Source organism: Corynebacterium sp. 122RC1, from assembly GCF_024580955.1.
GTDB lineage: Bacteria > Actinomycetota > Actinomycetes > Mycobacteriales > Mycobacteriaceae > Corynebacterium > Corynebacterium kozikiae.
Genome location: NZ_JANIKD010000012.1, coordinates 1 through 56,480 on the forward strand (window position 1 = coordinate 1; position 56,480 = coordinate 56,480).

The window sequence follows — 56,480 nt, forward strand, 5'->3', positions numbered from 1 at the left end:
CCTCGAGGCGCTCGAAGTACATGCGCACCGCGCGCTCCTGCGTGGCTGCGTCGTACTGACTGGGTCGTGCCATGCTGATCGTCCTCCTAGGGTAAAACCTAGTCTCCGACCAACCCAGGCCGCTTCAACTTTGAGCTATCGACTAACGCATTCAAGCCCACCAACCCCTCCCCGCCAAAAGCACTATCTCGAGACAGAATTTTAACCAATGGGTAAAATTCGGTCCCACTAACCCCTCAAAATCCAGGCCACCCGATCAGGAGAATGAGCCATGCGTAGTCCAGGTTCACAGTTCATTATTGTCGCAGCTCCATGGCTGTTTTGGGGTGCCTTGGGGGCTTCGTCCAGTCGGCTGCGCGATGCCGAAGGGCTGATAGCCGGCTCCGATAGCATCCTGTTTGGACTATTCCTGCTTCTGAGCCTCCTAGCCTTGGTCTACTCAGTGAACCAAGCCTTTGGCTCACTAGCAGCAAAATTGGGAATCATCGCCCTGGCCATTGTGCTCATCCTCGCGGTGACAGCATTCCATTGGGGTGGCTGGTCGTTTCTCTTGATCGCGGGTGGCCTTACGGCGTTGCTGGGCCTCACTATCTCGAGGAAATTCAGAAAAGGCGAACTCAACCGCCCCTAACGCCAACCGCCCCTAACATCTACCACTAACGACTACCGCCGCCCCAGGTACACGGAATCCACCACCCCGTGCCGGGAGCAGGTTGCCTCCCAGCCGTCGGGGCGCACTTGCACAACCATCCGCCGGCCACAGAGCTGGCAATAACGGGGTGCCTCCAGCCCGGCGCGCGCGGATGGCGAGAGATGAATTTCTTCCCCGGCCGCGATTTCTTGCCCGGTGTTGGGGTGGAATATAGGTGCCTCACCAGCCAGGATCGCGGCGAGGAGCTCTTGGGATTCAGCGCCCACTGCACGGCGCTCGCCAGCCACCCCACGGCGCGCCCCAGCCACTACACGGGATTCAGTAGCCATCACACGCTCGTGTTCAGTGCTTTGATGGGCAGGCGCAGTTTGCCCAGCATGTCCAGGTCTTGTTCCATTGGCCGACCCAAGGTGGTCAGGTAGTTGCCCACGATCACAGCGTTAATGCCGCCGAGCAGGCCTTGTTCGGTGCCGAGGTCGCCTAGGGTCAGCTCGCGCCCGCCGGCGAAGCGCAGGATGGTCTTGGGCAGTGCCAGGCGGAACGCGCCGATGGCCCGCAGCGCATCTTTGGTTTCCATCACTTCGCGGTCGGCAAAAGGTGTGCCGGGGCGCGGGTCAAGGAAGTTCATGGGCACCTCGGTGGGGTTGAGCTCGGCAAGGTCTGTGGCAAACTCTGCGCGTTGCTCCAGGCTCTCCCCCATGCCGAGGATGCCGCCGGAGCAAACTTCCATGCCGGCCTCGCCAATCATGCGCAGCGTCTCACGCCGCGACTCCCAGGTGTGGGTGGTCACCACGTTCGGGAAGTAGGATCGTGCGGTTTCCAGGTTGTGGTTGTAACGGTGCACACCGGCAGCCTTAAGGCGGTCCACTTGCTCCTGGGTCAGGATGCCTACCGACGCCGCCACCTCGATATCTACCTCAGCCTTAATAGCCGCCACGGCTTCCTCAAGCTGGCTCATGAGGCGCTCGTCTGGGCCCTTCACAGCCGCAACGATGCAAAACTCCGTAGCGCCGGATTTCTGCGTCTGCTTCGCCGCTTCCACGAGGCCCGCGATGTCCAGCCATGCGGAGCGAACCGGAGATTCAAACAGCCCGGATTGGGAGCAGAAGTGGCAGTCCTCTGGGCAGCCGCCGGTTTTCAGGGAAATGATGCCCTCTACCTCAATCTCCTCACCGCACCACTTCACGCGCACCTCATGGGCAAGCTCCAGCAGTTCGGGAATCCGCTCCTCCTCGAGCTGGAGCACCGCCAGCACTTCATCCTTGTCCAAGCCAATGCCACGGCCCAGGACTTTTTCGCGGGCGAGTTCAAGAATGTCCGTCATGGTTCTCCATCCGTTCGCACCAGCCCTCGCAGCGAGAGCAGCACAAATCTAAACAGTGTTCAAGTGGTCAATACAGCATTCTAACCACATCTTGAACACTGTTAAGGGAAACCGGGGCTACACTTAACCCCATGCACGCCAGCAAAGACCTCCACGCAGACGCCCTGGGCCTGCTCAAAGAACTCGTGCGCAACGCCTGTGTGAATGACCTCACCGCGAACTCCGGCCAAGAGGTCCGCAACGCAAATACTCTGGAGCGTTTCTTCCACGCAGAAATTCAAGCTGGCCTCATCCGAGCCACGCGCTTTGAACCGCACCCGGGCCGCGTGAGCATTGCGTTTACCCTCCCCGCCAACGCACCGGAAGCACCGCTGACCTTCCTCGGCCACACGGACGTAGTCCCCATTGACCCCGCCAAATGGACCCGCCCCGCCTTCGACGCCCACATCGAAGACGGCAAAATCTACGGCCGCGGCACCATAGACATGCTCTTCATCACCGCCGCCATGGCCACAGCTCTCAGGCAGCTCGCTCGCATTTCCGACGCCGCCAACCCCCCAGCCCCCGCACCGCGGCACGGCGAGGTGACGTTCGTGGCGCTTGCTGATGAGGAGGCACGCGGCGGCCTGGGAGCCAAGTGGCTGCGCGACCACGCACCGGACGCATTCTCTTGGGAAAACTGCGTCTCCGAAACCGGTGGTGCGCACATCCACGGCCAAGACGGCCATGACAGCGTGACCATCACCGTGGGGGAAAAGGGCGCGGCTCAACGCCGCCTGCACGTCCACGGCAGTGCCGGCCACGGCTCAGCTCCCTATGGCAAGGACTCCGCGGTGGTGAAAATCGGGGAGGTTGCGCGTCGGTTAGCCCACGCCGCACCGGAAGTGACCCAGGACCCGATCTGGGGCGGCTTCGTCGGCGCGTTCCGCTTTGACCCTGATACTGAGGCTGCCCTGCTGCGCGGGGAGGGCTACGAGCACCTCGGTGAGCTCGCGGGCTACGGACATGCCGTTTCCCACCTCACGATCGCCCAAACCGTGCTGCGCGCGGGCAAAGCCATCAATGTGCTGCCCAGCCACGCCTACCTGGAATGTGACATCCGAACCCTGCCTGGGCAAAGCGACGAAGACGTGGATGCCCTCATCACCGCCGCGCTCGGCGAGCTCGCGGGCGAAGTGGAAATCGAGCACCTGATCTCGGAGCCAGCCAGCGTCTCCCCCACCGATCACCGTCTGTACCGCGCCATAGAGGCCACCCTCCGCGACGCATTCCCGAACTCCACCGCCGTGCCTATCCTCTCCTCCGGAGGATCTGACCTGCGCTTTGCCCGGCGCGCTGGCGGGGTGGGCTACGGCTTTGCAATCCACGCTCCCAGCCGCACCCTAGGCGAGGTGTTCTCCCAGCTCCACGCACACGACGAACACCTTTACCTAGAAGACTTTGAGCTCACAGTCCAGGGCTACCTTGCCCTGCTGCGCAACTTCTACGCCTAATGCGCCCCAGTAGCTGAACGCCTGGCGCGCAGGATAGCCAGCTTCGCCTCCTGGGCATCCGGAACAGAGACGAGCAGCTTACCCGCAGCAGTGTGCAGTTCAATGCTAGGGCCTCCCACCAGGTAGCCGATCCCACCCTTAGGCAGGACGCGAAGACCCGCACCAAAGCGGATGCCCGTGATCGGGCCAATGCCTACGGATTTAATGCGCCGATACGGCACGTCTTCTTGGATGAGGTTGCCGAGCATCCTGATTTCCAGATGCTCCGGGTACAACGTGAGGCGCACGTTCATGAACATCAATGCGATGCCCAAGGCCATAAAGGCCACCACAACGAACTTCGGCCCCAGGGGCGCACCAGCGAACGTGGGAATGGTGCTGATCGCCACCGCCCCCATGGCCACGAATGCCAGCCAAAAAATGGGGCCGTTCAGGCGCGCTTGGAACTGCGCCAGCACCTTGCGCGTCATGTCAGCCCCGCGCCCTGTGAGGGATCAGCCGTGGGATAGCAGCAACCATGTTCACTATCCTACGGTGACACCCTAGGAAGCGCTGGATTGCTTCGGCGCTGGGGGCGTCGGCAGCGCTGAGGGTGCCGGGGGTGCTGGGGGCGCTGGGGGCGCTGGCAGCTTGCTCAAGCACACCCCGAGCAGGGCGAAGGTAGCGGCGGCGAACCAGACGAAGTCGCTGACCAAGAATTTCACCCAAAAGGCTTTGGCAAAGATGTCGATGGAATCGCCGAACCACCACTTTGGCGGCACCGCCAGCACCAGCACCAACCAGACCACCAGCACCCCGAGTAGCACATTTGCCCATGAGGTGTAGGGGCGCCATTGGTAGGCCCGGTACAAGAACACCGGCAAAATCAACGCGAGCCACACCCAGTGATGCGACCACGAAATTGGGGAGATCAGCAGCATCACCATGGAGCCCACCAGCCAGGCCTCGATGTGCAGATCCTGGCGGATCAGGCGCAGCATCAACCAGGAACCCGCGGCGATCGTTACCAAAGCCAGCACCAGCCACAACGCATTGACCAGCGTGCTCGAGGCATCCAGTGCCTCCTGCGAGCCAAACGCGCGCTGAATCACGGCCTTGATGGAACTGTTCGACTGATAAGAAGTGTTCACACCAATCTCACCGCCGCCGCCCATGCTGAGCAGCTTCACGCTGAAGAACTCCCAAGTGGCGTCCCAGCGCACCAAGGCCGCGATCGCGGTGGCAATCACTGCCGAGACCCCCGCGGTGACAATCGCCTTGAAATCCTTGCGCAGAAGGAAATACAGCAGCATCGCCAGCGGCGAAAGTTTGATGGCAGCCGCCACGCCAATCAGCCAGCCCTGGGGCAGCGTGCGCTTGCGCGGCACGAGGTCGAGCACCACAAGCGCCATGATCACCATGTTGATCTGCGCAAATGAGTTATTCAACCGCACCGGTTCGATATTGCACACCACGCCCCACGCCAGCGCAGCCGCCGCCCATACCCACTGGCGCGAAAAGTGCGTGTACCAGGCCTGGGTGCCGAGGGGTGCACTCAACGCCCGCACGATCAGCCACAAGCACAGGAACAACAAAAGATTGGACAGCGCGATCATGATGTTGCCGGCGGCATCGTGGCTAAGGCCCTGCCCAGAAAGCGGCACCATCACCAACGCGCCGAACGGCGGGTAGATGAACGGCAGCGCGATGTCGCCGGCCGGCATCGGCTCGGAGTACATGGCCCGCCCCTCCAGGAAAGCACGCACGCCCTCCCGGTAAATCACCATGTCAAGCGGGTATTGGAAAGCCAGGATCTGTGCCACGGTGGCACGCACGCCCTCAAAGAGCCCCACCAAGGTGAGCACGAGTGCGAGGGCCTTGGCTGTGGGTTGAATTGGCTGGGCGGGTTGGATGGGCTGTGTTGTCAATGTTCTCCTAGGAAGCTCGCACGGCTTGGCGCTTCAGCGCTGCCTGGGTTGGCTGCTTTTGTGGCAGTAGCGCCGGCGGGTGGAACGTCCAACCGATAACCGGCAGTTTCATCACCCAAGTGGTTACCCATCCTACGGCCAGGCACGCCAACACTATGTATCCAATCCACGCCTCAGTGGGCAGCTCCATGAGCGAAGGCGGCAACGTGCCCTTGAAAAGTTCCAGGCCAAACGGCATTTTAAACAGGAACGTGATGGTCAGCGCATGGCTGATATACAGCGCCAGTGTGTTGCGCCCCACCCATTGCAGCAGCCACCCAATCCCAGGCAGCACAGCAAGATACACCGACGCCACCACCATCGGCACAATCAGCAACATCGAGCTCAGCGCGTCGCGAGCAGTAAGAAGGGCATCAGGCGTGACGACGCCGCGCAGCGTCCAGCCCACCAACGCAGCCAGCGCCGCAAGGCTCAGCATTTGCCAAGAGGTGGCGCGCTTACCCACCTCCAACAGCAGAACCCTGAAGTAGGCGCCGAAAAGGAAGCAGGGCAGATATTCAAAGATCCGCCAGGAAGTCTGACCCTGCACCGCAACGGTACTCAGCGCCAGTACCACGAGCAGGGCGATTGGCCGGAATCGCTCGGGAATGAACTTGGTAGCCCATAGCACCACTGTGAATACCACCAGCAACCACAAGAACCAGTACATGTTGGTGGCGTAGAACATCTTGGTGAGGTAGTGCTTCGCCTCCGGCATGCGGGTTTCCAACGCCAAGTGGAGTTCATAGCGGTAGGTGAACATCTCAATTGGCGCCCACACCACATAGGGCACAATCAAGAACCACAGCCTGCGGCAGTAGAGCTCCGCGAAGGTCATCTGCAGTACCTTCACCGAAAAGATGCCGCTGACTACGAAGAAGAGTGGCATGCGCAGTGGGTAGAGGAAGTCATTGATGAGGGTGAACAGAGTTTCCTCATCGCCAGGCACGGAAATCGTGGCATGCAACAAAATAACGCCTAATATGCTGATGCCTTTTGCAACGTCCGGCCACGCGAGCCTCTGGGTAGGGCTGTGCTGCATTACGGAGGTCCTTGGTCCTTCCTTGGGCTGTAAGGTGGCAGGCCTCATGAGCTGTGAAAACGGGTGAGCTTCGATTCAAAAACGCTCAAAAGTTTACTGGATTCACAGGAGAACCACAAGCACCATTGGCCGCTTTCCTCCCCTTCCTCAGCGGGCACTGCGTTATTGAGTGCGGTGCGCATTGCGCTCCTGAACCCTTTTTTGGGGTCCTTGCGGGCGTTGGTAGATAGCTAAAAGTCGATAGCTCACCGCGTTGGTCGATAGGAGGGTGATTTTCGGGGGAAATCGGGTCCTATCGACTTTTAGTTATCGACCTACGCGCCCTATCGACCAACGCGCCCGAACCCACAGGCCCAAACCACTCCAAACAAAAATCTCGGGACTCCGTAGAAAACGGCGTCCCGAGATTTGAACAATGTGCCCAGGGGGGGACTTGAACCCCCACGTCCTTGCGAACACTGGCACCTGAAGCCAGCGCGTCTGCCAATTCCGCCACCTGGGCAGGTGGTCGGTCGTGTGATCGACTTGATTACTGTAGCACGCACACCGCGTTCTAGCGCAAATACCAAGGTAGAGGCCCTTACCCACACCGCAAACACCACACCAAACAGCTACACACGCACAGCATCGAACCTGCGACTTTTGTGACCAGCAACACCACCAACGCGCAATTACTGCAAATCCCACTCAACCCCCCAAAAGCTGCACGTTTTCGCAGGTCATAGCGAATCGACACCACAAATTCCCAGCACACTGCTTAGTCCTTACCTGAAGTTGACATCTATACTGGTGGACGTCATATACCCCGGCATGCCCAGGTATGCCCCGGCATGCCCCGGCATGCCCAGAAACACTACTGGTACACACAAAGGAGGCGGGCGTGTCTTTAATGGATCGGATTGCCAAGCTAGACAGCGCGATGCAGCGCGGCTTAGACAACGGCTTTGCCCGTGTCTTTGGCGGCAAGGTGGTGCCTGCGGAAATCGAGGAACTTCTCAAGCAGGAAACCGAGGACAACCTGGTTCACGCCTACGAAGGTGGCGTGGAAGCCCCCAATGTGTACCGCGTGCGCGTATCACCAAAAGATGCAAGCAACCTTGAGGCCCAAAATCCCAAGTTGGCAACAGACTTTGCGGACCAACTCACTCGTTTTCACCGCAACAACGGCTGGGTCAGCGTGGGCCCCGTAGTAGTGGTGATTGAGGAAGACACCTCCATGCGCACCGGCCAATTGCGCGCGCAATCCGCAGTGGATCCCTCCCCCACCATGCAGAGCAGCTTCGCGCGCCAAAGCAAACCTCAAGAACCTCAAGAACCACCAGCACCCCAACCGCCCACCCCAGAACCCACAGGAGAACCCGCCGTGCAGGAATCACAACCAGTAGTAAACCTCCTCCTGCAGGACGGCTCTTCGCGCACCTATGTGGTCCAGGAAGGCTCCAACATCATTGGCCGCGCCAACGAGGCCGACCTTCGCCTGCCGGACACCGGGGTGTCAAGGCAGCACGCCGAGGTCACTTGGGACGGCGAGGCCGCAGTGCTGACAGACCTGCACTCCACCAACGGCACCACGGTCAATGACATGCGCGTGGAGAACTGGCTGCTTGCCGACGGTGACGTGATCACCATCGGCCATTCCAACATTGAAGTCCGCATCACCCAACCCACGCAGGATCAATAAGGAGACCACATGGATACGATGATCCTCTTCGGCCTCCGGGTAGCACTGTTGGTGCTGCTGTGGCTGTTCATCCTGTTCGCCTTGAATGTGCAGCGCAAAGACACCAAGAACGCCACCGCCTCATCGTCTGCGGGCGGGAACGCCGCGCTGGTGCCTGCTGTGGTGGCGCCCCTGGCCGCGTCGAAACGCGGGGGGAAGCCGCGCCTGATCACTATTGTGGATGGGCCGTTGACGGGCTCACGGATGGAATTGGGTCAGCTCACGGAGATTACCGTGGGGCGTTCTCCGGATTGTGATTTTGTGGTGGGCGATGATTTTGCGTCGGCGCGCCACGCGAAGCTCATCAAGCGCGGCAACGAGTGGTTTGTGGAGGATTTGGATTCCCGCAACGGCACGTTTGTCAGCGGCATGCGCATTGACCAGCCTGAAAAGGTGTCGGTTGGTACGGATGTGAAGGTGGGTCGTACCACGGTGAGGTTGGTTCCTTAATGTTCAAACTTGATTACGCAGTAGCCTCCGACCGCGGCCTCGTGCGGGACAACAACGAGGATTCCGCCTACGCGGGCCCGCACCTACTCGCGCTTGCCGACGGCATGGGTGGACACGCCGCCGGCGAGATCGCCTCGCAAATCATGATCAACTTCCTGCGCTCTCTGGATCAGGACCCGCAGGATAATGACATGCTTGCGCTGCTCGGCTCCGGCGCCGATGAGGCAAACAGCAAGATTGCTGAGGCGATCGTTGAGGCTCCCGAAACCCAAGGCATGGGCACCACGCTGACCGCCTTGATGTTCAACGGCACTGAGTTTGGCATGTGCCATGTGGGCGATAGCCGCGGCTACCTGTTGCGTGACGGCAAGCTGCGCCAAATCACGGTGGATGACACCTACGTCCAGTCCCTTGTCCATGAGGGCAAGCTGGACCCCGAAGACGTGTTCATGCACCCCATGCGCTCCATGATCCTCAAGGCCTACAGCGGCACCCCCGTTGAGCCGACCCTGGAGATCATCCCTCTGCAGGTAGGCGACCGCGTACTCCTGTGCTCCGATGGACTCTCGGACCCCGTGGCGGCCTCCACCATAGAGACCACCCTGCTGGAGGGCACCCCAGCACAGGCCGCGCAGCGCCTCGTGGAGCTGGCGCTTCGTTCCGGCGGCCCGGACAACGTCACCGTTGTGGTTGCGGACGTGGTGGAGGGTTCCTCCGAACGTACCCTTCCCCCGGAGCCGCTGCTCGGCGGGGCGTTGCTGGGTGCCATTGAGGAGGACCCGCGCCCGGATACCGCCGCTGGCCGAGCCGCGATGCTCATCCAGAAGCGTCAACCGCAGGCCATTGCGCCCCAGGTGCCCAATCAGGCGGAGGGGGAAGCTGAACCGGAAGCCTTAGACACGAGTCCCAAACGGGGAAAATTCCTCGTGCTCATTGTTGCCCTCACCCTCCTGATTGCCCTTATCGGCGCTGGTTGGTGGGGCTTTAGCCGTCTGCAGAACAGTTTTTATGTGACCACCAGCCCGCTGAGCAATGAGCTGGTGATCGAGCAGGGCGTGAACATGAACCTCCTGGGGCGCGAGCTGCACTCCACGTACCAGCGTGCCTGCCTGAGCCCCACCGATGAGCTCACCATGATCCCGGTGGATTCCACGGCGCCGTGCCACCACTTCACGCTCACTGACCTGGATGAATCGGCTCGCGCGGAAGTGTCCACCCTCCCCCGCGGCGACTACGACCAAGCCTTGCAGCAGATGCAAACCCTGGCCAGCAAGGCCCTGCCGCTGTGCGTTACCCGCGAAGGAAGTGGGAGTACAGCGCAAGGCCGTGAGCCAGCTTCCTCAGCAACAGCGAGTGCGGTGCCGACGAGCACCCGCCAGGCGGCCCAAAGCAGCACGGCCGCTGCGGCGCCTGCTTCCTCTTCCGCTGCCTCCGTGGCCGCGTCGGAAGGCAGAGCAAGCACAGCAAGCACAGCAAGCAGTACTGCCCTCGGTGACCTCACGAGCCCTGGGTTGAACTGCCGGGAGGTGGATTAAATGACGGTGACGCAACGCCTAGCTACTCGCCGCCTGGAGTTTGGGCTGCTGGTGTGTGCCGCGCTGATTATTGCCGTGACTCTGGTGAGTCTGAACCTTGCGCAGGGGCAGGCGCTCACGCAAGAGATGTTTTGGGTGATCGGTGGGTTTTTGGTGGTGTTCACCATCGCCCACCTGGCGCTGTGTTTCACCGCGCCGCACGCTGACCAAGTGATGCTGCCGGTGGCTAGTGTGCTCAATGGTTTGGGCCTGGTGATGGTGTATCGCCTGGACCTCGCTGAGGGGACGGCACTCGCGAATCGGCAGGTGATGTGGTCGCTGGTGGCGGTGGCGCTGATGGTGGCTGTGCTGGTGATTATTCGCGACCACCGCGTGCTCACCCGCTATTCCTATGTGCTCGGGCTGATCGGCCTGGTCCTGCTAGCCCTGCCGTTGGTGTGGCCGGCGAGTGCGGTGAACGCGGATGCCCGCATTTGGATTTCCATTGGGCCGTTTTCTGTGCAGCCCGGCGAGTTCTCAAAGATCCTCCTGCTGCTGTTCTTTGCCCAGCTCCTGGTGACCAAGCGCGCGCTATTTACCGTGGCTGGCTACCGTTTCCTAGGCTTGGAGTTTCCGCGTCTACGCGACCTCGCACCGATTATCGGCGTGTGGGGCTTCGCCATTTTGATCATGGCCGGGGAGAATGACTTCGGCCCTGCCCTGCTGCTGTTTAGCACGGTGCTGGGCATGATTTACCTGGCCACTGGCCGCGCCTCGTGGCTGATGATCGGCGCTTTCCTGGTAGCGCTCGGCGGTACCGCGGTGTACCAGGTTTCCGATAAGATCCAGGCCCGCTTCAGCAACTTCCAGGACCCGGTGGGCAACTATGACACCACCGGCTACCAGCTCTCCCAGGCACTGTTCGGCATGTCCACCGGCGGCATTTCCGGAACGGGCATCGGCGCTGGTCATCCGCAGCTTGTGCCGGTGGCGGAGTCGGACTTCATTCTGGCTGCGATCGGTGAGGAACTCGGTCTCATCGGCCTTTCCGCAGTCCTGGTGCTCTTTGCCATTTTTGTCACCCGTGGCATGCGCACCGCGCTTCTCACCCGTGATTCCTACGGCAAGCTCGTGGCATCCGGTCTCTCCTTGACCATTGCCATCCAGGTGTTCGTGGTCACCGCCGGCATCAGCGCCCTGCTGCCCATGACCGGCCTGACCACGCCATTCATGTCTCAGGGTGGTTCCAGCCTCATGGCGAACTACATCCTGTTGGGCCTCATCCTGCGCATTTCCGACGCCGCTCACCGCCAAGCGCTCAGCATGGGCACGGGAGTGGGCGCTGGCCCGGGTGCGGGTGCGGCTCCGCTGGCACAGGAGGTGCGCGCATGAACCGCTCAATCCGCATGGTAAGTATCTTCTCCCTGCTGCTCATTTTGGTGCTGCTGATCAACCTCACGGTGATCCAGGCGTTTCGCACCGAGGAGTACGCGGACAACCCCCTCAACCGCCGCGCCTACCTGGAGATGGCGCAGCAACCTCGTGGCTCAATCTCCACCGCAGGTGTGGTGTTGGCGGAGTCCATCCAAGATGAGGATGGCTTCTACCAGCGTCAATACCTCAACAACCCGCAGATCTACGGCCCCGTGACCGGCTACCTTTCCCAGGTGTACGGCGCTGCGGGCTTGGAGGCAAGCTACAACGAGGTGCTCAACGGTACCGACGAAACCATGGCGGTGCGTAGCGTGTGGTCCACTATCCTCGGTGAGTCGACCCCCGTGGGCAACGTGGAGCTCACGTTGAACCCGGGCATGCAGCAGGTGGCTCACGACTTCATGGCGGAGTCTGGCTACGAGGGTGCTGTGGTGGCAATCCGGCCATCAACCGGCGAGATCCTCACCATGGCCTCCTCCCCCAGCTACAACGCCCAGGAGATCGTGGACCCGAACACGTCTGAGGCCACCTGGGCAGCGTTGAACGCGGATCCCGGCAGCCCGCTGCTGAACCACGCTACGCAGGAGATCCTGCCGCCCGGCTCCACTTTCAAGGTAATCACCACGGCGGCTGGCCTGGCCCAGGGCTACACCCCTGATTCCCAGCTCACCGGCGCGAACAACATCACTTTGCCGGGTACCAACACCACCCTGGAGAACTACGGTGGGCAGGTGTGTGCTGGGCAGCAGCAGGTTTCCCTGGCCACCGCTTTCCAGCTCTCTTGCAACACCGCCTTTGTGGAAATGGGCATTGGTGCCGGAGCGGACGCGATGCGGGATACCGCCGCAGCCTTTGGTGTGGGCGAGACCTACAACTTGGGCCTGCCAATGGTGGCCGGCACCGTGGGCGACATCCCGGATGACGCAGCCCTTGGCCAATCCAGCATTGGCCAGCGCGACGTTGCCCTCTCCGTCCTGCAGAACGCCGTGATTGCCGCCACCGTGGCAAACGGCGGCCTGCGAATGGAGCCACACCTGGTGGCCCGCGTGACCAGCCCAAGCGGCAGCACAATCAGCCAGACCGAACCCCGCGAACTCACTCAGGCCGTTTCCCCCGAGGTAGCCGGCACGCTCACGGAACTGATGCGCGCCTCTGAGCGCAATACCGCCGGCTACGCGGGGCAGGACATCGCCTCCAAGACCGGCACGGCGGAGCACGGCGAGGATTCGCGGAACTCCAATCCGCACGCCTGGTACATCGCCTTCAGCCCATCTTCCGACGTCGCGGTGGCCGTAGTGGTGAAAAACGGCGGCTCCGCAGGCCAGGCCGCAACCGGCGGTTCCGTGGCAGCGCCGATCGGCCGGGCAGTGATCGCCGCGGCAGTAGGTTCGCAGGGTTAGGCAGAGGTTAGGGAAGGAAGACTCATGAATCATGAACAAATGCAAGCCCTAATCGGCTCCGACTACCGCCTGCAGTGGGTGGTGGGCAACGGCGGCATGTCTACCGTGTGGCTGGCTGACGACGTTCACAATGACCGCGAAGTAGCCATCAAGGTGCTGCGCCCCGAGTTCTCAGACAACAACGAGTTCCTCTCTCGCTTCCGCAATGAAGCGCTGGCCAGCGAGAACATTATCTCTGAAAACGTGGTGCGCACCTACGACTACCGCGAAACCACCGACCAAACCGGGCGCACCCTGTGCTTCATTGTGATGGAGTTCGTGCGCGGAGAATCCTTGGCGGACATGCTGGCACGCAAGGGCTCACTGGAGGAAGCGCTGGCGCTGGACGTGTTGGAACAGGCTGGCCATGGCTTGTCCATCATTCACCGCATGGGCCTCGTGCACCGCGACATCAAGCCGGGTAATCTGCTGATCACGGAAAACGGCAAGGTGAAGATCACAGACTTTGGCATTGCCAAGGCCGCGGCGGCAGTGCCGCTCACCCGCACTGGCATGGTGGTGGGCACCGCCCAGTACGTTTCCCCTGAGCAGGCGCAGGGCCAGGATGTGACCGCTGCTTCGGACGTCTACTCGCTTGGCGTTGTGGGCTATGAGATGTTGGCTGGCAAGCGGCCTTTCAGCGGCGATTCCTCCGTTTCCGTGGCCATCGCACACATCAACCAAGCCCCACCTGCCCTGCCTACCTCCATCAGTGCCCAGGCCCGTGAGTTGATTGGCATTGCCCTGCGCAAAGACCCAAGCAACCGTTTTGCAGACGGCAACGAGTTCACCCTTGCCGTCGCGGCAGTGCGCGCGGGCCAGCGCCCGCCAGCGCCCGCCACGGCGAGCATGCAGCGCGTTGCACCGCAGCCAACCCCCACGGCCTCCACGCAGATGTTGGGGCAGGTGGCGCAGCCCACCACGCTGAGCCCCGCTGCCACAGGTGTACGCCCGGCACCTACCGCGATTCCAGCCGCTGCGCCCACTGGGAGTTCGCAGCAGAAGCAGTCCGGCGGCGGCTTTGGCACCGGAGTGGCGGTGGCGCTGCTGCTCGTTGCGGTTGCCGCCGCCGCAGTGTGGGCGGCCAGCACGGGGTTGTTCGATGGCCTACTGGGCAATGACAGCACGGAAACCAGCACCCCGACACCGGAAACCGTGACCGTGACCGAGCAACAAAGCGCCACCACGGTCTTCCAAACCCCAACGGTTGAGCCAACTACCCCGGAGGAGGAGCCCACCCCAACGGTGGAAACGCTCACCCGCACCCCTCAACAGGACCCGCTGGTGCCGCTCCCACCCACTGATGTTCCAAGCGAGTTGCCAACGGTGACCCTGGAGCCGTCGGTACCTAACCTTATTGAAGATCTTCTTGGAGGTACGCAGTGACCGATGCGCCCGAACTGATCGCCGGCCGCTATGCGCTGGGCGAGATCATCGGCTCAGGCGGTATGTCTGAGGTGTACGCGGCTACGGACACCGTGCTCGGCCGCGATGTTGCGGTGAAGATGCTGCGCCGCGATTTGGCGCGGGACATCAACTTCCGTGAGCGTTTCCGCCGCGAGGCGCAGAACTCCGGCAAGCTCAACCACCCCGCGATCGTTGCCGTGTTTGATACGGGTGAGCAGGAAATTGACGCCCTGAACACGCCATACATCGTGATGGAGCGCGTCCACGGCCGCACGTTGCGGGACATCGTCCGCGAATCCGGCCCCATGGCACCCGCCGAGGCCGCCCGCACGCTTATCCCCGTGGCCCAGGCACTCCAAGCCAGCCATGACGCCGGCATCATCCACCGCGACATCAAACCCGCAAACGTGATGATCACCAACACCGGTTCGGTCAAGGTGATGGATTTCGGCATCGCTCGCGCCCTCGACGACGCCACCAGCGCCATGACCCAAACCTCCGCCGTGATCGGCACGGCGCAGTACCTCTCCCCAGAGCAGGCCAGGGGCAAGCTCGCTGATGCGCGTTCCGACGTCTACGCCTTGGGCTGCGTCCTGTATGAAACGCTGACCGGCCGGCCTCCTTTTGAAGGCGATACCCCCTTCGCCGTGGCATACCAGCACGTCCAAGAGGAGCCCACGCGCCCGAGTGAGTTCATCGCAGACATCAGCCCAACCGCGGCAATCAACCTGGACGCAGTGGTACTCACCGCCATGGCCAAGCACCCGGCGGATCGCTACCAAACCGCCCGTGCCATGGAGGAAGACCTCGAGCGTCTGGAGCGCAGTGCGGTCACGGAGGCAGCGCGGCACTACATTGAACCCGGTGCCGGCGCACAGCATGACGCCCCGGCAGCGAATCCCGAGCCGGACCCAGCCGCCGAGCCGCGCGCGCGCCATCGGGCGTCGGAACGCAGCTCCAACCGTGGGCTGAAGGCGGTTGCTGCGGTGCTCAGCCTCATCATTTTGGGTGTGGGCGGCGCGTTTGCTTACGAATATTTCAACGGCAGTTCCATCAACAGGCAGATGGTGGAAATCCCGGACGTCACCGGCCAAACTGAGGAAGGCGCAGTCCGTGCCCTCGAAGAGCTTTCACTGCAGGTCAACGTGGTGGAGCAGCCAAGCCCGAGCGTGCCGCGCGGCATCGCCCTGGGCACAAACCCGACCCCCGGCTCCAGCGTGCGGGAAGGCACAACGGTGCAGCTCACGGTGTCCAGCGGGCGGGAAGTCACGGAGGTTCCGGATCTCGCGGGGCTGAACACTGCCGACGCAGCCAAGGCGCTTGCAGACGCAGGTCTTGAACTGGACCCGGTGGTGCGCGAGGAGGCCTCGGAGACCGTAGCCGAGGGTCAAATTACGCAACAGCAGCCGAGCGCGGGTTCCCAAGTTTCCAGGGGCTCACGCGTGGTGATCACCGTTTCCACCGGCCTGCCCACCGAACGCGTGCCGCTGCTCGTGGGCCAGACGTGGCAGCAGGCGCAGGAGAACTTGGCGTCGCTGGGCTTCAACCCGGTGGCGCAATACGTGGATTCCATTGAGCCTGAGGGTCGCGTGGTGGCAGTCAACGGCGAAGGCTCCCAAGCCAGCGAGGGCGCCACCATTACCGTGCAGGTTTCCAACGGCATGCTCATGAGGATGCCGAGCATCACGCGCCTGGAACCCGCCGCAGCCGTGGGTGCCCTCCGCGCCGCCGGCTGGACCGGCGACCCCGCCCAACTGCGCCAAGGCAATCCGATCCCCACCGCCGCGCTGGTGGACCAAGGCCTCATTGCCACCCAAAGCCCAGAACAGGGCGCGTTGGTGCGCAAGGACGCCGACATCCCGATTAGCGTGTATAACTTCGACCTTTCAGTCCTAGGAAGGTAATCTTGGTGAGAAGTTCCGCTCCACCGCCGAGCGACCACAACTATTGAGAGAAACCATGCCAAAGTCAAAGATTACAACCAACGCGGTTCCCCAGAGTTCCACCACGAACCGCACCCCAGTGAAGATCAACGCCAGCGGCACCCCAGTGTGGTACAAAGTCATCATGTTTGCCCTGCTCCTGGCCGGTCTGGCATGGCTCGTGGTGAACTACCTGGCGGGCCCTCAGATCGACTTCATGGTTCAACTTGGCGCCTGGAATTACGCCATTGGCTTCGGCCTGTTCATCGTGGGTCTGCTCATGACCATGGGCTGGCGCTAACAGGCTCTTTACACCGCAAAGCCGCGGCTGTGGGATTAACTCCCCAGCCGCGGCTTTTTCACACCTGTGGAAAACGAGGTTCTTCACAGCACATTCCACAGCCTGTGGAAAAAGTTGTTCCACCACTGTTTACCTTTGTGTTTTTTCGAATCAAACTCTAAAAGCCCAGGTTACTGCATTCGAACACGAGGCGTATTCGAGCGATGTTCGAGGAACCACAGCGATGTTATTTTCCACAGTGTTACTAACATTGTGGAAAACCCCCTCATGAACAAAATTGTGGAAAACTTCCCTGAGGGTGTGGAAAATCTGCTGGGATGGGCGTGCTACGCAGTTGGGCCGATGCTGGTGCCCACAACCCAAATGAGCACGCACTCCACCACCAGCACGCCTAGAAGGAGCGGCGCCGTGCCCTTTCTCCACGCCACGAGCGGCCAGGCCACGATCGCGCCGGCGATCAGCCCACCTAGGTGCCCCCACAGGGAAACGTTGCCGGAGACGAGTGAGAAGACCACGTTCACAGCCACCAACACGAGTGGGGCGCGGAGGTCCATTTTTCGGCGCACAGCGAGCGCCACGAGGAAGGCCATGAGGCCGTAGAGGGCGCCCGAGGCCCCCGCGGTGGGCGCGAGCGTGTCCATGAGCATCACCGCCAGGGAGCCCCCCAGCCCCGCGATGAAGTATCCAGCGGCGAACTGCCTGCTGCCGATGGCGCGCTCCAGCTCGGGGCCAAGCAGCCCCAGCATGAAGAGGTTGAGCGCCATGTGGGTTGCGCCAAGGTGGATAAACATTGAGCCCACGGCGCGAAGCATCGCCACCGGGTCATGCATCTCCGGGGCGAACAGGATCCAGTCTTGCGCCAGGGTGGAGTCCACCCAATTGCGCTCAAGAGATCCGCTTTGTACTGCAGTAACAAGATAGACCGCAAGGATGGCTGCACTGAGAAGGAAGGTCACCGGGGCGCCGGCGAAGTATTTCCTCAGGAGCTCAACCATGCGGTCTGAAAAGGGTTTATTGAATCTCTACGGATTCCACAACCACTGGCTCGACGGGGCGATCCATGCGGTCGGTGGCGGTTCCGGCGATCTCCAGCACAACCTTCTGGGATGCTGGGTCGGTGACCTCACCGAAGATGGTGTGGCGGTTGTTCAGGTGTGGAGTTGGCACAACGGTGATGAAGAACTGGGAGCCGTTGGTGCCTGGGCCAGCGTTTGCCATGGCCAGCAGGAATGGGCGGTCGAACTGCAGCTCTGGGTGGAACTCGTCAGCAAAGCGGTAGCCTGGGCCGCCCATGCCGGTGCCGGTTGGGTCGCCGCCCTGGATCATGAAGCCGTCAATCACGCGGTGGAAAATCACGCCGTCGTAGAAGGGGCCGGTAGCTTCACCGGAAGCGTTCTTCTCGGAGTACTCCTTGGTGCCCTGGGCCAAGCCCACAAAGTTTTCCACAGTGTTTGGGGCGTGGTTGCCAAAGAGCTCGATGGTGATGTCGCCGTGATTGGTGTGCAGAATTGCAGTCGAAGTTTTCATGCCCACCATCATAGACAAACCCGCTACGCTGTTGGGGAACAGATCTTTTTCACCGTACAGGAGGCAATATGAACCCCGTCGCTCTTCGCACGGCGTACACCGTAGGCAAGAAGGCTTACGCAAGCTACGCCGAGTACCGCGACCGCAAGGCCCGGGAGGCCTACGAGGCACTCCGTGAGATCGGACAGGAAGCAACGGAAGCAGCTCAGGACGCCCGCAAGCACGTAGAAAAGCGCGTGGAGCAGCACGTCTCCCCCAAGCCATCCGCTTTCCGACGAGTTGCTACCGCCACTGGAGTATTCGCAGTGTTGGCGGCAGTAGCAGGTGGTGTGTACTACTTCTTCTTCCGTAAGGAGGAAGTGGATACCGAGCCGCCAGTGGTGGAGGAGTACGAGGACGACGAGGCCCAGGAGGCGGAGTCTGTGCTGGTGTACTCCACCCAGACCCCAACCGAGGGTGTACCAGAGCGCGATGAGGAACTGCTCAACGCCCTCGAGGAACAACTCAAGGACTTGGATTCCGAAGACAAGAAGTAAGAAAAAAGCAATGTTTCACGTGAAACATTGCTTTTTTAGCGTTCCAGTTCGTGGCTCAAGGCCTCCAACTGGCCGCCGCCAGCCATTTGCCGCGTGAGTTCCTCAAGGGCGATTTCCGCACGCGGCGCATCCAAAATCTGCCTGCCGAGGCCAAGCACGGTGAAGTGATCCCCAACTAGGTAGGCGTGGTGGGGATTGTGCGTAATGAGCACCACGGCAACGCCTCGCTTCCTTGCGGTGGCCACCATCTTCAGCACCATGCCGGACTGCTTGACGCCCAGTGCGGCGGTGGGCTCGTCGAGAATCAGTACTCGCGCGCCGAAGTGCATGGCGCGCGCGATCGCTACCACCTGGCGCTGGCCGCCGGAGAGCGCGTCGATTTCCACGTCCACACTGGGCAGATTGATACCCATGTCTTTGAGCGCCTGGGCGGTGATCTCGCGCATTTCGGCGCTACGCAGCCGGCCGAGCGGTCCAGTGAGTTCCTGGCCCAGGAAGAAGTTGCGCCACACGGACATCTGCCCCACCACGGCGAGGTTTTGATACACGGTGGCAATGCCTAGGTCCAGGGCGGCGCGCGGGGAATCCAGGATGACCTCGTTGCCGTCGATGCGCATCACCCCGCCGCTTGGCTGGTGCAGCCCCGCGAGGATCTTGATGAGGGTGGACTTGCCCGCACCGTTATCGCCCAGCACGCACAGCACTTCCCCGGCGCGGACGTCCAGGTTCACACCGTGCAGGGCGTCAAAGGCACCGTAGGACTTTTGGATGTTTTCCAAAGAAATAATGGCGTTCATGAGCGGGCCTTTGCGTACTTGCTAAACGAGGTGTTGGTGAATACGGCAAACAGAAGCATGGCGCCAAGGAAGAACTTGAACCAGTCCGGGTTCCAGCCCGCGTAGACGATGCCCTGGTTGGTCATGCCAAAAATCAGCGCGCCGATAGCAGTGCCCACGGCGGTGCCCCTGCCGCCGGTGAGCGCGCAGCCGCCGATCACAGCGGCGATGATGTAAAGGAACTCGTTGCCTACGCCCTGGCCGGCCTGGATGGAGTCGAAAGCAAAGAGGTTGTGCATGCCCACAAACCAGGCGGCAAAGCCCACGAACATGAACAGCACAATCTTGACGCGGCGCACGGGCACACCAACTGCGCGCGCCGAGGCTTGATCCCCGCCAACCGCGAAGATCCAGTTGCCGAACTTGGTGTAGAACAGCAGGTAGGAGGCCAGGGCCACGAAGAAGATCCACCAGAACACGGTCACGCGCACGCTCACGCCGAACATTTCCACCGAGCCCGCAAAGACCACCTGGGCGCTGGGGAATCCTTCCATGTCCGCGATAGTGGGCGTGGCCACTTGGCCGGTGACCAGCTTGGTCACCGCAAGATTGAGGCCCTGCAGCATGAGGAACGCCGCCAGGGTGATGAGGAAGCTCGGGATGCCGGTTCTGGTGACCAAAAAGCCGTTCAACGCACCAATACTCAATGCGATGAACAGGGAGATTCCCGCGCCCACCCAGGAGTTGAGGTGGAAGTTGTAGTTGAGCATCGTGGCGGCGAGCGCGGCGGTGGTCACGGCGACGCCTGAGGAGAGGTCGAATTCATCACCGATCATGAGTAGGCCCACCGCAAGTGCCACAATCCCCAAAGTGGAGCTGGCGTAGAGCACCGTGGAGAAGGCATCGGGCGAGCGAAACGCCGGGGCGAACACCATGAACAGCGTGAAAATCACCACCGCTCCGAGCAGGCTGGCCAATTCGGGGCGGCGCAACCACGTGGAACGTCGGTTATGAAGAGTTTCCGTGCTCATCGCAGGCCCTGCTTTGCCGCGTCAGCGATGGTGTTTACGTTGCTGGAATCCACGAAGCTCGGCCCCGTGTACACCGGCCGGTTGCCGCCCACCGTGGAGCCATTACGCTTAGCCAGCCACAGCGCATCCACAGCCATGTATCCCTGCAGGTAGGGCTGCTGGTCCACTGCCCACTGGATCTCACCGTTGGTGATCGCGGTGACTAGCTCCGCGTTGGTGTCAAAGGTAGCAATTTGCGCCTGGGACCCACTTGCCGCAACGGCATCCACCGCGCTCAGGGCAACGGGGGCAACGAGGCCCATGATCCAGTCGATCGACCGATCCTGCGCCAGCTTTGCCTGGATGGTGGACTGCACGCTCGGCAAATCGCGGCCGTTCACGTACAACAGTTCCACGTTGCCGCCCATGCCCTCCTGAAGGCCTGCGCAGCGCGCCTCTTGGGAGGAGTTGCCCTGCTCGTGAATCACGCAGAGCGCATGTTGTGCCCCCTGCTCCGCCAGGCGCTCACCGGCGAGCGTTCCCGCCACGCGCTCTTCTTGGCCAAAGAATGCGGAAATGTCATAGTCCTGGTAGGCATCCATCCCAGCGTTGAGCGCCACGGTGGGGATCCCTGCAGCAACCGCCCGCTGGGCCGCAGGGCCAAGCGCCTGGGCGTTGGGGAGCGTCACGGCCACCCCATCAACGTTGGCGTCGATCGCCGACTGAATCAGATTCGCTTGATTCGGCGCCTCCGGGTCCGAGGAATAGCGCAGCTCAATGTTGTTTTTGCGCGCTGCGTCCTCAGCACCCTTGCGCACCAGGTCCCAGAAGGTATCGCCCGGCGCGCCGTGGGTCACCATGGCAACCACATATCGGGGCGTATCGACGCCGCCAGCGCTACCCCCAGACTCCGTTGCACGCGGGGCGCCGCCCGTAGCAGAACAGGCACTGAGCACGATGGCCACCGCGGCCAAGGCGGCCAGGGCGGGGGCCTTCAGTGCGGCTTTGATTGATGTCTGGGAAGTATTCACCAATGCATCGTTGCGCAGGCGAGGCCCGGGGGTCAAGCTCGCTGGCCTGCATGTTTATCGATTAAGTAGTGTTAAGCAGGGTGTTAAGGAACGGAAATTCTTAGGTTATGTGCGCTCCAACACAACCAAGAACTCCACGCTGCCCTGGTCCTCTACGCTCACAAAGCCCAAGTTCGGTGCCTGCACTTCAAAGTCAGCCCACGTCACCGGCACCGTACCAGCCACCTGGAGCTGCCCCGAAACCTGAGTGACCTCGGCGTCCAGCACCACTTGTTGGGTCACGCCGTTGATCTGCATGTCGCCGGTCAAGCTCACCTGCTGCGGCCAACTCTCCCCCAGCGTCACGGGCTGCGTGAGCACAAAGGTTGCAGAAGGATGGACAGAGGTATCAATCGCCTGGGTGCGGAAGTAATTGTCGCGGCGCTCGCTATCGGTAGCCACGCTCGCGAGATCTACTTGGATTTCGGCGGCCACTAGCTCCTGGACCTCCACCTGCGCGGAACCGCTGACCTCCTCCGTGCGCCCCACCACTGTGACATCAGCGCCATTAAGTACCTCATCAAGACGGTAGCCCGCGGTGGACCCTTCGGCCACGGCCCAGGACCCGGTGATGGGCGCATTGGTGACGTCGGCAGGCGCCGCGGAGACGGTGGGTGCGGCAACATCACTGGATTCGCGCGCCGCGTAGAACCTGGGGACGGCAAACGCGAGAAGTGCTACGGCCACGATTGCCGCCACGATCATGATGGTCTTTTTTTGCATAAATCTCCTTTCAAGTGTGCCCCACCCTAACACCAAAAGGTGACATGTCCACTAGATCACAGAGGGTTCACAGCAACATCCCATCAATCGCGCATAATAGGGCCATGACTGAAGTTGAAAAGCAATACGACGTCTCCATGTCCCGCGTCCACTCACGGCATTACCGGGCCTCGAATGCCAGCGGGGCAAGCATTGAATTTGGCCAAGGCGAGGGCCTCATGAGTCCCGTGGAGGTGCTGCTGGCGGCAATCATGGGTTGCTCGGCGATCGACGTAGACGTGGTGACCTCCCGGCGCAGCGAACCCGAGCGCTTCACCGTGCGGGCACAGGGCGACCGCATCAATGAATCCGGCGCCTCACGCCTGGGCGAAATTCGGGTGCATTTTGACGTCTCCTTCCCCGACACCCCGGAAGGCCGCCAAGCCCAAGCCATGATTCCGCGGCTGATCCAACTCTCCAAGGAAGTGGACTGCACCGTCTCCCGCACCGTTGAGCACGCCACGCCGGTGAAGTTCACCCACAGCTAGCTGGCGGCGCTTAGGGTCCGAGTGCCGTGATGGGCACAACGCATACGCCGTCGGGGCGCCGGTAGCTGAAGCGACCCCCGGTGACCACAATGAGCGCTGCCGGCGCACCGTGCCTGTCTTGGTCGATTTTGCTTGCCATCCGCAGAAGCGAATCCGCAGCGGCATCTGCTGCAGACTCGCCCAGCTTGACCTCGATCCCGGCCCATCTACCATCAGGGAGTTCGAGCACCGCATCAATTTCATGACCAGTTTGGGTATCACGCCAAGAGGCCAAAGTAGCACCCAATGGTTGCCCATAGACCCGCAGGTCACGCATAACCAACGACTCAAAATGGAGACCCGCAGCGTTCAGATCTTGCAAGAGCTGATGGGTCCCAACGCCCAAAGCCGCTGTCCCTAGCGAAGGGTCAACAAAGTGGTGAACCGCGGAGGCACGCAACCGAGTCCGAGAACGCATGTGTGGCCGCCATGCTGGTATGGGCTCAATGAGCATGAGGCGCTCCAGAGCATCCATGTAGTTCTTCATGGTCTCCTGCGCGATTGGCCCGTCTGCTCCACCAACATCTTGCGCCAACGAAGATAGATTCAGTGGAGCCGCTACAGACCTTCCCAGGGAGGAGAGCAGTCTCGTGATATTGCCCGGGTTCCGCCTAGGTCCTATCCCTGGTACATCCACTTCTACAACGGTTCGCAAATAGTCGCTGAGCCACAATGCCGCCTCCCTTTCTCCGGCATTGAGCAAGTCGGGCCACCCACCAACCACCAAACGCTCTAGCAATTCGACGATGGTCAAGCCAGAACTTGTGCCTTCTGGATCGCCACCTTCAAGGAGACGTTGAAGACTCACCTCACCCGTAGAGTGCCCAGTCTCAAACAAGGTCATCGGCCTCATTCGCAGTCGGGCGATCCGTCCAGCCCCAGAATGAACCCGCACCTCGTCACGCGGACGCGAGGAGCCGGTAAGGAGATAGAGACCTTTTTCTGTGTGATCATCAACCGCGCGACGAACCAGATTCCACAGGCGCGGAGCCTCCTGCCACTCATCAAAGACGATCGGCGTTGGGGAAGAAAATAACTGTTCAGGAGCAACTTCGAGCGCCGCTCGAGCCGCCTCATCAACGTCCATCCTAAACACCGACCTTGCCACCTGAACCGCAGTTCGCGTTTTGCCGACCGCCTTGGGGCCATCAATAAATACAGCCCCCATTGCTGCCATACACAGGCCTAACTCAGCGTCCACCACTCGAGGTCTGTAATCCGTCATGCCTGAAGTCTACAATCCGTCATTGCTGAAATCTACAATCCGTCATTCTTGAAGTCCGTAATCCGTCATTCCCGAAATTGATAATCCGTCATGCCTGAAGTCTGCAATCCGTCATTTTCCCAGGTCACACCGCAGCCCCCATTCCACCCCTCGACGGACCCTCAAACACAACAAAGACCTTGCAAGGAAGTGATCTTGCAAGGCCTTTGCCTGGGTTGATTTGTGGAGCATAGGAGAATCGAACTCCTGACCTTCTGCTTGCAAAGCAGATGCTCTACCAATTGAGCTAATGCCCCAGTGCCCACATACTTTACCCTAGCTCGTTTGGAGGAAACAAATCCCCCAGTGCTGGCCAGAGCAAGGTGCTTTCGGCCAGCAATTTGGGTCCGCGAGTAGTGGTAGTAAAAAGGTGTGGCCTTATGCCACGAAGCGCAGCACCAGACGCAGGATGCTCAGGATGGAGGAGATGGTGCTCCAGTTGATGCCCAGGCCGGTGATTGCGGAGGAAAGGGAGGTCAGCATAATTGTGCTCCTGAAAATAGGTTGGAAAGTACTTGTTGCATTGAACCACAACTGCACCGGAAAGAACAGGTGGAAAACAGATAAGGCTGGGAAACCCGAAAGTTTCCCAGCCACGCTGTGGAGCATAGGAGAATCGAACTCCTGACCTTCTGCTTGCAAAGCAGATGCTCTACCAATTGAGCTAATGCCCCGTTGTTCCTGGTGGGCCTAGCAAGAATCGAACTTGCGACCTCATCGTTATCAGCGATGCGCTCTAACCGACTGAGCTATAGGCCCTGGGAACGAAATAGAACTTTATCCACTTTAGCGAACAAAAACAAATCGCCAGTTCAGGGCCTAAAAACGCTCCCAGGAACCACTACCGGCTCTAGTCCCGCTCCTCCCGGAGGGTGAGGGTGATGCCGCCGAACAGGTCCACGATGGCGTTGTACACCACCACTGCCAATGGAGTGAGCACGGTGAGGCCGATTGCCAGGATCGCGCCAATGAGGCTTGCGATGCTCAGCACGAGGCCGAAGGTGATGAGCTGTTCACCACCCACGCCACCGATGATCTGATTGACCTGCTCCCAGATTCCCACGGCATCGAGGCCCAAGTACAACAGCGCTACGCACAGCACCCACACCGCCAACCCCACCAGGGAAAGGGCGAGCATGGTGCGAAACGCCGAAAGCGGGGAGATGCGGGTGACGGTTACGGTCCTCGCTGCCATTAGCTCTCCTCACCATCTGGTGCATCAAGCCCAAGCTCGGCCTGCTCCTTCGGGCCGGTCTTTGCGCCGGTTGCCACGGCCTCGGCCTCTTCTTCGCCTTCGCCTTCCACGTTGCGGTCGATCGCCAGAAGCTCCACGCCGTCTGGCAGGTTGACCAGGCGCACGCCCATGGTGGCACGGGAACTTGGTCGGATCTGGTTGACCTCGGTGCGGATCACGCCACCTGCGGAGGTGATTGCAAATATCTCATCATCCTCATCCACCACGATCGCGCCTACAAGCTTGCCGCGCTTCGGGGTGTACTTGAAGGTGACCACACCCACGCCGCCGCGGCCCTGCTGGGAGTATTCCTCCAGGCTGGTGCGCTTGCCATAGCCTCCGGTGGTGGCCACCAGCAGGAAGGCATCGGGACGGACCACGGTCATGGACAACAGCTTGTCTTCGCCACGGAAACGCATGCCCTTCACACCGGCCGTCGAGCGGCCCATTGGACGCAGTTGGTCATCATTGGCGCTGAAGCGGATGGACTGGCCTTCCTCAGAGACCAGCAGGAGGTCATCTTCATCGGAGCACAGGGCTGCGCCAATGAGGGTGTCATCCTCGTTGAGGTTGATTGCAATGAGGCCGCCGGAGCGGTTGGACTCGTAATCGGACAGGCGTGACTTCTTCACACGGCCCTTCTCCGTTGCCAGGACCAAGTATGGGGCGTCCTCGTAAGACTGGATCTGGATAACCTGAGCGATCTTCTCCTCCGGCTGGAACTCCAGCAGGTTTGCCACATGCTGGCCGCGGGCGGTGCGCGATGCCTCCGGCAGCTCGTAGGCCTTGAGGCGGTACACGCGGCCGAAGTTGGTGAAGAACAAGATCCAGTCGTGGGTGGAACTCACGAAGAAGTGACGCACCACGTCCTCTTGCTTCAGCTCGGCACCGCGCACGCCCTTGCCGCCGCGACGCTGGGACTTGTACGCGTCCACCTTGGTGCGCTTCGCGTAGCCGGTGGAGGTGATGGTGACCACCACGTTCTCACGCGCGATGAGGTCTTCTTCGGTGACGTCGCCGGTTGCCGCGGTGATCTGGGAGCGGCGCTCATCGCCGTACTTGTCCACAATCTCCTTGAGTTCATCACGCACGATTGCGCGCTGGCGCTCTGGGCGGGCCAGGATGTCCTTGTATTCCTCGATTTCCAGCTCGATTTCGGCCAGCTCGTCAATGATCTTCTGGCGCTCCAGGGCGGCCAGGCGGCGAAGCTGCATGGCCAGGATGTTGTCTGCTTGGATTTCATCGATGTCCAGCAGTTCAATCAGGCCGGCGCGGGCAACTTCCACCGTTGCGGAAGCGCGGATCAGCGCGATGACTTCATCCAACATATCCAGGGCCTTCACGAGGCCGCGCAGGATGTGGGCGCGCTTTTCCGCCTCGTCCAGGCGGTGCTGGGTGCGGCGGACAATGACGTCAATCTGGTGCGCCACGTAGTAGCGCAGCATCTGGTCAAGGCGCAGGGTGCGCGGCACACCATCCACGATGGAGAGCATGTTCGCGCTGAAGTTGGTTTGAAGCTGGGAGTGCTTATAGAGGTTGTTGAGCACCACGCGGGGCACTGCGTCACGCTTGAGCGTTACCACGATGCGCATACCAACGCGGTCGGAAGACTCGTCGTCAATGCGCGAGATTCCTGCGAGCTTGCCGTCGCGGACCTGCTCAGCGATGTTGTGGATCAGGTTGTCCGGGTTGACCTGGTATGGCAGCTCGGTGATCACGATGGTCTGGCGGCTGCCCTCCTCCTCAATGGAGGTCACACCGCGCATGCGGATGGAGCCACGACCAGTGGTGTAGGCGTCCTTGATGCCCTGGGTGCCCACGATCAGGCCGGCGGTTGGGAAGTCCGGGCCTTTCACAAACTGCATGCAGGCTTCCAGCGCGGAGGCCTCGTCTGCCTCGGGGTTTTCCAGCAGCCAGTAGATGGCTTCCGCCAGCTCGCCGAGGTTGTGCGGTGGAATGTTGGTGGCCATACCCACGGCGATGCCGGAGGAACCATTCATCAGCAGGTTGGGTACGCGGGATGGCAGGATGAGCGGCTCTTGAGTCTTGCCGTCGTAGTTTGGTGCAAAGTCCACGGTGTTTTCGCGGATGTCTCGCACCATCTCCATTGCCAGCGGGGTCATGCGGCACTCGGTGTAACGCATGGCGGCGGGGCCGTCGTTACCGCGGGAGCCAAAGTTACCTTGGCCGTCTACCAGCGGGTAGCGCATGTTCCAGTCCTGAGCCATGCGGACCAGGGTGTCGTAGATAGCGATGTCGCCGTGTGGGTGGAAGTTACCCATGGTGTCTGCAACGGGGCGGGCAGACTTCACATAGCTGCGCTCGGGGCGGTAGCCGTTGTCGAACATCGCATAAAGGATGCGGCGGTGCACTGGCTTGAGGCCGTCGCGGACCTCCGGCAGCGCGCGGCCCACGATCACGCTCATCGCATAGTCGATGTAGCTGGTCTGCATCTCCTCATTGAGGTCGATGGGCTTCACGCGGTCAAACAGGCTCTCTCCGCCTTGATTGTCGTCGCTCACAACTCACCTTTCTGGTGGATTTTTTGCATTCGCTGGCCAATTCTACTGCAGGATTTTGCTCCCCAAACACCTCTGGAGGCCTGTGAGCGCAATTTTTCGCGCAAAACGGTATCAAAGTGGTATCACTGAGGGTATGGCAATGACCCTTCGCCTCTCCCCCGCCCAAGACCGCGCCCTCACCCTGCTCGCCGAGGCCTCCGGCGTGAGCAAGCAGGAAGCGGCCACGCGCGCCATCATCAGTGCTGCTGCAACGCTGCTTGCCGACGCCGAAGTGCGCTCCATTGCAGCAGAGCTTCTTCCGGAGGTGCGCGCCATGCACCATAGGCTTTCATGAGGGGCTTCACGCCAGAGCAGGTGCTCATTTTGGCCGATGAGTTCTGCGCGGAGTTCGGTTGCCAGATCCGCGATTACGCTGCGCTCGTCTCCATCGCGGCAGTGAGCAATCCGAAGCTGCACACGGTTGAGGTGTTCCCCAATCCTTCCGCGGCTGCGTGCTATCTCTCCCGGCACGTGCGCACCATAAGCCCCTTAAGCGGCTTGAATGAGCGCTTCGCTGGGTTCGTCGTGAATGCTTTTACGCAATGGAATTTGCGTTGATACTCACAGACTGGTGTAACATTTGAGGCTGTTGTGACTGCAGTGACTGGTGTTGTTTGCTTGGGACTGCGGCGGAAGAGTGACAACACCGCGAGCCCCCATCCGCTCGCGGCTTTTTCTTTCCACGAAAGGGCACATGATGAGCAGTTTTAGCAAAGCTGAGCGCGAGGCCATGAAGGCACGCGCGGAGGAACTGCGCACCCAAAAAGGCGGCAACAAGCGCGCAAAGAACCTCGAGGCCCTTGAGCAGGCAATTGAGGCGATGCCCGCCGGGGACAAAGAAATCGCGATCGCCCTGCATCAGGTGATGAGCGAGGTAGCGCCACAGCTCTACCCACGCACCTGGTACGGCATGCCCGCCTACGAAAACGAACAAGATGTTGTGGTATTCCTGCAGGTCACAAGCAAGTTCGACACCCGCTACACCACCCTGGGCTTCAACCCTTCCGCAACGCTTGACGACGGCGAAATGTGGCCAACCCACTACGCCATCCCCGCCCTCACCGAAGGCGTGAAAGAGCGGATGAAGCAATTGGTGAAGAAGGCCACCGGGGCATAGCGGCGGCTGCCCAAAAACGAGGGCTTCAGTCTTTCGGCATACTGGAGCGCATGACTTCACTCCAAGACCTTTTGAACACCAAGCGCGAGGTTGTGGTGACAGACCTCGCCGCGCTGATCGACGCGTCCGTTGAATCCTCCTCCGGTATCAGCGGCATGGCCCTCAAGGGTGCGCTGGGCGCTGCCAAGAAGGTCAACGCAGACATCGTGCAAAAAGCCACTAACAAGCTCCTCCCAGAGATTCTGAGCACCCTGGACCCGTATTGGAGCAACTACCAGGCCAACGGCAGCACCGGATTTGGCGCCTACCTGGATGCAAATAGTGAGAACGTGGTGAATGACGTCCTCGCGGTCGTGGATCGCAACGCAGAAAAGGTCAACAACTCCGCGGTACAGAAGGCCTACTCCACGCTGCGCAGCAAGGCCAACAAGCTGGTGGCGCCACACATCTCGGCGCTCGGTGACCTGTTGGAACGCCACGCAGGCTAGCTCAAAAACACGGAGAGGCCGAGCCATGGAACCTTCGCACACAACACACCATGCGGTGATTTCTTCTGAGCTCGGCCCCATCACTTTGATTGTGCGCAATGAAAATCTGGTTGGGGTGTATTTTGCGCAACACAAAAACCGTCCCCTGGCCGAATCCAAGGCCACTCTGGGCTCCCTCATCGAGCCTTCCCAGCACACCACCCTCGCATTAGCCGCTGAGCAACTGACCCAGTACCTTGCCGGTGAGCTGCGGGAATTCTCCCTGCCCATCCACCTTGAGGGCAGCGAGTTTGCCCTCCACACCTGGGCGCTGCTGCAGGACATTCCCTACGGCTCCACCACCACTTACGGCGAGCTGGCGAGCAAGTTGGGAAACAGGCACTTCGCGCAGCGCGTGGGCCAGGTGGTTGGAGCTAACCCACTCAGTATCATCGTCCCCTGCCACCGCGTTGTGGGAGCGGACGGCTCCCTCACGGGGTACGCCGGCGGGCTGGAACGCAAGCGCCACCTGCTGAACTTGGAAGGCGCGCTGCCCGAGGCACTCTTTTAAGCCCAGAAGGCAGAAATAGGGCGCTATACTTTCACCCCATGGCATCACAACAGCAGGTCACAGCGAGATTTGGCCTGCCCACTTCCCCGCTTGCTCGCGTGCTGCACCAAATCCGTACCACCCAATCCGATCGCACCCTGCTCCACACTCAGCTCGGGCTGTCCCAGGCAAGTGCCACCAGATACGTTGCCGCGCTGCTGGATGCGGGACTGGTAGAAGAACAATTCAACACCGCCGACTCCACCAAGGCCGGCCGCCCACGCATCACACTGCGCGTTGACGGCAGCCACCTTTTGGTGTGGGGCGCGCACGTTGGTGTGTCCAGCGCGGAAATCGTGATCTGCGACGTCTCCGGCCGCATCATCCGCCAGCGCCGCCTGCCACTCGCCGCCAAACACCTCCATCCCAAAGAACACCTTTTCGCACTGGCCACCGCACTCCAGGCGCTCGCCGTGGGCCTCCCGGAACCTGTGGACGTCGGCATTGCATTTTCTTCCCATGTGGATCGGCAGGGATGTATCGATTCTTCGGAGTATGGCTGGAAGGGTGCCGACGTTGCCACGTTGCTCCATGAGGCGTTTGGTAGGCGCGTCACGGTAGCCACGGGTGTGCTCGCGATGGCCGGCGCCGAGATCGCCGCAACCCCGATTGCTGGCGAGCATTGGCCCTCTACGCTGTACTTTTACGCCCGCGAAGTGGTAAGCCACGCGTGGATTTTTAATGGCATTGTGCATTACCCACATACTGGGCGTAAGCCAAGTGCGCTGCGGCCAGGACCTGGCCCTCATGGATTGGCCCCACTGAGTGTCAAGCCGATTTTGGGCAGAGCCGCGGAATTGGGATTTGAGGTAAAAACCTTTGCTGAACTGGTGGAAGCGGCCAAGAATTCAGAACAATTGCGCACAATGTTTCACGAGCGGGCGGAAGCGATGGGCCAGGCAATCGCCGCTGCGGTGGATTTTGTGGACCCGGAGGTTGTGGTCTGCGCCGGCGAGGCCTTCACCCTAGACTCGCAAACGCTAGAGACCACCAAATCGATTCTGCAGGCGGACCACCACAGTGCCGCCCACCTGCAGATTCAGCAGGCGGAGCGCAACATTGTGCAGCGCGCCGCCATGCAGGTGGCGCTCAACGGGTTCCAGCACGATCCGCTGGCATATGCCAACGAGACAGCACCGTAAGCGGCACCTTCAACGTCGCCTTAAACGTCGAGGAAGCGAACGTCCTTGGCGCGGCGGGTGATGAAGCTGCGGCGCGCGGAGACGTCGTCACCCATGAGGATGGAGAACAGCTCGTCGGCACGTTGTGCGTCTTCGATGTCCACGCGGCGCAGGATACGCACGCTTGGATCGAGGGTGGTTTCCCACAGCTCGGAGGCGTTCATCTCACCCAGGCCCTTGTAGCGCTGGATGCCGTCATCCTTGTTGATCTTGCGGCCGGCGGCCAGACCCTCGGCGAGCTGCTGGTCGCGTTCCGCGTCGGAGTATGCAAAGCCCGGCTCACCCTTGGCCCACTTGAGCTTGTAGAGCGGTGGTTGTGCCAGGTAGACGTGGCCTTCCTCAATGAGTTGCGGCATGAAGCGGAACAGCAAGGTGAGCAGCAGCGTTGCGATGTGCTGGCCGTCCACGTCGGCATCCGCCATGAGCACGATCTTGTGGTAGCGCAGCTTCTTGATGTCGAATTCTTCGTGGATACCGGTGCCCAGCGCCGTGATGATGGCCTGGACCTCGTTGTTCTTCAACACCTTGTCCAGGCGCGCCTTCTCCACGTTCAGGATCTTGCCGCGCAGCGGAAGAATTGCCTGGTAGAGGGAGTCGCGGCCGCCCTTTGCGGAACCACCTGCGGAGTCACCCTCCACGATGTAGAGCTCGGACTTCACCGGGTCCTTGGAGCGGCAGTCGGCCAGCTTACCGGGCAGGCCGCCTAGGTCATTGGCACTCTTTCGGCGCACCAGGTCACGGGCCTTGCGGGCAGCAACGCGGGCGTGCGCGGAGGAAACGGCCTTGGAGATGATCGTCTTTGCTTCCGCAGGGTTGGCATCCAACCAGTCAGACACATGCTCGTTGACCATGCGCTGCACAAAGCCCTTGACCTCGGTATTGCCCAGCTTGGTCTTGGTCTGGCCCTCAAACTGAGGGTCGCCAACGCGCACGGAAATCACCGCGGCAAGGCCTTCACGGCAATCATCACCGGTGAGGTTTGCGTCTTTGTCCTTAAGCAGCTTGTGCTCGCGGGCGTAGCGGTTCATCAGGGAGGTCAGCGCCGCGCGGAAACCTTCCTCGTGGGTGCCACCCTCAAAGGTGTTAATGGTGTTGGCAAAAGTATGCACGCTTTGGGAATAGCCACCATTCCACTGCATTGCCACCTCAACCTCGTGGTCCTCACCCTTGGCATCGAAAGAGATGATGGAGGGGTGGATCACCTGCTTGGACTTGTTCAGGTGCGCAACGTAGTCCTCAAGGCCATTGGGGTAGTAGAAGGTCTTTTTCTTTTCCTTCTTCTTGCCGGTTCCTGCCTGTTCAGCGGCATCCACCTCTGGAGCATCGCTATCAAGGGACTCCAACGAAATGCCCTCGGCGGTGTCTCCCTCTTCCGCGATCGCCTCGAGCTCGATCTCTTCCTCGGTTGCCCGTAGGTCCTTGAGGGTTATGGTGAGGCCCTTGTTCAGGAACGCCATTTCCTGGAGGCGGCGAGCGATCGTATCAAAGTCAAAGGTGGTGGTTTCAAAAATTTCCGCGTCCGGCCAGAAGCGGATGGTGGTGCCGGTGCCGCGGGCATTGCCGCCTTCTTCCAGCGGGAATGGCACGGCGTTGTCAAAGTTTTGGTACCAGTGCTTGCCGTCGCGCTTGATGTCCGCCTCTACGCGGGTGGAGAGGGCGTTCACCACGGAAATACCCACGCCGTGGAGACCACCGGAAACAGCGTAGGAATCGGAATCGAACTTACCGCCGGCGTGGAGCTGGGTCATGACCACCTGGACGGTTGGGGCGCCCGAGGGGTGCATCTCCACCGGAATGCCACGGCCGTTGTCAATCACTTCAATACCGCCATCGGCAAGAATGGTGACATCAACGCGGTCAGCGTAGCCAGCCATTGCCTCATCTACGGAGTTGTCCACAACCTCCCACACCAGGTGGTGAAGGCCGCGCTCACCGGTTGAGCCAATGTACATGCCGGGGCGCTTCCGCACAGCTTCAAGGCCCTCGAGGATGGTGATGGATGAGGCGCCGTATTCGTGTTCAGCATTAGCCACGAGGCTTGGACTCCTTGCGTATTTTTCTACAGACTCACCCATTCTACACTGCCTACTCCCCTACTGCTAAGGCAGTTCGTGCGCGTGGGAGGGCAATGAGGCACCGATTTGGGCAATCGGGTTTATCCGTAGGTGTCTCGTGGACCCCGACCCTTCACATGCAAAGGCCCGTGCCGCCAACTCGGAGTCTTTGGCCCAAAAATCTTCAGCTCGGTGATGATCCCCTGCCCCACTTGCCGCGCGATCGCCGCCAAAATGTTGCGCTGCATCATGCGCAAGTTCGTGGCCCAGGCGGTGGAATCACAGGAAATAAACAGTGCCTCCCCTTTGAACATTTCCACCTTGGTGTGCGCAGCCACCTGCGCCCCCACGAGTTCCTCCCAGTTGTTCTGGACCCATCCACCTGCGATTTCTCTGCCCCACCCACGCCGTGAAATCTCGCGTTGGAGCACTGCATTCACGGACTCCAAGTTGTCTTTTTTGGGCAGGCGGCGCCCATCAGGGCCGGTAGGAATGCCTTTCCGACGCCCACCGGACGCCTTGCTCCCGGCGTCTGCTGGGGAGTTCAGGTTGCTTTCCTGCTTGCTCGCCGCGCGTGTGATCTGCTGGGACTTTGGCGCGAGGCCGCGTCGGGAAGCCTCTTTTTGGATGGTGTGAAAGGCATCTGAGACGAGGTCGCTCATGGAAGTTCCTCCAGCAGTGAGATACGGCCGGTTTCTTGTTGTTCCACGCTCACCTGGAACTTCTTGCCCACGGTGGATTGGAGGTTTTCGGGGAGGTCGCTATCCACGGCCGCAGTGATAAGCACCTGCTGCGCATCTTTGGCAACGGCCACGAGCTTTTCGCGGCGCTTGGCGTCCAGTTCGGCGAATACGTCATCCAAGATAAGCACCGGGTCTGTGCCCATTTGGCGCAGGAGTTGGAAGGAGGCAAGGCGCAGTGCCAGGGCCATCGACCACGTCTCGCCGTGGGAAGCAAAGCCCTTCGCCGGGTAGCTGCCCAGGAGAACGTCCAGGTCATCGCGGTGTGGGCCGATCAGACTCAGCCCACGCTCAATCTCCTTGGAACGCACGGCGCCCAGGTTTGCAAGCATCGCTGCCTCCAGTAGTTCCGCGGTGGTGGACTCGTGCGTGTCTACAGTGGAGTTATAGGCAATCGAGGCAGGCCTAGACTCCGGGGCGATCTGCGCGTAGGCCTCATGGACCAAGGGATTGAGCTGCTCGCACAACTCGAGGCGCCCGGCCAACAACTGCCCACCAAAATGTGCAAGTTGACCGTCCCACACGTCGAGCGTTGCCAGCGCGCCATCATCATGGCCGTAGCCACGGCGCAGGGAGGAACTTGCCGTTTTCAGCAAAGAATTGCGCTGACGCAGCACCTTTTCATAGTCCGCCTTCACCCCTGCGTAGCGCGGTTTTTGGGCAATGAGCAGGTCATCTATGTAGCGGCGGCGCTCCGCTGGCTCCCCGCGAACCAATGCCAGGTCCTCGGGGGAAAACAACACGGTGCGCACCACGCCGAGCAACTCGCGCGGGCTTTTCAACCTCGTCCGGTTGATCTGCGCCAGGTTGGAGCCCTGCGGCTTGATCAGCAGATGCGTGGTGAGTTCGCGCCCCTCATTTACCGCGGTCACGGATACCCTGGCCGCCTCCGCACCCATCCTCACCAGCGGGGCATCCTGGGACACCCTGTGTGATCCGAGGTGGGCGGTATATCCAATCGCCTCAATAATGTTGGTTTTTCCATAACCGTTGCGCCCCACAAACACGGTAACGCCAGGTTCCAACGCGATGGTGCACTCCGGCCAAGATCGAAAATCACGCAATTGGAGCTGCCGAATAAACATAAGGCAGTCACCCCTTTTGCATGATTTGTGAATGAAGCAAGTATTAGCCAGGCAGGCGCACGGACATCAGCAGGTAGGAGTAATCCGTCTCCGGCGCTGGGAACGTGCCATCCTCCAAGGCCTGCGGCAATTCCTCCGGCTCTGGGATGAGGATCGCTGGGCGGGAGGACTCGGTGAAGCCAAAGACCACGCGGTCCGTTGGAATAACGCTCAAGCCATCGCGCAGGTAGGAAGGGTTGAACGCGATGATGAAATCATCCTGGCCGGTGTACGCACAAGGAACGTACTCTTCAGCGTGACCAGCATCCTGGCCAGTGGCGGAAAGGATGAGCTCTCCGGCGTTGAATTGCATGCGGATGTGGGAATTGCGCCCTGCAACCAAGGAGACGCGCCGGATAGCATCCACCAAAGCTGAAATTTCCACGGTTGCCATGGAGGTGTGGTGCTTAGGGAACAGCGGAGCGACGTTGGGGAAATCTGCATCCAGCATGCGAGCAGTGGTCTGGCGCGCATCCACATGGAGGCCAAACAAGCCCTCGCTGCCAATGGAATCACCGCTGCCCACCGCAATTTCCACGGGCTCAGAGGAGTTCAGGCTGCGTGCGCTTTCCGCCAGATTCTTCGCTGGGACCAGCAGGTTTGCCTTGGCGTCTGGGACCGCAGGCACCCACTGGAACTTGCGCGTTGCCAAACGGAAACGGTCCGTGGCGGTAAGCGTCACTTGCTCACCATCAATTTCGATGTGAATGCCGGTGAGCATCTGCAGGGTGTCATCGCGGCCAGCCGCAACGGCCACCTGGCTGACGGCTGCGTTGAACAAACTGGGGTCCACGGCGCCAGTCACCGCAGGCAGCTTAGGCAGCGGTGGGTAGTCATCCAGTGGAATTACAGGAAGTTCAAAGCGAGCAGAGCCACACACCAGCAGCAGAGTTTGGCCGTTCACGGAAAACTCCACCGGCTTGGAAGGCAGCACTGCAACGATTTCCGCAAGCAACTTACCGCCCACGGCCACCTGGCCAGCTTCTTTCACCTCGGCGGGAATTGTGACTTTGGTGGAAACTTCGTAGTCAAAACCCGCGAGCTCAAGGCCGTCAAAGGTAGCGGTGATCAACATTCCTCGAAGTACCGGTTGCGTGGGGTTGGTAGGCAGGCTGCGGGCAACCCAAGCCACGGCAGACGCAAGCTCATCTTTTTCCACGCGGAATGACAGTTCTTGGTGTTCCATGCTTGCCTTCGTACTCCTTTTGCCTTCCAGTTTTTGTGATTCATGCAGGTAGATGCCGGTGTTCCGGCGATTGGACGTTGGTTTTCAGCCAGATGCCCCAAAAGCTGTAATCACAAAAAGTTCACTGCCTAACGTACCTGTATTTTGCCGGCAAAGAAACTTGGAATGGCACCTTTCTCCCAGTCTCCCGGTCGCCCAGCTTTCGTTGCCGCGGTTCAGGGTGAGTCGTTCGACCGCACGCGGCGCAGGTTTTCCCCAAGGCCCATTTCTCCCTTTTAGTTTTAAGAGAAATAGTTGGTAACTACAGTAAGTCCTGTGAATTTGTGTAATTCACCGAAAATCCGCTCGTGGCGCCCCATTTTCACGCTGTGCATAGCAGTGTTGGTTGTCTGTGGATAACCCTGCCACATTGTGGAGAACGCAGCGGGCCGCTTTTTTGTACACATTGCTTCCACAAAATTCCGCGTTGCTGTGCACAGGTTGAGTGCGGTTTTGCACAGGGCTGGTGATGCGGCGCGGCGCGGCAGTTGTGCTCCTAGGGGCGAGCCAACTGTGTGGCAATTCACCAAATAACAATTGTGTAATTACAGCCTTGTGGATAACCCTGTGAGCAACTAGTAAAACCCCAGTTCAGGTTGTGAAAAACGCTGAAAGCTGGGGTTTTGGATGCGGATTGGGGTGGAGAGGGGTGGCGTCGGAAATGCCCCTCCTAGCGGACGTTCGCAGACTTGATGCGCTGCGTGATCTGCTGGATCTCGTTGTAGGTGTCGCGGCGCTCCTTGATCTCCGTGCGGATCTTGCGGTCGGAGTAAATGACGGTGGTGTGGTCCTTGTCAAAGTATTCACCGATACGCGGCAAGGAGAAGTCCGTGAGTTCGCGGCAGAGGTACATGGCGAGCTGCCGGGCGTGGGCAATCGCTCGCTTCTTGGAAGTTCCCTTGAGATCCGCGAGCGTGACCTTGAAGTATTCCGCGGTCACCTCCATGATCGACTCCACCGTCACCGCCACCGCCGCCTGCTCCGGCATCATGTCCCGCAGCGCAACCTGGGCATTTTCCAAGTTAATCGGCTGCTTGTTCAGGGAGGCATAGGCGGAGACGCGGATGAACGCACCCTCGAGCTCGCGGATGGAAGTGTTGAAGCGCGACGCGATGAGTTCCATCACCTCGCGGTCCGGCTGCAGACCTTCTGCCTGGGCCTTCTTGCTCAAAATCGCGATGCGCGTCTCCAGGTCCGGCGGGTAAATATCCGCGATCAGACCCGACTGGAAGCGGGTGCGCAGGCGGTCCTCCAGCGTGGTGAGCTGCTTCGGCGGGCGGTCAGAGGAGAGCACAATTTGCTTGTTGGCCTGCTGCAACGCGTTGAACGTGTGGAAGAACTCCTCCTGGGTACCCTCTTTGCCTTGGAGGAACTGGATGTCATCAACCATGAGGATGTCTAGGTCGCGGTAGCGGCGCTTGAAGGATTCCTGGCGATCATCGCGCACGGAATTGATGTAGTCGTTCGTAAATTCCTCACTGGAGACGTACTTAATCCGCAAACTTGGATCCAACTGCTGAGCATAGTTTCCAATTGCGTGCATAAGGTGCGTCTTGCCAAGGCCCGAATCACCCCAAATGAACAACGGGTTGTAGGATCGCGCAGGCTTCTCAGCAACGGCAATAGCTGCGGAAAACGGCAACTTGTTGCTATCTGAAACCACGTAATTATCAAACGTGTACGCGGGGTTCAGCAGCATAACCCTATTGGGATTATGCGCTGGCATCTCCCTGCGGTACCCGCCCACCGGCTGGTCATTCGCATGATCCACACGCCAGCGCTGCTCCCAGGAGTTCTCCGATGCCGGTGCTGGAGTTGGTGCTGGTGCCGGGGCTTGTGCTGGTGGTTCTGGATCTGGGTCCTGTTCCGGCTGGGGTTGGTGCTGGGGTTCGAAGGCCGGTGCCGGTGCTGGTGCAGGTTCCGGTGTTGGAGTTGGAATTGACGACGGTTCCGTGTGTGTTGTGCTCGTGGTGGTAATAGAAACCGCAACACTCATGGGCTTTCCGAGCACGTTGCTCAGTGCCTGGCGGATCGGTTCGCCAAGGTCATGCTCGATTAAGTCTTTGGTGCGCGCGTTGGGCACGGAAATGACAGCGATTCCCTCCAACAGTGCCGCTGGGGTGGCGAGTTGGAGATATGCGCGCTGTTGCGCGGAGACCTGTGGCAACTGCTCAATGACCTCGTGCCAAATTTGGTTGAGGTGCTGCGGGGCCAGCGAGGGGTCGGTCACGGTTCTCATCCTTGAGTTGACGAATTAGTTGGTGCGAAGGTGCTTTTAAGAACTTTTTCACAATTCAAAAACTCACCTGACCATGTATTCCACAATGTTTTCCACAGGTGTGGAAAACGCATTTCACAACGGCTGTGGAAAAAGTTATTCACAAGTATTCCACAACCCTGTGGAAAACTACTAACCGTTCGTGAAGGCTTTGACCTGCGTATTTGCACACAAATTGTCAAAGTCTCAACTGACACTTGAGAGTTTTCCACAGTTTGCGTATCCCACAGGCTGTGAAAAATGCTTCTGTAAATCAGTGATACACGGCTTCTTTCCCCAGTGTCCACCTGCTAACGGCACGCCAATCGGTGCGCGTGCGTGTCGCGGCACGTTCTTGGCTGATTCTCAGATCCGCAGCGGGATCTTGTGGGATGGCGAGGGAGCCGGAGCAGATGGCATCAACGCTAGTGAATTGCAAAAAATTCACCGCCACCCCGTTGCAGCCCGGCAAAAGACACTGATGAAATTACATTTTTGTGATTTCAGGGGTAGCGGCGGGGGATGCACTTTGGAGCGCGTGTCGATTTTGTGTGCAGGCGAAAACTCGCGTAGGCTGTTGGAGTCTGTTACTGCACCCCATAACCATATGGCGTGCGGCATGCGTTGCTCGCTGCCCCTGCGATGGCCTAATTGCGCCGCCGCAATGGATTTTTGAGCTCGCAACAATATCCAACTTTGGGTGATCCACCGCTATCGGTGCGATCACCCGCATTACATCACTATAGGAGTGTTTACCGTGGCAAAGGGTAAGCGGACGTTCCAGCCGAACAACCGTCGTCGCGCAAAGAAGCACGGCTTCCGCATTCGTATGCGCACCCGTGCTGGTCGCGCAATTGTAGCTGCACGTCGTCGTAAGGGCCGTGCAAGCCTGACCGCGTAAATTTTTTACGCTTCAAGCACATCCACGACGGTGCTTCCTCCCCAACACAAGCTCACCAATTCCGAGGCGTTCAAAGCAGCAATTCGGAAAGGTAAGCACGCGGGGCGGAGCACCGTCGTTGTGCATATTCGGCTGGTAGAACACCAAATCGCCATCACCGGCGGCCCCAAAATGGGCCTCGTTGTCTCCAAAGCCATCGGTAACGCCGTCACCAGGCATCGGGTATCACGGCAACTGCGCCACGCATTCATGCGCCACTGCCACCTGCTGCCCCGCAACGCGGAAGTAGTACTTCGAGCCCTGCCGCCTATCGACGTCGCCACGGCACAGCAGGTGGATCAGGATGTCCTGGCGGGTATCGAAAAAGCGCTGCGAAAGGCAGGGCTGTGATGAAACGGCTGCTCATCGGCGCGGTTCGGTTTTACCAAAACTATATTTCCCCCCTTAAGATGGGGTCTACCTGCCGTTTCGAACCAACCTGTAGTGCATACGCCATTCAAGCGCTTTCTGAGCGCGGCGCACTGGTGGGCAGCGTGCTCACGCTGGTTCGGCTAAGCAAGTGCGGTCCCTGGCACCCCGGAGGCTTTGATCCGGTGATGCCAAAACAATCAAAGGAGCAATAGAAGACGTGCTGGACTTCGTTTACTACACCATTGCCGGCATCTTGTGGTTCTGGCATAAAGCAGTGAGCTTTGTGATGTCACCAGACTCCGGATGGTCCTGGGTGCTCGCCATTGTGCTGCTCACCTTCACCATCCGCCTTGTACTGGTGCGCCCAATGCTCAACCAGATGCGCTCTATGCGCAAGATGCAGGAACTGCAGCCGCAAATGCAGGAGATTCGCAAAAAGTACGCGAATGACCAGCAGAAGATGATGCAGGAAACTCGCAAGCTGCAGCAGGAATCCGGCGTAAACCCACTGCGTGGCTGCCTGCCAGTACTTGTGCAGATGCCAGTGTTCATTGGCCTGTTCCACGTGTTGCGCTCCTTTAACCGTACCGGTACCGGCACCGGCCAGCTCGGCCTCGATCCAGAGCTCAACCGCCAACTGCCCAACTACGTGTTTTCTGCTGACGACGTCCAATCTTTCCTGGACGCTCGCCTGTTTGGAGTTCCCCTCTCCGCATACATCTCCATGCCGCAGGACATGTATGACGCCTTCTCCCCAGTGGACTTCACGCGCTTTGACATCGCCCTGGTGGCCGCACCGCTGATTCTCATCATCGTGGTGGCAACCCACCTCAACGCCCGTATGTCCGTGACCCGCCAGAAGCGTCGCCTGGAGTCCGGCCTGCAGAAGCGCCCAGACAATGACCAAATGGCTATGCAGATGGACATGATGAACCGCATGATGATGTGGTTCCTGCCGCTGACGATCCTGTTCACCGGCGTGCTGTGGCACCTGGGCCTGCTGTTCTACATGGTGGCAAACAACATCTGGACCTTCTTCCAGCAGCGCTGGATTTTCTCCAAGATTGACGCCGAAGAGGCAGAGGAGATCGCGGCCAAGAAGGAAGCCAAGCGCGCAAGCGCCCCACGTCCTGGCCAGCGCCCAAACAATCCAAAGAAGCGCCGCTAATTCACCCCGCACAAGGCCCGCTCAGGCGGGCTTTTTTGCTGCTTGGATGCCGTGTCCGGGCCCCGTGCTACCGTAAGCAACGAATGAAAAAAGGAAGGTTTCACGTGAAACATTCAAAAAATGAGGCTCCCACCATGCCCGCTACCTCACAGTCTGAGGGCATGCCAGCGGTAGCTGCGGAGATTTTTGGTGAGCGCCTACCCCTGGCTCAGGCCTATCACGAGCTCTTGGCCACCGACGGCTCAACCCGTGGCTTCATCGGCCCTCGGGAAGTCCCACGGTTGTGGGAACGGCACCTGCTGAACTGCGCCGTGATCGGTGAGGCCATGGAGGAGTTTTCCACTGTGGCGGACATTGGTTCCGGCGCGGGTCTGCCGGGCATCCCCCTTGCCATCGCGCGCCCGGACCTCAGTATTACGCTCATTGAGCCTCTGCTGAAGCGCTCGGTGTTCCTGGGAGAAGTCAAGGAAAAGCTTGAACTGAGTAATGTCACCGTGATCCGTGGTCGGGCTGAAGAAGTCAGAGGCCAAATGGACCCAGTAGAGGTGGTAACCTCCCGCGCGGTTGCCCCTTTGGGCAAGCTGGCCAAGTGGTCCTTACCCTTAGTAGCTCCCGGTGGCAGGATGATTGCGATGAAGGGCGCCAGTGTGGAAGAAGAGCTCACCAGGGATGCCCAAGAGATTAAAAAGGCTGGTGGCACGGACGCGAAAATCTATACCGTCGGCGCGCTGCTGGAGCAGCCAACCACTGTGATTTCCATCAGGAAGCGCCGTTGAGAGCGTGTACTAGAGTAGATACGAACTCTCCACATAAAGAAGGGACGCATGGACGAGCACAACTGGGATGACACCCCGATTGCCGCAGCGGCACGCCGCGCGGCGCAGGTTCTCACACCCAACGCACTGTCACTACCGCGCCCTGAATCACCGCGCAGGCTCACCGTGGCAAACCAAAAAGGCGGCGTGGGGAAAACCACGAGCTCGGTGAACCTCGCTGCAGGTCTGGCGATCGGCGGGCTCAAGGTGCTCGTGGTGGACCTCGACCCCCAGGGCAACGCCTCCACCGCGCTCGGCGTGGATCACCGCGCAGGCACGCTTTCCAGTTATGAGGTCCTGATCGGTGAATGCCAACCCGCAGAGGCCATGGCCCAATCCACCGCCAGCGAAAACCTCTACTGCATCCCCGCCACTATTGACCTCGCGGGCGCAGAGATCGAGCTTGTTTCCATGGTTCGCCGCGAATACCGCTTGGCCGATGCCCTGGATGAGTTCGTCCGCGAACAGGGTTTTGACTACGTGTTTATTGACTGCCCCCCTTCCCTTGGGTTGCTCACCATCAACGCGATGAATGCCGTTGACGAGGTCTTGATCCCTATCCAGTGCGAATACTATGCGCTAGAGGGTGTGGGTCAGTTGCTTAACAACATTACGATGATCCGCCAGCACCTCAACCCCAACCTGCACATCTCCGCAATTCTGCTTACGATGTATGACGCCCGCACCAAACTGGCGGAGCAGGTAAGTGAAGAGGTCCGCGGCCACTTTGGTGACGTCGTATTGCGCACCAAAATCCCGCGCAGCGTGAAAGTTTCGGAAGCCCCTGGCTACGGGCAGACCGTGTTGCAGTACGACCCCGGCTCGCGGGGTGCACTCGCGTACCTCGACGCGGCAAAGGAGCTCGCCACCCGCGGGGACTACCTCCCCACTGAGGACAGCGCCCCCATCGGGCAAGCCCCCACCAAGCAATAATCTGGAGAAAACATGGCACAGGAAACCCGCAAAGGCGGACTCGGCCGCGGCCTCGCGGCACTGATCACCGCAGGCCCACAGCCAGGCTCCAAGCTTGGCGACGACGCGGCGGACATCGTCATCGGGGAAAAGGGCGCGCCCAAGAAAGCAGCCAACCCCATCCTCGCCGAGGCGGCCAAAGCAACAGTGAGCTACCGCGAAATCCCCGTGGGCCTGATCAGCCCCAACTCCCGCAACCCGCGCACCGTATTTGATGAAGACGAGCTGGATGAGCTCGTGCACTCCATCAAGGAGTTCGGCCTCCTCCAACCAATCGTGGTGCGTGAACAGGGCAAAGACCAATACGAGATCATCATGGGCGAGCGCCGCTGGCGCGCCTCCACGAAAGCCGGCCTCAAGCGCATCCCCGCACTCGTGCGCCAAACTGACGACGCCAACATGCTCCGCGACGCCCTGCTGGAAAACATCCACCGCGTCCAACTCAACCCCCTGGAAGAAGCAGCCGCCTACCAGCAGCTTCTCCAAGAGTTCGGCGTGACCCAAAACGAGCTCGCAGACCGCTTGGGCCGCTCCCGCCCTGTGATCACCAACATGATCCGCCTCATGAGCCTGCCCGTGGACGTCCAGCGCAAAGTCGCGGCCGGCGTGCTTTCCGGGGGCCACGCCCGTGCCCTGCTGGGCTTGAAGGCGGGAGCAAAGGCGCAGGAAGCCCTCGCTGCCCGCGTCGTTGCCGAAGGGCTGAGCGTGCGCGCCACTGAGGAAGCCGTGACCCTGGCCAACCGTGGCGAAGCCCCGGCACCCACCAAGCGCCCCAAGGCCGCAACGCCAGAGTTCTTCAGCAACGCCGCCTCCAGCCTTGCCGATGAGCTGGACACCAAGGTGTCCGTGAGCGTGGGTAAGCGCAAAGGCAAGATCGTGGTGGAGTTCGGCGGCAAAGAGGACTTTGAGCGCATCATGGGGCTGTTGAAGGGCTAACAGCCATGGCCGCGCCACTGCATATTGAGGCCGTGAGCAAAGACAACGTGCTGGCCGCGCATCCCCTCGCCCTCAGCAGCGTGTTCTGGGAGCTCGCAGACCCCACCCTCAAGTGCGAGCCTGCCTTCGAAAAAGAAGCCTGGCTCCACGCCGCCCTCATGGACTACGGCGAGTGCGGCTTCCACCTCAAGACGCCTGTGGAAACCCTCGCCACCGTGCTGTTTTGCCACGCCAGCATGTGCCCCGGTGCCGCGCAACTGCCCAGCGGACCGCCCGCAGACGGCTTCGTGATCACCTCACTGTTCGCGCAGCCGCGCATCCAAGACATCGCCCCCGCCCTGTTGCTCGACGCCGCCATCATGGCCATCATGCGCCGTGGAGAAGACCACGTGGAAGCCTTCGGTTGGCGCGAAGACTTTGTGGAAGACCCCGAAAACCCCCAGCCAGAGGTGCTCGAAATCCTCGACCAAAGCCCGCGTATTGGCCTCATGAACTCCAACGCCCTGGAGGCCGCAGGGTTTGAGGTGGTCCACCCGCACCCCGCGCTGCCACGCTACCGCCTGGAGCTACCGCCCAAACGTGAGCTGCTGGTGGCCTATGAGGTTTCGTGTTTGACGAGCTCGTCGAACTTATAAGTGCCGGTAGTGTGGGTGTCCTCGTCCAGTAGGTAGAGGCGTTTGACGGCAACTACGATGGCCTCGGCGATGGCGTCGCGAGCCTTGGGGTCGGTGAGTATGGAAACGTCGCCGGGGTTGGTGAGGTAACCAACCACCACTTCCACCGTTGGCATCTCAGTGATGCGCAACAGATCCCAGGTGCGGCCGTGGGCGCCGCAGTTGTTCAGCGCTGTGCGGGCAGCGATTTCGCGCTGGATGAAGCCGGAAAGGAGCTCACCGGTGATTGAGCTCTGGCCGGATTCCGAACCAAAGTAGAAGCTCGCCACGCCATTGGCCTTTTGATTGTGGTACTGGTCCGCCTGCAGGCTGATCATGAGGTCCGCGCCAAAAGCATTGGCCATGTTCGCGCGGTCGGCGTAGCTGGGGTCATCCTGACGGGTGCGGGAAAGAATTGTTTCCACCCCGGCTGCGATCATTCGGCCTTCCACCCTGGTGGCGAGGTCCCAGATGATCTCTTCCTCAGTGATTTGCCCATAAGGGCCGTTCACGCTTTGGCCCCGGTTGCTCCCGCCCAACGCCGGGTCCACCACCACGCGTTTGCCGGCGAGTTGCGGGCCGGACTCGCGCATACGCTCGCGCTCGCGCAGGGCGTGGGGGTTGCCGCCGGTGATGCGGCGGCCGAGGCGGCCGAAGGCGCGGATGGTTTCTGGCCCGCAGATGCCGTCTGTGCGCAGCCCGTAGTTCATCTGGTAGTTCATGAGGGCGGCGTGGGTTTGCTCGCCAAATCGGCCGTCCAGACGGTCCGGGTAAAAGCCCAGCTCTTGGAGTTGGGATTGGAGTTGGGCTACGTCGTCGCCAACCATGAGATTGCCGGGGTGGTATTGCAGCACCCTGGAGCCTAGGCGGTAGGAGGCTTCCCGGATGACGCGCAGCGTGGCGTCATTGATAGCCCCGGAGGCGATGATGCCTCGGGACTGCTGGAAGCTGCGCAGGGCGTCTGCGAGGGTTTCATCGAAGAGGAGGTCTGCTTCGGTGAAGCTGTCCTTGGTGACGGTGGCGTCGGTGGGCAAATGGCCCAACTTAGCGAGTGCGATCCTGACCTCGGCGACCCGTGGGCTGCGGTCACCTACCTGCAAGATGTCAGACACACTGCTCCCTTCTGGAATTCACTGGTTACTCTTGGCAAGGATAGCAGTCAGATGTGCGAGCGCAGCTTCGCCACGATGTTCGCCTTGGGTTGCAGGCCGATCATCTCATCCACCTTCGTGCCCTTTGCAAACACCATCATCGCGGGGATAGACATGATCTGGAACATTGCGGCCAGCTCGCGCTCCTCATCCACGTTCACCTTGGCGATCACCACTTCGTCGCCAAGCTCCTCTGCCACCTGCTCGAGCACAGGCCCCAGCTTCTTGCACGGCCCGCACCACTGCGCCCAAAAATCCACCAAGACGGGCTTTTCGGAGTCAATGACCGCGGAGCGGAAGGTGTCTTTGGTGACGTTGATGATCTGTGCCATGGGTGATCCTAAAGGGTAGCGAGGTAGTGTTCGGCGTCGATGGCGCCGCGGCAGCCGGAGCCCGCGGCAGTGATCGCCTGCTGATAGTGGCTGTCTACGAGGTCACCAACCGCGAACACACCGGGAATATTGGTTGCAGTGCTGGGGTGATCCACCAATACGTAGCCGGCTTCGTCGGTAGTGATGACGTCCCGGAACATCTCCGAGCGAGGGTCGTGCCCGATTGCCACGAACATTGCGGTGACGTCCAGCGTGGAAAGCTCGCCGGTGACGGTGTCCTGCAGCTCTAGGCCTTCCACTTTGCTTTCGCCGAGTACGCGGGAGACCACCTTGTTGGTGGCAAAGCGGATCTTTTCATTGCTGCGGGCGCGTTCCAGCATCACTGCGGAGGCGCGGAAGTCTTCGCGGCGGTGGACGATGGTCACGGTGTTGGCGAACTTGGTGAGGAAGGTGGCCTCCTCCATTGCGGTGTCGCCGCCGCCGATCACGGCGATGTCCTGGCCTTTGAAGAAGAAGCCGTCACAGGTAGCGCAGGCGGAAACGCCGCGGCCGAGCAGGCTTTGCTCCCCCTCAATACCCAGGTAGCGTGGCGCGGAGCCGGTGGCCAGGATGACGGCGCGGGCCTCAAAGAGTTCGTCATCCACCCACACCTTCTTGATCTCGCCGGTCAGCTCAACCTTGGTGACCATCTCCATGCGCAGGTCAGCACCGAACCGCTCAGCTTGGGAGCGCATTTGTTCCATGAGATCGGGGCCCATGATGCCATCAGCAAAACCAGGGTAGTTCTCCACATCGGTGGTGGTCATCAGCGAACCGCCGTATTCAATACCTTCAAATACCAGCGGTTTCAGCTCGGCGCGAGCCGCATACAGAGCTGCGGTGTAGCCCGCCGGACCCGAGCCGATAATCACGAGATCATGCACTGACATGAACAACCTTTCCACACCTTTGTTGGGACCTGTTTGATTCTACCTTTTCCCCAACACACGCCGCCGCCGCAGTATTTCCCCGTAGGTAACGCGCATTGCCGACGCGCCCAGCGCACACACACTCACCCGTGAGCAGGCGCTTGCAGGAGGTCTTTGAGGGCGGCCCGCGCCCGCGCACGCCGCGACTTCACGGTGCCGGGGCGCACCCCCAAGACGCCCGCGGCTGCCTCCACTCCGAGGCCGTGGTAGTCCACGAGTATTATCGCTGCGCGCTGCTCCACGGGGAGCTGCTCAAGGGCGTGGCTGAGAAAGAGGCGGGTGGTGATCACGCGGGTGGGATCGTGGCCAAGGTTGCGCTCCACATCCAGCTTCTCCAGGCTTTCCGCCTGCTTGGAGCGTTTGCGCTGCATGTGGTCGTAGCAGGTATTGCGGACCATACGTTGCAACCAGGTGCCCAGGCTGGCGTCTCCGCGATAGCGGTCGATGTTGGCGATGACCTTCAGCATGGTGTCCTGCATGACGTCGTCGGCGTCGTGCTCGCTGCCGGTGTAGCGCCGCGCCAACATCCACAGCTTGCGGTAGTGCCTGCGCGTGATTTCGGCGAACGCCTGGTGGTCCCCGTGCGTAAACGTTTCCACAAGCTCGAGGTCATTCATGGCCGCCAGCTTGGCGGCCTCCTGGTCGGTGGGCGGCCGCGTGGGCTTGAGGTATCCGTGTCCGGTGTGTGGTTGCTCGTTGGATGCCATTGCACAATCTCCCCCCAAGGCGATCCTTCAGCGCTCCCCTAGCGCTGCCCCACCAGTATGCGTGTCCACCAGCGAGCGAAAAACCCCCGCGGCGCCAAATGCGTTGGCTCGCCTTTGGCCACCTCAGTGCCCTTTAAGCTTTCTCAGGCAAAACTACTTTGCTGTAATTACTCATGAGGGATTCCTCCCCCTCATGAGCTCTACCCTGCCCAAACGCCAGAGAGCTTGGGCACGAGAAAACCCGCAGCAATTAGGTGCTGCGGGTCTCATGAGGGGTTAGGGTGTCACACCACTGTAAGAAAGTGGCATCACCTGCGCAATCGTTGGATATTCCTGATCTGGGGACACCCCCTCGGCGTGAAGCATCACCGCCAGCGCCGCGTAGGCCTTCGGTGGCAGTTCTACGCGTTGTTGGTCTTGGGTGAGGCGGACCTCCGTGAGCAGGTTCCTCTGCCCCTCATGGGCATTGGGTAGTTCCAGGACCTCGATGCGCAGGCCCACCGCGTTGGTGCTCTCCACCACGATTGCGTGGATCGGCATTGACTGGTCCAGCACTACGGTGGTCCCCTGTGTGCCTGAGCTGGAGAGGTTACTCAGTACGTCCTGGGGCGCCACCACAATTTCCGGGCCTACGGGCTCGGGGGCTTGGGAGCTGAGTTGGATGGACTCCTGCGTGATTGGTGAGTCCGGGGTGTCCAGCAAACTGGTGAGGTAAGCGGTCACCACCGCGGCCAGCACCACGAGCACGGTGGCCAGGCCAGCGAGCGCGATCAGGGCGCTGCGGGAGTAGCTCTTAGCGCCGAACCCGGGGGCGCGGTTGGGCTGCGGGGCTTCGGGCTGGTCTGGAACCTCCAGCTCCTCAGCGGCCTGGGCGCCGTCAAGGGTGGTGATCGCGGCGGGAAGCTGCGTTGCGGGCGCGTTGAACATGCTGAGTACGGCGGTGGGCGCGTCGGCACGAATGAGTGAGCCGAGGGCCGTGCGCAGGCTTGCGGCGTCTTTGTCTGCAGAGTTTTCTTCGAGGACCGCCGGGAACGCGAGGACCGCTACGCCGTCGGTGGAGATGCGGATGCGGGCGCGGTTGTCCAAGCCCACGGCGATACCGGCCTCGTGGGCGGCTTGGGTGGCGTCGGCCAGCGGCGCGAATGCGTGGATGGCGCTGGTGGGCTCAACGGTTTCCGGGTCGAGGGAGGAAAGGGGCGCGCCGGGGATCCAGTCGGCCACGATGAGGCAGCCGTTGCGGTAGCTGAACACCTGGATGTTGGGGGCCACGCCATCGTGCTTGAGGCTGGCCAGGATTTGGGTGTGGCGCATCACGGTGGCGGCGTGGCTTGCGGACTCAGCGGGAGTACGCGGTGCTTGGGGAGCTTGTCCCGACGTATCCACGAAGGTCAAAGCCACTTCCCTGCCCGTTGCCTTCTCTTTGGCGTGCCAAAAGCGCGCGGTGGCTACTGCGCCGTGCTCGGCGAGCAGCCGATAGCGGCCGTCGGAAACCTCTGCACCGGGGACCAGGCGCGGGCCGCGGACGATGCCTGCGGACATTGGTGGTGGGACGGGGGTGGCGTTGAAGGAGTCGTCGAAGGGGAGCTGCTCGGTGGCCGTGAGGACCGCGGCGGGCATTGGTGTGCGGGCCCGGATGAGGCGGTTGAGCCCAGGGATGCGCCCGGCCACACCGGCGAGGCTTTGCACCTCTGACAGCCCGGAGCGCGCGAGAATCAGCCCGGTGATCACCAGGAACACTACGCCACACACCGCCAGTTCCACGAGGTAGGTGGGCGACCCAATACGCGCGTACAACATGTCCAGCGGGCGTGAAAGCAACGCCGAGACACCCAAGGCCACCAGGCCCGCGATGGCGGAGGCACCCAACGCCCACGCCGCGGTGAGCCCCACTTCCCGCATGCCCAAATTGCCCAGTTTGCGGCGCAGCAGCAGCCCACCGATCACCGCGCCAGCCACAAAGCCGAAGCCATTGGCAGCGCCCAGCAGAATCACCACGCGGGTTGGCGAGGTAGCCACGAACGGCGCCGCCATGGACAGCGCAACCTTCGTGATGGTGATGCCGGCGATGATGAACGTGGGGGTCCAGGCCTCCTCGCGGGCGTAGAACACGCGCAGATGCAGAAGCACCAGGGCGTATGGCAGCAGCGTGAAGGAGGAGGAGGTGAGGGTCCAGCCCAACAGGGTGGCCGATTCTGGGCTGAACTTGCCGTAAGCAAACAGGCCGTTGGCGATCTGCGGGCCAAAGTAGTTCATGAACATTGCGATCGGGATGAGCGCAATGAAGGTGAGCTTGGAGCCGACCACGAGGTCGTGGACCACCGCGCGGTCATCACCATTGGCCGCATTGCGGGATAGCCGCGGCATGATGGCTGTGAGTAGGGTGACGCCAATTATCCCGTATGGGACCTGCAAGAGCAGCCACGCTTGCTGGTAAATGTTGGGCGCCTCGGCGTCGGCTGCCGCGGCGATGCGCGTGGTGATAAAGTATCCCGCCTGCGAGATAGCAACGTAGACAATGATTGCCACAGCCATCCCGCCGAACTGCTTGAGGCGGTCATCGATCCCCCACAGCGGCTTCAGGCTGACCCCGGCGCGTCGGATTGCCGGCAGCATGATCGCGGCCTGCGTAACCACACCCAAGGTGGTGCCGATGCCCAGCAGCAGCACATGCGGGTCCGTCACCGGCGCCCGATCGCCCGGATGCAATTCCCCAGGCACGAACATGTAGAGGCTCAGCACCGCCAGGGTGATCACATTGTTGACCACCGGCGCCCACGCCCCCGGCTTGAACACACCCTTCGTGTTGAGCACGGCCATGAGCAGAGCAAAGATGCCGTAGAAGTAGATCTGCGGCAGCAATAGGTAGGCAAAGGACGTGGACTGGAAGACGTTTACCTTGGAGTTTGGCCCCAGCGGCAGGCCCACCAGCCAGGGCGCGGCGATCACCGCGAGCACCGTGATGCCAATCAGCACCGAGGACGCCAGGGTGAACAGGCGCCGAATGAAGGCCTCTCCATGATCCGGGTCCTCCTTCTCCGCGCGCACCAGCACCGGCACCACCAGGGAGGTGAGCACTGCTCCGAGCACGATTTCCGTGATCAGGTTGGGCAGGGTGTTCGCCGTGTTGAAGGCGGAGGCCACTGCGCCGCCCAAGGCGGTGGTGATGAGCACGTTGCGCAGAAAGCCGGTGATGCGGCTTGCAAGGGTGGCGATCGCCATTGATCCGGTGGAACGGACTACGTCGGCGTCGCTGACTTCCTTCGGGGCGCTGACCAGTTTCGCGCGTGGCTGTTGGGCCACCACTGGCGCCGGGGGTGCTGGCACAATGATGCGGTGGCGCAGCCCTTGTTGGGACTTGGGTGAGTGCAAAATGCAATCCTACGGTTGGGGAAAAGCTTTGTGGGTACTTTACTCCCCTTACATGCGATTTTTCGCCTTGCGCCGCCGAATCACGATCCGCGCCAGCAGAATTGAAGCTAGCCCCGCCACCAATGCGAGCGCGGTCCCGGACGCCCCGAGGATGCCGGAGCGGGTCTGCACGGAGATGTCCACGGGGTTGGAAATCGCGGCGCCGTCCGGGGTGGCCAACCAAAGTTGCAGGTCGGTGCGCGAGCTCGTGGGCAGGTTCGCGGTCATCTGTACGGTAATGGACCCCTTCGCGGGCACAATCAGCCGATTGTCCACGTTGATACTCGCCCCCTCCGGACCCAGGTAGCGGATCCGCGAATCCACCGGCAGCGGCAGCCCATTCTGCGCCGCGATAAGCAGCGGCGAGGAATCCGAAAGGCGTGTGTACACGTTGCCTGGCGGCAGCAGGCTTACCGACGCGCGCAGCTCCGAAAGCATGTCACGGTTCCAGGCGAGGGTGCGGCGGGCAGTAGCCACCTTTTTGTCAAAGGTCAGAATCGACTGACGTTCGTTGCGGCTGAGCGCGCGCAGCACCTCATGGCGCACCGGCACGGTGAAGTTGTACGGGGTGAGCGCCACTTGCGGGTCGGAAATCATGAGCCGGGTGAGGTCATCGGTGTAATCCGCCTGCTGGCGCGCTTGCAGGATTTCAGTGTCTGCGATCACCGTGGGGTCGTCATAGGGAGTGCCGCTTTGCGGCGGGTTTTGTGGTGGGGTATTCAGTGCTTCAAGCTGCTCGCCATCGGGCGTGAGGTAATCCTGCAGGCGAAGCGGCATTGCCGCCCCGGTGTTCATGAGGGTGTTCAACGTGGCAAACCAGGTGCTGGGGTCCGCGACGTCCGAGGGCAGCATCATCAGTACCGGCTCCTCCCCCCTCATGGACTGCGTGATCGCCGCGGAGGCGGTGGCCTCGCGCGCCGGGAGGGAGTCCAGGGTGTAGTCGAAGCGGGCTGAGTAGTTGCCATAGCCCACCGTCATGGGGCTTTCAATGGCCTCCGCCAGTGTGGCTGCCAAGGAACCCTGGTAGGTGACGGCTCGTATTGATGGCGCAATCTGTTGGAAGCGGTCCAGGCCTGGCGCGCCGCTGACGGTGTTGTCCGCCACCAGCACGTTCACCGTGGTGGTTGGCCGCGGCGCGTCTGGCTGTGCGGAGGGCAGGGTGTTGGACTCGAGGGCTGAGGTGGCGGTGTCAGCGCGCCCCGGCGCCTGGACGATCTCTTCTGCTCGGGCACGTTCCCAGGCGGCATTGATGTCCGTATCGCCGCTGGCCAGATCCGCGTAGCCGAGGTCGGCTACGGTTTCGTCGGTAATGTAGCCGCCGCCGGGGATGACCACGTTGGGCACTGCCTCGATGCCAGCTTGGGCAAACACTTCCGCGCCGCGTTGCAGCGCCTCCCTCATGAGCCACGGGTTGCCGGTGGCCTCCACCGCATTGAGATCCGTGTTCGCCCAAGGCAATGCGACAGCACACGAGGCAATCGCGCGAAGCTGCTCCAGCCAAGCGGCCGCCTCTTGCGCGTAGGCGCCCTCCGTGGCATCGCTCTGATTGTTGCTGAAGTTCCAGGAGTCGCGCAGGCGCTGCTTCTTGCTCACAGAGCTGGGTCGGGAATCGGCCACCTGGTAGCCCTGCGCCATCCGCATCACCGTGTCCAGCAACTGCGGGTCAATGGCAACGCAGGTGGCCTCGCGCACCCTCCCCTCCGGCAGGGCATGTACGAGGTTGTAGAGCCTGCCGCCCTCAGCGAGCTGTTCACCGAGGGCTTCCGAGGTCAAGATGAGCCGCTCGCGCTGGGGAGCCTCACCGGTTTCCCCGCCCACGATGTCCACCGCCGCCGTGATGGGATACACCAGGCTCACGGGGGTGGGTCCTGTTGTTTCAGTGGTTCCTGTAGTTTCGGTGCTTTCAGTGCTTTCGGTGACGTTGAGGAGGAACCTCTGCGAGCTTTCGAGCCCTTGTGCCGAACGCAGCCCGATCAACGTGGGGTACACGCCGCCTTGACTGAGTGGGGTCGTGATGTCCAGGGTGACCTCGCGGCTTTCGCCCGCGGGGACGTCGGGAATTGCGACTGCCTGACCGAGGTACGGGAACTCCCCGGCGTCGGCGGCGAGGACGGTGCGCAGCCCGGAGACTTCGGCTTCGGGGTCGGCGAATTGCGGCTGAAGTTCCAGGTTGATGGCGTCTTGCTCGCTGCGGTTGTGTACCACCGCCTTGATCCGCAGGGTTTGGCCGAGTGGGAGGCTGGTGGGAACTTCGATAAGTTCCACGTGAAACATTGCCGTTGCGTCAGTGGAGCGCACCGCCGGGTTGATCCACCGAGATTGGCCAACTGGGTCGTTTGGGGAGATTGGGAGCGGGTCCGCCAGCGCTGAGGGGGAAAGCAGGGCAACCGCGAGCGTGAGCGCGCCGATGCGAGTTTTCACCTTGGGGTCTTCCTTCCCTCGGCTTTCTCTTTTCGCGCGAGTTCCGGCAGGAGGTCGTGGGCAATGCGGGCGAGTTTGCGCTCGTCGGCGTAGGCGAAATGCTCCGTGAGTTCGTTCGCGGGGATCCACGCCACCTCGGTGACCTCGGGGTCTTCATCGTTGAGGTCGCCATCCACATAGCGCAGGAGGTGGTGGTGCACTGTTTTGTGGATGCGCACGCCCTCGGAGACGAACCAATAATCAATCACGCCCAGCTTGGCAAAGACCTCACCGTGGATGCCGGTTTCCTCCCACACTTCGCGCTCGGCGGTGGAGGCTTTATCCTCTCCCGGTTCCACGTGGCCCTTGGGCATGCTCCACAGCAGCCGACCGCGGCGGTCCAAGCGGCCAATCAGCGCCACATACACGCGGGAAAGGTCCACATTGCCCTGCTCATCAACGGCCTCCGCGAGCCCGGAAACCACCAAGCCACCCGCGGAAGTTTCATCCCGGGTGCCAATCTTGGAGTGTTGGTATTGGCGGCGTGTGGAGCGTTTGCCGCGATTCTTCTGCTTCGAGTGCTCACCCGCGCGCGGGCTACGGCGCCGCCGCCTGCGACGGTTGCGCTTTGGTTGGTCACTCGATTGCTCGCTCATCGTTGTTGATCGTACCGCAACGGGTAGCATTACACGGGTGCAGCACCCCGAACATTTCGCAGACCAGTCCCCAGCCGTGTATTTGAAGCGCGCCCAGGATGCGCTTGCCGACGTCGACCACGTGGTCACACCGCTCGCGCAGGCATTCGGGGCCAAGGGGCACAGTCTGTACCTCGTGGGTGGCTCCGTCCGCGACGCCATGCTCGGCCGCCTCGGCCACGACCTCGACTTCACCACCTCCGCGCGCCCCGAAACCGTGCTGGAGATCCTCGAAGAGTTCACCAACACCGTCTGGGACACTGGCATTGAATACGGCACCGTCTCCGCGGAAAAGGCCGGTCAGCAAATCGAGATCACCACGTTCCGCTCCGATGTCTACGACGGCAGCTCCCGCAACCCCGAGGTCCAATTCGGCGACACTCTGGAAGGCGACCTCATCCGCCGCGACTTCCGCGTCAACGCGATGGCGATCAACCTCCAGGACATGAGCTTCCACGACCCCATGAACGGGTTGGAGGACCTCGTCGCGGGCATCCTGGACACGCCGGCCGCCCCGGAGCTGAGCTTTCACGACGATCCCCTGCGGATGCTGCGCGCGGCTCGTTTTGTCTCCCAACTCGGCTTCCAACTCGCCCCCCGGGTGACCGGCGCAATGGCGGCCATGCACCAGGAGATCGCCCGCATTACCGCCGAACGCGTGCAGGTGGAGCTGGACAAACTGATTTTGGGTGCAGCGCCTTGGGACGGCATCGACGTCATGGTGGAAACGGGCCTCGCCGACGTAATCTACCCAGAGATCCCGGCCCTCAAACTCACCGTGGATGAGCACCGCCAGCACAAAGACGTGTACGCGCACTCGCTCACGGTGCTGCGCCAAGCCATTGAGCAAGAAGACGAGCCTGACCTTGTGCTGCGCTGGGCGGCCCTGTTGCATGACATCGGCAAGCCAGACACCCGCGCATTCGACGAGGCGGGCCATGTGAGCTTCCACCACCACGAGGTTGTGGGCGCCAAGCTGGTGCGAAAGCGCATGCGCGCCCTGAAGTATTCCAAAGCCATGGTGGCGGACGTCAGCCAGCTTGTATACCTCCACATGCGTTTTTATGGGTTCAGCGACGGGCACTGGACAGATTCCGCTGTGCGCCGCTACGTCACCGACGCCGGCCCGCTGCTGGAGCGCCTCAACAAGCTCGTCCGGGCAGACATCACCACGCGAAACCGCCGCAAAGCCGGCCGCCTGCGCGCCGCAGTTGAGATCCTTGACGAGCGCATTGCAGAGATCGCGGCCAAGGAAGACCTGGCGCGGGTCCGCCCGGACCTTGACGGTTTTGAGATCATGGAGCTGCTAGGCCTCAAGCCGGGCCCGGAGGTGGGCCAGGCGTGGGCATTTTTGAAAGAACTGCGCCTTGAGCGCGGACCGCTTGACCGAGACGAAGCTGTGGCCGCCCTGCGTGCCTGGTGGAAGGACCGCTAATGTTTGCTGATCGCCTTTTCAACGCGCTCGAACGCAATGAGCCCGCCCCCGGGCAACTCCTCGTTGCCGCGCCGGGTCTGAAAGACGAGTACTTTGCGCGTTCCGTCATCCTCCTGCTGCAATGCGGCGAGGAGGTCACCTTCGGTGTGAACCTTGTGATGCGTTCCGACGTCGCCGTGCCCAACGTCATGGAGAATGACTGGGCGGAGCTCGTGAGTAAGCCCAAGGCCTTCTACATTGGCGGCCCGGTTGAGCAATCCGCCGCAGTGGCTGTTGGCGTGACCAAACCCGGCGTGGACATTGATTCCCACCCACGCCTGCGCCGCCTTGCAAACCGCCTGGCCCACGTAGATCTCAATGGCTCAGTGGATGAGGTGGCAGAGGACCTTATTGGAATGCGTCTTTTCGTGGGTTATTCCGAATGGGCGCCGGGCCAGCTTGACGAGGAAATTGAGCGCGGCGACTGGTACGTTGCGCCTGCCTTGCCGTTTGATGTGATTGCGCCAGGAAGTGCGGATCTGTGGGCAGACGTGATGGCTCGCCAACCAATGCCGCTCCCCATCTACTCCACCTACCCCGTGCACCCCGGCGAAAACTAATGTTTCACGTGAAACATTGCGGTTAAGAGGTTAGTTTTTTCATGGTTTCACGTGAAACATCGCAAATTCGCGATGCCATCCGCATCACGGCGCCGGTAGGCCTAGGCATGATTCCTCTCGGATTGGCCTTCGGGCTCGTGGTGATCCAGGCCGGATTTAGCTGGTGGTGGGCGCCGGTGATGTCTATCTTGATCTACGCGGGCTCGATGGAGTTCCTCGCGGTGAACCTGATTACTGCCGGCG

The 56,480-nt window shown here is 61.1% G+C and carries 54 protein-coding genes, 4 tRNA genes and 1 pseudogene (1 of these 59 running past the window's edge); 29 read left to right on the top strand and 30 right to left on the bottom strand.

Annotated elements, in window-relative coordinates:
- The first annotated feature begins 271 nt into the window (after nt 1–271).
- Nucleotides 272–631, top strand: a complete 360-nt coding sequence (locus NQ050_RS06915; protein WP_257038578.1) for a hypothetical protein — start codon at nt 272–274, stop codon at nt 629–631.
- Nucleotides 632–663: 32 nt separating this feature from the next.
- Here NQ050_RS06915 and NQ050_RS06920 read toward each other — a convergent pair whose 3' ends face one another.
- Both NQ050_RS06920 and bioB read right to left on the bottom strand, forming a co-directional pair.
- On the bottom strand, nt 664–918 hold the full coding sequence (locus NQ050_RS06920; RefSeq protein ID WP_257038658.1) for a hypothetical protein: 255 nt from the start codon (nt 916–918) through the stop codon (nt 664–666).
- Between the two features lie 62 nt (nt 919–980).
- Entirely contained in the window at nt 981–1,976 is a 996-nt protein-coding gene (gene bioB / locus NQ050_RS06925) for a biotin synthase BioB (protein ID WP_257038579.1), read from the bottom strand.
- Between the two features lie 131 nt (nt 1,977–2,107).
- Between bioB and NQ050_RS06930 the strand changes: the two genes are divergently transcribed.
- Nucleotides 2,108–3,469 carry a M20/M25/M40 family metallo-hydrolase gene (locus NQ050_RS06930; protein WP_257038580.1) on the top strand — a complete coding sequence of 454 codons (1,362 nt, stop codon included), beginning with the start codon at nt 2,108–2,110 and terminating at the stop codon, nt 3,467–3,469.
- Here NQ050_RS06930 and NQ050_RS06935 read toward each other — a convergent pair.
- The 4 genes from NQ050_RS06935 to NQ050_RS06950 all read right to left on the bottom strand — a co-directional run bounded on the left by NQ050_RS06935 (nt 3,466) and on the right by NQ050_RS06950 (nt 6,959).
- The gene (locus NQ050_RS06935; RefSeq protein WP_257038581.1) at nt 3,466–3,939 is read right to left on the bottom strand and encodes a hypothetical protein; all 474 of its coding nucleotides are present in this window, start codon (nt 3,937–3,939) and stop codon (nt 3,466–3,468) included. The two genes, NQ050_RS06930 and NQ050_RS06935, sit on opposite strands and share 4 nt — an antisense overlap.
- 72 nt (nt 3,940–4,011) lie before the next feature.
- Nucleotides 4,012–5,376 (bottom strand): glycosyltransferase family 87 protein, encoded by a 1,365-nt coding sequence (locus NQ050_RS06940; RefSeq protein ID WP_257038582.1) that lies wholly within the window; start codon nt 5,374–5,376, stop codon nt 4,012–4,014.
- Nucleotides 5,377–5,383: 7 nt separating this feature from the next.
- Nucleotides 5,384–6,457: an acyltransferase family protein gene (locus NQ050_RS06945; RefSeq protein ID WP_257038583.1), complete on the bottom strand. Its 1,074-nt coding sequence runs from the start codon at nt 6,455–6,457 to the stop codon at nt 5,384–5,386.
- Between the two features lie 418 nt (nt 6,458–6,875).
- A tRNA-Leu gene (locus NQ050_RS06950) sits at nt 6,876–6,959 on the bottom strand.
- A gap of 378 nt (nt 6,960–7,337) precedes the next feature.
- Here NQ050_RS06950 and NQ050_RS06955 point away from each other — a divergent pair.
- Genes NQ050_RS06955 through crgA form a run of 8 tightly spaced genes read left to right on the top strand, consistent with a single transcriptional unit; the run spans nt 7,338 to nt 16,644 of the window.
- Nucleotides 7,338–8,138: a DUF3662 and FHA domain-containing protein gene (locus NQ050_RS06955; RefSeq protein WP_257038585.1), complete on the top strand. Its 801-nt coding sequence runs from the start codon at nt 7,338–7,340 to the stop codon at nt 8,136–8,138.
- A gap of 9 nt (nt 8,139–8,147) precedes the next feature.
- Nucleotides 8,148–8,627, top strand: a complete 480-nt coding sequence (locus NQ050_RS06960; protein WP_257038586.1) for an FHA domain-containing protein — start codon at nt 8,148–8,150, stop codon at nt 8,625–8,627.
- Nucleotides 8,627–10,162, top strand: coding sequence for a protein phosphatase 2C domain-containing protein (locus NQ050_RS06965; RefSeq protein ID WP_257038587.1), 1,536 nt, complete (start codon nt 8,627–8,629; stop codon nt 10,160–10,162). The genes NQ050_RS06960 and NQ050_RS06965 overlap by 1 nt, the downstream gene beginning before the upstream one ends.
- A complete protein-coding gene (locus NQ050_RS06970; RefSeq protein ID WP_257038589.1) occupies nt 10,163–11,533 on the top strand; it encodes an FtsW/RodA/SpoVE family cell cycle protein in 1,371 nt (456 codons plus the stop codon).
- The gene (locus tag NQ050_RS06975) at nt 11,530–12,975 is read left to right on the top strand and encodes a penicillin-binding transpeptidase domain-containing protein (RefSeq protein WP_257038590.1); all 1,446 of its coding nucleotides are present in this window, start codon (nt 11,530–11,532) and stop codon (nt 12,973–12,975) included. Before NQ050_RS06970 ends, NQ050_RS06975 begins: the two co-directional genes overlap by 4 nt.
- A 24-nt stretch (nt 12,976–12,999) precedes the next feature.
- Nucleotides 13,000–14,400, top strand: coding sequence for a serine/threonine-protein kinase (locus NQ050_RS06980; protein ID WP_257038591.1), 1,401 nt, complete (start codon nt 13,000–13,002; stop codon nt 14,398–14,400).
- The gene (pknB, locus tag NQ050_RS06985) at nt 14,397–16,325 is read left to right on the top strand and encodes a Stk1 family PASTA domain-containing Ser/Thr kinase (protein ID WP_257038592.1); all 1,929 of its coding nucleotides are present in this window, start codon (nt 14,397–14,399) and stop codon (nt 16,323–16,325) included. Before NQ050_RS06980 ends, pknB begins: the two co-directional genes overlap by 4 nt.
- 55 nt (nt 16,326–16,380) lie before the next feature.
- A complete protein-coding gene (gene crgA / locus NQ050_RS06990; protein WP_257038594.1) occupies nt 16,381–16,644 on the top strand; it encodes a cell division protein CrgA in 264 nt (87 codons plus the stop codon).
- 326 nt (nt 16,645–16,970) lie between these two features.
- On the opposite strand, the gene NQ050_RS06995 is transcribed toward crgA, so the two are convergent.
- Nucleotides 16,971–17,639, bottom strand: a complete 669-nt coding sequence (locus NQ050_RS06995) for a rhomboid family intramembrane serine protease (protein ID WP_257038595.1) — start codon at nt 17,637–17,639, stop codon at nt 16,971–16,973.
- A gap of 16 nt (nt 17,640–17,655) precedes the next feature.
- The gene (locus tag NQ050_RS07000) at nt 17,656–18,183 is read right to left on the bottom strand and encodes a peptidylprolyl isomerase (protein WP_257038659.1); all 528 of its coding nucleotides are present in this window, start codon (nt 18,181–18,183) and stop codon (nt 17,656–17,658) included.
- A 56-nt stretch (nt 18,184–18,239) separates the two neighbouring features.
- Here NQ050_RS07000 and NQ050_RS07005 point away from each other — a divergent pair, with 56 nt between their 5' ends.
- Complete coding sequence (locus tag NQ050_RS07005) at nt 18,240–18,707, top strand: hypothetical protein (RefSeq protein WP_257038596.1); 468 nt, start codon at nt 18,240–18,242, stop codon at nt 18,705–18,707.
- Between the two features lie 35 nt (nt 18,708–18,742).
- Here NQ050_RS07005 and NQ050_RS07010 read toward each other — a convergent pair whose 3' ends face one another.
- The 4 genes from NQ050_RS07010 to NQ050_RS07025 form a co-directional block, all read right to left on the bottom strand.
- Nucleotides 18,743–19,504 carry an ATP-binding cassette domain-containing protein gene (locus tag NQ050_RS07010; protein ID WP_257038597.1) on the bottom strand — a complete coding sequence of 254 codons (762 nt, stop codon included), beginning with the start codon at nt 19,502–19,504 and terminating at the stop codon, nt 18,743–18,745.
- Nucleotides 19,501–20,514 (bottom strand): ABC transporter permease, encoded by a 1,014-nt coding sequence (locus tag NQ050_RS07015; RefSeq protein WP_257038598.1) that lies wholly within the window; start codon nt 20,512–20,514, stop codon nt 19,501–19,503. Before NQ050_RS07015 ends, NQ050_RS07010 begins: the two co-directional genes overlap by 4 nt.
- Nucleotides 20,511–21,491, bottom strand: coding sequence for a substrate-binding domain-containing protein (locus tag NQ050_RS07020; protein WP_306428545.1), 981 nt, complete (start codon nt 21,489–21,491; stop codon nt 20,511–20,513). Before NQ050_RS07020 ends, NQ050_RS07015 begins: the two co-directional genes overlap by 4 nt.
- A gap of 138 nt (nt 21,492–21,629) precedes the next feature.
- Nucleotides 21,630–22,286, bottom strand: coding sequence for a YceI family protein (locus NQ050_RS07025; RefSeq protein WP_257038599.1), 657 nt, complete (start codon nt 22,284–22,286; stop codon nt 21,630–21,632).
- A 104-nt stretch (nt 22,287–22,390) separates the two neighbouring features.
- Between NQ050_RS07025 and NQ050_RS07030 the strand changes: the two genes are divergently transcribed.
- Entirely contained in the window at nt 22,391–22,813 is a 423-nt protein-coding gene (locus NQ050_RS07030; protein ID WP_257038600.1) for an OsmC family protein, read from the top strand.
- Between the two features lie 10 nt (nt 22,814–22,823).
- On the opposite strand, the gene NQ050_RS07035 is transcribed toward NQ050_RS07030, so the two are convergent.
- The 6 genes from NQ050_RS07035 to gyrA form a co-directional block, all read right to left on the bottom strand.
- Nucleotides 22,824–24,077 (bottom strand): ATP-binding protein, encoded by a 1,254-nt coding sequence (locus NQ050_RS07035; RefSeq protein WP_306428541.1) that lies wholly within the window; start codon nt 24,075–24,077, stop codon nt 22,824–22,826.
- Nucleotides 24,078–24,300: 223 nt separating this feature from the next.
- Nucleotides 24,301–24,373 (bottom strand) — tRNA-Ala (locus NQ050_RS07040).
- A 344-nt stretch (nt 24,374–24,717) separates the two neighbouring features.
- Nucleotides 24,718–24,790, bottom strand: a tRNA-Ala gene (locus NQ050_RS07045).
- Nucleotides 24,791–24,798: 8 nt separating this feature from the next.
- Nucleotides 24,799–24,875, bottom strand: a tRNA-Ile gene (locus tag NQ050_RS07050).
- A gap of 91 nt (nt 24,876–24,966) precedes the next feature.
- Nucleotides 24,967–25,311 carry a DUF3566 domain-containing protein gene (locus NQ050_RS07055; protein ID WP_257038601.1) on the bottom strand — a complete coding sequence of 115 codons (345 nt, stop codon included), beginning with the start codon at nt 25,309–25,311 and terminating at the stop codon, nt 24,967–24,969.
- Nucleotides 25,311–27,872: a DNA gyrase subunit A gene (gene gyrA / locus NQ050_RS07060; protein WP_257038602.1), complete on the bottom strand. Its 2,562-nt coding sequence runs from the start codon at nt 27,870–27,872 to the stop codon at nt 25,311–25,313. The genes NQ050_RS07055 and gyrA overlap by 1 nt, the downstream gene beginning before the upstream one ends.
- 133 nt (nt 27,873–28,005) lie before the next feature.
- Between gyrA and NQ050_RS07065 the strand changes: the two genes are divergently transcribed.
- The 6 genes from NQ050_RS07065 to NQ050_RS07090 all read left to right on the top strand — a co-directional run bounded on the left by NQ050_RS07065 (nt 28,006) and on the right by NQ050_RS07090 (nt 31,247).
- The gene (locus tag NQ050_RS07065; protein WP_257038603.1) at nt 28,006–28,206 is read left to right on the top strand and encodes a CopG family transcriptional regulator; all 201 of its coding nucleotides are present in this window, start codon (nt 28,006–28,008) and stop codon (nt 28,204–28,206) included.
- Nucleotides 28,203–28,469 carry a TetR family transcriptional regulator gene (locus NQ050_RS07070; RefSeq protein ID WP_257038604.1) on the top strand — a complete coding sequence of 89 codons (267 nt, stop codon included), beginning with the start codon at nt 28,203–28,205 and terminating at the stop codon, nt 28,467–28,469. Before NQ050_RS07065 ends, NQ050_RS07070 begins: the two co-directional genes overlap by 4 nt.
- A gap of 139 nt (nt 28,470–28,608) precedes the next feature.
- Nucleotides 28,609–29,028 (top strand): hypothetical protein, encoded by a 420-nt coding sequence (locus NQ050_RS07075; RefSeq protein WP_257038605.1) that lies wholly within the window; start codon nt 28,609–28,611, stop codon nt 29,026–29,028.
- Between the two features lie 50 nt (nt 29,029–29,078).
- Nucleotides 29,079–29,516: a hypothetical protein gene (locus tag NQ050_RS07080; protein ID WP_257038606.1), complete on the top strand. Its 438-nt coding sequence runs from the start codon at nt 29,079–29,081 to the stop codon at nt 29,514–29,516.
- A gap of 25 nt (nt 29,517–29,541) precedes the next feature.
- Complete coding sequence (locus NQ050_RS07085; RefSeq protein ID WP_257038607.1) at nt 29,542–30,066, top strand: methylated-DNA--[protein]-cysteine S-methyltransferase; 525 nt, start codon at nt 29,542–29,544, stop codon at nt 30,064–30,066.
- A gap of 38 nt (nt 30,067–30,104) precedes the next feature.
- Nucleotides 30,105–31,247: an ROK family protein gene (locus tag NQ050_RS07090; RefSeq protein WP_257038608.1), complete on the top strand. Its 1,143-nt coding sequence runs from the start codon at nt 30,105–30,107 to the stop codon at nt 31,245–31,247.
- 20 nt (nt 31,248–31,267) lie between these two features.
- On the opposite strand, the gene gyrB is transcribed toward NQ050_RS07090, so the two are convergent.
- From gyrB to dnaA, 5 genes are all read right to left on the bottom strand, one after another.
- Nucleotides 31,268–33,319 (bottom strand): DNA topoisomerase (ATP-hydrolyzing) subunit B, encoded by a 2,052-nt coding sequence (gyrB, locus tag NQ050_RS07095; RefSeq protein ID WP_257038609.1) that lies wholly within the window; start codon nt 33,317–33,319, stop codon nt 31,268–31,270.
- Nucleotides 33,320–33,441: 122 nt separating this feature from the next.
- Nucleotides 33,442–34,002 carry a DciA family protein gene (locus NQ050_RS07100; RefSeq protein WP_257038610.1) on the bottom strand — a complete coding sequence of 187 codons (561 nt, stop codon included), beginning with the start codon at nt 34,000–34,002 and terminating at the stop codon, nt 33,442–33,444.
- Nucleotides 33,999–35,165 (bottom strand): DNA replication/repair protein RecF, encoded by a 1,167-nt coding sequence (gene recF / locus NQ050_RS07105; RefSeq protein WP_257038611.1) that lies wholly within the window; start codon nt 35,163–35,165, stop codon nt 33,999–34,001. Before recF ends, NQ050_RS07100 begins: the two co-directional genes overlap by 4 nt.
- A 43-nt stretch (nt 35,166–35,208) precedes the next feature.
- Complete coding sequence (gene dnaN, locus NQ050_RS07110; protein WP_257038612.1) at nt 35,209–36,390, bottom strand: DNA polymerase III subunit beta; 1,182 nt, start codon at nt 36,388–36,390, stop codon at nt 35,209–35,211.
- A gap of 709 nt (nt 36,391–37,099) precedes the next feature.
- Nucleotides 37,100–38,659 carry a chromosomal replication initiator protein DnaA gene (dnaA, locus tag NQ050_RS07115; protein WP_373456416.1) on the bottom strand — a complete coding sequence of 520 codons (1,560 nt, stop codon included), beginning with the start codon at nt 38,657–38,659 and terminating at the stop codon, nt 37,100–37,102.
- 784 nt (nt 38,660–39,443) lie between these two features.
- Here dnaA and rpmH point away from each other — a divergent pair.
- From rpmH to NQ050_RS07155, 8 genes are all read left to right on the top strand, one after another.
- Nucleotides 39,444–39,587 (top strand): 50S ribosomal protein L34, encoded by a 144-nt coding sequence (gene rpmH, locus NQ050_RS07120; RefSeq protein WP_257038613.1) that lies wholly within the window; start codon nt 39,444–39,446, stop codon nt 39,585–39,587.
- Between the two features lie 30 nt (nt 39,588–39,617).
- Nucleotides 39,618–39,977, top strand: a complete 360-nt coding sequence (rnpA, locus tag NQ050_RS07125; protein ID WP_257038614.1) for a ribonuclease P protein component — start codon at nt 39,618–39,620, stop codon at nt 39,975–39,977.
- The gene (gene yidD / locus NQ050_RS07130) at nt 39,977–40,210 is read left to right on the top strand and encodes a membrane protein insertion efficiency factor YidD (protein ID WP_257038615.1); all 234 of its coding nucleotides are present in this window, start codon (nt 39,977–39,979) and stop codon (nt 40,208–40,210) included. Before rnpA ends, yidD begins: the two co-directional genes overlap by 1 nt.
- Nucleotides 40,211–40,215: 5 nt before the next feature.
- Nucleotides 40,216–41,166, top strand: a complete 951-nt coding sequence (yidC, locus tag NQ050_RS07135; RefSeq protein WP_257038616.1) for a membrane protein insertase YidC — start codon at nt 40,216–40,218, stop codon at nt 41,164–41,166.
- A gap of 161 nt (nt 41,167–41,327) precedes the next feature.
- Nucleotides 41,328–41,942, top strand: coding sequence for a 16S rRNA (guanine(527)-N(7))-methyltransferase RsmG (gene rsmG, locus NQ050_RS07140; RefSeq protein WP_373456418.1), 615 nt, complete (start codon nt 41,328–41,330; stop codon nt 41,940–41,942).
- Between the two features lie 48 nt (nt 41,943–41,990).
- Complete coding sequence (locus NQ050_RS07145; RefSeq protein WP_257038617.1) at nt 41,991–42,914, top strand: ParA family protein; 924 nt, start codon at nt 41,991–41,993, stop codon at nt 42,912–42,914.
- Between the two features lie 12 nt (nt 42,915–42,926).
- Nucleotides 42,927–43,889: a ParB/RepB/Spo0J family partition protein gene (locus NQ050_RS07150; RefSeq protein WP_257038618.1), complete on the top strand. Its 963-nt coding sequence runs from the start codon at nt 42,927–42,929 to the stop codon at nt 43,887–43,889.
- Nucleotides 43,890–43,894: 5 nt separating this feature from the next.
- Nucleotides 43,895–44,524: a hypothetical protein gene (locus tag NQ050_RS07155; RefSeq protein ID WP_257038619.1), complete on the top strand. Its 630-nt coding sequence runs from the start codon at nt 43,895–43,897 to the stop codon at nt 44,522–44,524.
- Here NQ050_RS07155 and NQ050_RS07160 read toward each other — a convergent pair.
- The 7 genes and pseudogenes from NQ050_RS07160 to NQ050_RS07190 all read right to left on the bottom strand — a co-directional run.
- On the bottom strand, nt 44,485–45,654 hold the full coding sequence (locus NQ050_RS07160; protein WP_257038620.1) for an N-acetylmuramoyl-L-alanine amidase: 1,170 nt from the start codon (nt 45,652–45,654) through the stop codon (nt 44,485–44,487). The genes NQ050_RS07155 and NQ050_RS07160 overlap by 40 nt on opposite strands.
- Nucleotides 45,655–45,701: 47 nt before the next feature.
- Complete coding sequence (gene trxA, locus NQ050_RS07165) at nt 45,702–46,025, bottom strand: thioredoxin (protein ID WP_257038621.1); 324 nt, start codon at nt 46,023–46,025, stop codon at nt 45,702–45,704.
- Nucleotides 46,026–46,033: 8 nt separating this feature from the next.
- Nucleotides 46,034–46,954, bottom strand: coding sequence for a thioredoxin-disulfide reductase (gene trxB / locus NQ050_RS07170; RefSeq protein ID WP_257038622.1), 921 nt, complete (start codon nt 46,952–46,954; stop codon nt 46,034–46,036).
- A 122-nt stretch (nt 46,955–47,076) separates the two neighbouring features.
- The gene (locus NQ050_RS07175) at nt 47,077–47,700 is read right to left on the bottom strand and encodes a sigma-70 family RNA polymerase sigma factor (RefSeq protein WP_257038623.1); all 624 of its coding nucleotides are present in this window, start codon (nt 47,698–47,700) and stop codon (nt 47,077–47,079) included.
- A 276-nt stretch (nt 47,701–47,976) separates the two neighbouring features.
- Entirely contained in the window at nt 47,977–51,069 is a 3,093-nt protein-coding gene (locus NQ050_RS07180) for a murein biosynthesis integral membrane protein MurJ (RefSeq protein WP_257038624.1), read from the bottom strand.
- Between the two features lie 48 nt (nt 51,070–51,117).
- Nucleotides 51,118–53,529 carry a DUF6049 family protein gene (locus NQ050_RS07185; protein ID WP_257038625.1) on the bottom strand — a complete coding sequence of 804 codons (2,412 nt, stop codon included), beginning with the start codon at nt 53,527–53,529 and terminating at the stop codon, nt 51,118–51,120.
- Nucleotides 53,526–54,131: pseudogene (locus NQ050_RS07190) on the bottom strand (NUDIX hydrolase); the annotation flags it as partial. The gene NQ050_RS07185 and the pseudogene NQ050_RS07190, both read right to left, overlap by 4 nt.
- A gap of 109 nt (nt 54,132–54,240) precedes the next feature.
- Between NQ050_RS07190 and NQ050_RS07195 the strand changes: the two are divergent.
- The 3 genes in view from NQ050_RS07195 to NQ050_RS07205 are tightly spaced (at most 41 nt apart) and all read left to right on the top strand, a layout consistent with a single transcriptional unit that may run on beyond the window.
- Nucleotides 54,241–55,638, top strand: coding sequence for a CCA tRNA nucleotidyltransferase (locus tag NQ050_RS07195; protein WP_257038664.1), 1,398 nt, complete (start codon nt 54,241–54,243; stop codon nt 55,636–55,638).
- The gene (locus NQ050_RS07200; RefSeq protein WP_257038626.1) at nt 55,638–56,237 is read left to right on the top strand and encodes a YqgE/AlgH family protein; all 600 of its coding nucleotides are present in this window, start codon (nt 55,638–55,640) and stop codon (nt 56,235–56,237) included. The genes NQ050_RS07195 and NQ050_RS07200 overlap by 1 nt, the downstream gene beginning before the upstream one ends.
- Before the next feature lie 41 nt (nt 56,238–56,278).
- A protein-coding gene (locus NQ050_RS07205; protein ID WP_257038627.1) for an AzlC family ABC transporter permease crosses the window boundary here: on the top strand, nt 56,279–56,480 show its start. It continues 500 nt past the right edge of the window; the window shows 202 of its 702 coding nt (coding positions 1–202); its start codon is at nt 56,279–56,281; its stop codon lies beyond the right edge, outside the window.

Excerpts from the sequence above, each read along its gene's own strand:
- NQ050_RS06915 (WP_257038578.1), top strand. The coding sequence starts at position 272 with ATGCGTAGTCCAGGTTCACAGTTCATTATTGTCGCAGCTCCATGGCTG.
- bioB (WP_257038579.1), bottom strand. The coding sequence starts at position 1,976 with ATGACGGACATTCTTGAACTCGCCCGCGAAAAAGTCCTGGGCCGTGGC.
- NQ050_RS06930 (WP_257038580.1), top strand. The coding sequence starts at position 2,108 with ATGCACGCCAGCAAAGACCTCCACGCAGACGCCCTGGGCCTGCTCAAA.
- NQ050_RS06935 (WP_257038581.1), bottom strand. The coding sequence starts at position 3,939 with ATGACGCGCAAGGTGCTGGCGCAGTTCCAAGCGCGCCTGAACGGCCCC.
- NQ050_RS06945 (WP_257038583.1), bottom strand. The coding sequence starts at position 6,457 with ATGCAGCACAGCCCTACCCAGAGGCTCGCGTGGCCGGACGTTGCAAAA.
- NQ050_RS06960 (WP_257038586.1), top strand. The coding sequence starts at position 8,148 with ATGGATACGATGATCCTCTTCGGCCTCCGGGTAGCACTGTTGGTGCTG.
- NQ050_RS06965 (WP_257038587.1), top strand. The coding sequence starts at position 8,627 with ATGTTCAAACTTGATTACGCAGTAGCCTCCGACCGCGGCCTCGTGCGG.
- NQ050_RS06970 (WP_257038589.1), top strand. The coding sequence starts at position 10,163 with ATGACGGTGACGCAACGCCTAGCTACTCGCCGCCTGGAGTTTGGGCTG.
- NQ050_RS06975 (WP_257038590.1), top strand. The coding sequence starts at position 11,530 with ATGAACCGCTCAATCCGCATGGTAAGTATCTTCTCCCTGCTGCTCATT.
- NQ050_RS06980 (WP_257038591.1), top strand. The coding sequence starts at position 13,000 with ATGAATCATGAACAAATGCAAGCCCTAATCGGCTCCGACTACCGCCTG.
- crgA (WP_257038594.1), top strand. The coding sequence starts at position 16,381 with ATGCCAAAGTCAAAGATTACAACCAACGCGGTTCCCCAGAGTTCCACC.
- NQ050_RS06995 (WP_257038595.1), bottom strand. The coding sequence starts at position 17,639 with ATGGTTGAGCTCCTGAGGAAATACTTCGCCGGCGCCCCGGTGACCTTC.
- NQ050_RS07000 (WP_257038659.1), bottom strand. The coding sequence starts at position 18,183 with ATGATGGTGGGCATGAAAACTTCGACTGCAATTCTGCACACCAATCAC.
- NQ050_RS07005 (WP_257038596.1), top strand. The coding sequence starts at position 18,240 with ATGAACCCCGTCGCTCTTCGCACGGCGTACACCGTAGGCAAGAAGGCT.
- NQ050_RS07010 (WP_257038597.1), bottom strand. The coding sequence starts at position 19,504 with ATGAACGCCATTATTTCTTTGGAAAACATCCAAAAGTCCTACGGTGCC.
- NQ050_RS07015 (WP_257038598.1), bottom strand. The coding sequence starts at position 20,514 with ATGAGCACGGAAACTCTTCATAACCGACGTTCCACGTGGTTGCGCCGC.
- NQ050_RS07025 (WP_257038599.1), bottom strand. The coding sequence starts at position 22,286 with ATGCAAAAAAAGACCATCATGATCGTGGCGGCAATCGTGGCCGTAGCA.
- NQ050_RS07030 (WP_257038600.1), top strand. The coding sequence starts at position 22,391 with ATGACTGAAGTTGAAAAGCAATACGACGTCTCCATGTCCCGCGTCCAC.
- NQ050_RS07035 (WP_306428541.1), bottom strand. The coding sequence starts at position 24,077 with ATGACGGATTACAGACCTCGAGTGGTGGACGCTGAGTTAGGCCTGTGT.
- NQ050_RS07055 (WP_257038601.1), bottom strand. The coding sequence starts at position 25,311 with ATGGCAGCGAGGACCGTAACCGTCACCCGCATCTCCCCGCTTTCGGCG.
- NQ050_RS07065 (WP_257038603.1), top strand. The coding sequence starts at position 28,006 with ATGGCAATGACCCTTCGCCTCTCCCCCGCCCAAGACCGCGCCCTCACC.
- NQ050_RS07070 (WP_257038604.1), top strand. The coding sequence starts at position 28,203 with ATGAGGGGCTTCACGCCAGAGCAGGTGCTCATTTTGGCCGATGAGTTC.
- NQ050_RS07075 (WP_257038605.1), top strand. The coding sequence starts at position 28,609 with ATGAGCAGTTTTAGCAAAGCTGAGCGCGAGGCCATGAAGGCACGCGCG.
- NQ050_RS07080 (WP_257038606.1), top strand. The coding sequence starts at position 29,079 with ATGACTTCACTCCAAGACCTTTTGAACACCAAGCGCGAGGTTGTGGTG.
- NQ050_RS07085 (WP_257038607.1), top strand. The coding sequence starts at position 29,542 with ATGGAACCTTCGCACACAACACACCATGCGGTGATTTCTTCTGAGCTC.
- NQ050_RS07090 (WP_257038608.1), top strand. The coding sequence starts at position 30,105 with ATGGCATCACAACAGCAGGTCACAGCGAGATTTGGCCTGCCCACTTCC.
- NQ050_RS07100 (WP_257038610.1), bottom strand. The coding sequence starts at position 34,002 with ATGAGCGACCTCGTCTCAGATGCCTTTCACACCATCCAAAAAGAGGCT.
- recF (WP_257038611.1), bottom strand. The coding sequence starts at position 35,165 with ATGTTTATTCGGCAGCTCCAATTGCGTGATTTTCGATCTTGGCCGGAG.
- dnaN (WP_257038612.1), bottom strand. The coding sequence starts at position 36,390 with ATGGAACACCAAGAACTGTCATTCCGCGTGGAAAAAGATGAGCTTGCG.
- yidD (WP_257038615.1), top strand. The coding sequence starts at position 39,977 with ATGAAACGGCTGCTCATCGGCGCGGTTCGGTTTTACCAAAACTATATT.
- rsmG (WP_373456418.1), top strand. The coding sequence starts at position 41,328 with ATGCCAGCGGTAGCTGCGGAGATTTTTGGTGAGCGCCTACCCCTGGCT.
- NQ050_RS07145 (WP_257038617.1), top strand. The coding sequence starts at position 41,991 with ATGGACGAGCACAACTGGGATGACACCCCGATTGCCGCAGCGGCACGC.
- NQ050_RS07150 (WP_257038618.1), top strand. The coding sequence starts at position 42,927 with ATGGCACAGGAAACCCGCAAAGGCGGACTCGGCCGCGGCCTCGCGGCA.
- NQ050_RS07155 (WP_257038619.1), top strand. The coding sequence starts at position 43,895 with ATGGCCGCGCCACTGCATATTGAGGCCGTGAGCAAAGACAACGTGCTG.
- trxA (WP_257038621.1), bottom strand. The coding sequence starts at position 46,025 with ATGGCACAGATCATCAACGTCACCAAAGACACCTTCCGCTCCGCGGTC.
- trxB (WP_257038622.1), bottom strand. The coding sequence starts at position 46,954 with ATGTCAGTGCATGATCTCGTGATTATCGGCTCGGGTCCGGCGGGCTAC.
- NQ050_RS07175 (WP_257038623.1), bottom strand. The coding sequence starts at position 47,700 with ATGGCATCCAACGAGCAACCACACACCGGACACGGATACCTCAAGCCC.
- NQ050_RS07200 (WP_257038626.1), top strand. The coding sequence starts at position 55,638 with ATGTTTGCTGATCGCCTTTTCAACGCGCTCGAACGCAATGAGCCCGCC.